Genomic DNA, 55854 nt, shown 5'->3' on the forward strand with positions numbered 1-55854 from the left:
TGCGCGCGGCCTTCAGCGTGGACTTGCCGGTCTGCTCATCTTCAATGACGCGGGCCACAACCGATTCACCAGTGGTGGTCAGCTCGTCGATGCCGTCGGAGCCGTGGACGACAAAAGCCCGCTTGGCGCCCAGTTCGGCCAGCGTACGGCCTACCAGCAGCACCTTACTGGGGCTGAGCACGCCGATCACCTGGGTGCGGGCCTCGGCCGGATTGCTCAGCGGGCCACACAGGTTGAAGATGGTGCGGAAGCCCAGCGCCTTGCGCAGCGGCCCCACCGTCTTCATGGCCGGATGATAGAGCGGCGCATAGAGGAACATGAAGCCGGTTTCGCGCAGGCACTCGATGGCCAGCTCGGGCGTCAGCTCAATGGGCACACCCAGCGCTTCCAGCACGTCGGCCGTGCCGCAGCGGGAGGTAACGGCGCGATTGCCGTGCTTGGCCACCTTGGCGCCAGCCGCGGCAGCCACCAGGGCCGCACCGGTGGAGATGTTAAAGGTCAGCGGCCCACCGCCGCCGGTTCCCACCACGTCCACCAGCTCTTCGCGCTCGGCGTCTGTGAGCGGCAGTGGGGTCACGCGCTCGCGCATCACCTCGACAAAACCAGCCAGTTCGGCAACCTGTTCCCCGCGCGTGGCCAGCACGGCCAGCAGGGCGGCGGTTTCCACCTCGGGAACCTCGCCGGCCAGAATCGCCTTGAGGACGTCGGCGGCCTGTGGACGGGTCAGCGCCGCACCGTCTTCGGCGACCAGCTTCAAAAGATCTTTCACCAAGCTCATACATCTATGATACGGCCACTGCTTTCCTTGCTGGCGCTGGACAGGAGGGCCGGGGTTCCAATTCCGGAGGCAGAAGAAGCCCGGAATCCTGCCCGCAAAAGAGTTCCTGAATCCGATTGCCGCTTTTCGAATCCGAGAGATAGTATTTCTGTACCGCTGCAACGGTTCCCCCGGGTCCGACGCTCAACGGACCGCAGACCGAATTCCTCTTGCAAGCGGATGGGCGGTTCAATCCAGCATGAAAATTCACGAGTACCAAGCGAAAGCGATCCTGGCCAAGTACGGCGTCGCCGTACCCCGGGGTGAGGTCGCAGGCACGCTCGAAGAGGCTTCGCGTGTGGCTGGCAGGTTGTTGGACGATGGCGCATCGGGCGTCGTCGTCAAAGCCCAGATTCACGCCGGAGGCCGCGGAAAAGGCGGTGGCGTGAAGGTGGCCCGTACGCTGGCAGAGGCCGATCTGCACGCCAAAAACATCCTCGGCATGCAGTTGGTCACGCACCAGACCGGTCCGCAAGGCCAGAAGGTGCAGCAACTGCTCCTCGAAGAAACAGCCGACATTGACCGTGAGCTCTATCTGGGCATTGTGCTCGATCGCGCCACCGGCAAACTGGTCTTCATGGCCTCGCAGGCTGGCGGCATGGAGATTGAAGAGGTGGCCGCCAAAACTCCCGAGGCCATCTTCAAGGAAACCATTGACCCGGCGGTGGGTTTTGGCGCATGGCAGGCCCGCAAACTGGCCTTCGTCCTCGGCCTCAAGCCGACGCAGATCAACGCCGCCACCAGCTTTTTGCAGGCCATCTATCGAGCCTTCCTTGACACCGACGCCTCGCTGGTCGAGATAAATCCCTTCATCACCACCAAAGACGACAATCTTTTTGCCCTCGACGCCAAAATCACCTTCGACGACAACGCGCTCTATCGCCACCCGGAGATCAAGGTCCTGCGCGACGTGGCCGAAGAGGATCCGCTGGAGGTTGAGGCCAGCAAGTATGCGCTCAACTACATCAAGCTGGACGGCTCGATTGCCTGCATGGTGAATGGCGCGGGCCTGGCCATGGCCACCATGGATATCATCCAGTACGCGGGCGGCAGCCCGGCCAACTTTCTGGATGTGGGCGGCGGCGCAACCCAGGAACAGATTGAACACGCCTTTGAAATCCTGCTCAGCGACAAGAGCGTGAAGGCCATCTTCATTAACATTTTTGGCGGCATTCTACGCGTGGACCGTCTGGCTACGGGCGTAGTGGCCGCCGCCCGCAAACTCAGCGTCACACTGCCCATCGTGCTGCGTCTGGAAGGCACAAACGTAGAAGAAGGTCGCCAGATTCTGAAGGACTCCGGCCTGAACTTCCAGGTGGGGGCAACGATGAAAGAAGCCGCGGAGATGGTGGTAAAAGCAGCTTCCAGCCTCTAGCTTCCAGCTGCTAGCTAAAAACCAGTAGTTAGAAGCTAGCAGCTGGAAGCTGTTTTAGGAGAGCGCGATGTCGCAGGATTTTCAGAACCTCACCGTCTGGCAGCGAGCCATGGAGCTTGCTGAAGCAGTGTATGAGCTGACGCGGCAATTCCCTCCGGAAGAACTCTATGGATTAACCTCCCAGTTGCGCCGTGCGAGCATTTCCGTCGCAAGCAATATTGCCGAGGGACGCGGCCGGGGATCGGATGGCGATTTCAGGCGTTTTCTGGCCATCGCCCTTGGCTCCAACTACGAGGTACAAACGCAGCTTTTACTAGCCCGTCGCTTGAAGATTGGGGATGCGCAGCAGACGCAGAAGACCGAAGAGCTTTGCGTCGAAACATCCAAGATGCTGGCTGCGTTCCTGTAAACACTGAAAAGCTAGAGGCTGGAAGCTAGGAGCTTTCAAATGGCTGTTTTAGTAGACAACGAAACCCGACTCATCGTGCAGGGCATTACCGGCAAGGAAGGCACCTTCCACGCCAAGGGATGCGCCGAGTATGGAACCAAAGTGGTGGGTGGCGTCACGCCGGGCAAGGGCGGATCCACCCACGAGGGCTGGCCGGTCTTCAACACGGTGCAGGATGCGGTCGAAAAGACGGGCGCGAATGCGACCATGATCTTTGTGCCGCCACCCTTTGCCGCCGATGCGATTCTGGAGGCGGAAGACGCCGGTATACCCCTGATCGTCTGCATCACCGAGGGCATTCCCACCCTCGATATGGTGAAGGTCTGGGCCAAAATCAAGCATTCGAAGTCGCGGCTGATCGGGCCGAACTGCCCCGGCGTCATCTCGCCGGGCAAAGCCAAGATCGGCATCATGCCGGGCCGCATTCACAAGGAAGGTTCGGTGGGTATTATTTCGCGCTCCGGCACGCTCACCTACGAAGCAGTGCATCAACTTACCCAGCGCGGCATCGGGCAGTCGACGGCCATCGGCATTGGCGGCGATCCGATCATCGGCACTACTCACATTGACGCGCTCAAACTTTTGAACGAAGACCCTGCCACCGAAGCCATCATCCTGATTGGCGAAATCGGCGGCACCAACGAAGAGATTGCCGCAGCCTACGTGAAGGAACACGTGAAGAAGCCAGTGGTTGGCTTCATCGCCGGGCAGACCGCGCCTCCGGGTCGTCGCATGGGCCATGCTGGCGCCATCATCAGCGGAGGCCAGGGCACGGCCGCCGACAAGATGACGGCCATGCGCGCGGCAGGCATTCATGTGGTGGTTTCGCCGGCCGAAATTGGTGAAACCCTCGCCCGCGTGATCGGCAAAGCATAAGTACGTTTTTCCCCCCACTGCAAATCAGGGACAGGACCCCGCCTTTGGGCGGGGTCTTTTTTTGCTGTCGCGCCTGCCCATGCCGCGCCTCTGCGTTCTGAGGCATACTGCACAGAATGCAGTGCAAAATCGCAAAGCTTCAGAATTCCTCAAACAGGACTGCGAACAGTTGGCATCTTGTTTGCAAGACGAGTAGCGTCATGAAGGAACTTTGGACTGCACAGGTTCATCTGCTCACGCCGCCCAGTGCCGGCGGCAATACAAAGTGTTGTACGAACGTGGTCGCCTGGGCCGAAAGCCCCTCCGACTACCAACTCTCGCTTTCGGCGCATTGTGTGCGGCGGGCTTGGTCGATTTTAAGTATTCAACGCTGCAAACGGGTCTCCAACTGCATTCCCGTCAACGACGAGTTTGCCATTCAGGTGGAACGGGCCGAAAGCCGCCCGGGCAGCTGCGTGTACGGAACCCTTTATTACTATCCGTCCAAACCTTGTTAGCCTTTTTTCAATGAAATTCATAGCTTCTCGGGTGCCCCACCCTCGCCCAGTTCTTGTGGCCTGGGTGGGGAAGCACGACGCAAATCTTTTGGACCGAAGCAATAAGTAACGGCCCGCCTTCGCAAAGGAATGCTCGCAACGACGATGAATTCCATGCTGCAGTTTTACGGCTATGTGTACGCCCGCACCGGTTACGGAAGCGCCGCGCGCAACTACGTGAAGGCTTTTGACGCAGCAGGGATCAACCTGTCAGTGGTCAGTTTGGACAGCAGGCCGAGGCCGGGTGAGGCTGGTGCGCGTTTGGAGCAGTTGCGGGACCGGCCGGGCGATCCTACGTTGCACCTTTGGCACACTGAGCCAAATCACCTCCAACGCCTCAGCGGCTACGATCCGCGTCTGGCCGTCATGACCACATGGGAAGCTGATCGCCTGCCGCAGTGCTATGTGGAGGCGCTCAATCGCGCTCGTGAAGTTTGGGTTCCCTGCCACTACAATCAGGAAAACTTTCGCCAGCAGCTTCAGGTGCCGGTCTATCGTCTGCCCCATCCCGTCACGCCGATGGTAGCGCCCCGTTATGACCGCGCCGCCTTTGACCGAGAGATGAATCTTCCCGCCGGGAGCTTCGTTTTTGTGGCGGCAGGCACATGGCAGGAACGCAAGAATCTGGATGGCATAATCGAGGCATTTCTGCGCGCCTTTCCGCAGGAGCCCGATGTGCTTCTGCTCATCAAAACCAACTTTGCCTTCACCAGTGAAGAGCTTGCACGGCGCGAGATTCATGCAGCCATCGCCCGGGCCAATCCTCCCAGTCCCGATCAACTGGAAAAGCGGGTGCGCATCTTTCCGCTCACCTGGCCGGAAGATTGTCTGGCCTCTCTGATGCAGCGGGCCGACTGCTTTGTCTCACTGCATCGGGGCGAGGGCTGGTGCTATCCGTTGTTTGATGCGGCGGCCAAGGGCACGCCCACCATCTCCACGGCGCACTCTGGCCCACTCGACTATTTGGATGCGCGGCGGCATCGGCTGGTGGAGTACAAATTAACCGCTGCCAATCAGCGTGAGCACACCTTCCGCTTCGCCTTCGATTCCACCATGCAGTGGGCCGAGCCTAACCTGGAGCACGCCACCGCCTGCATGCGCGAGGTCTACGAAAAACGCACGCAGGCCAAGGCGGATGCCGTGGCGGCTGCGTGCGTGATTCAGCAGAATTATTCCCTGCAGGCGATTGGCCAGCAGGCCCGCGCTCACTTGTTGGAACTGGAGGCAGTCAGCCTTGCGCGGCTTTTGCCGCAGACGCTCGCGAAAGCACCTGCGGCATGCACAGTTACCACACCCGGCAGGGTTTCGGACTCACCATGGCAGCCGTCTTTTTGCAGCTGAAGCTTTTGGCGAATTCGGGCAGATCCTGCAGGATGCTGTTGGCGCGGTACTCGTCGGGCGCATGCTCATTGCCCAGCGCCTGACTGCGGAGCTGCTCGGGCCGCGTCTCGGTGCACCACTGCTGCGCATAGGCAATCCAGAAGCGCTGGTCGGGTGTGTAGCCGTCGGTCTTCGCATTCATGTCCACATGTGCCACCGCAGCAACTTCCAACCATGCCTTCCAGGCCAGCCACGTACCACCCAGGTCGGCCAGATTTTCTCCGAGCGTCAGCTTGCCGTTCAGGTGTACACCGGGCACAGCCTCGATTGCGTCATACTGCTTGACCATGCAATCGGCCAGATCGGTGAACTTCTTCTCATCGGCAGGCGTCCACCAGTCGCGCAGGTTGCCGTCCTTGTCGAACTGGCGACCCGAGTCGTCAAAGCCGTGGGTCAGTTCGTGGCCAATGGTCGAACCCATGTCGCCATAATTCGCCGCATCGTCTTCCTTGCCGCTGAAGAACGGCGGCTGCAGGTAGCCGGCAGGGAAGTTGACGTTGTTCATCTGCGGATCGTAGTAGGCGTCCACAGTGGGCGGCGTCATCTGCCACTCCCCCTTGTCGACGGGCTTGCCAATCTTGTTCAGATCGCGCACCCAATCGAACTGGTGCACACGCATGGCATTGCCCAGCGCATCGCCGCGCACAATTTCCAGCGTCGAGTAGTCGCGCCACTTGTCGGGGTAGCCGACCTTGTTCATCACGCCGTGCAGTTTTTCCTTGGCTTTGGCCTTGGTCTCTGGACTCATCCACTGCAGAGCGTCAATGTCCTTCTCCATGGCGCTTTCAATGGCTTCGGTCATCTCCAGTGTGCGCTGCTTGTCGGCGGGCGGAAAGTACTTGGCTACATACACCTGACCGAGCGCTTCGCCGAGGCCGCGATCCACATTCGCCGTGCAACGCTTCCAGCGGTCCTGCTGCTTTTCCGCTCCGTTCAGCGTATGCGCATAGAAGTTCCAGTTCTCCTGATCGAAGCTCTGGGGTAGGGTGGTTCCAGCATATTCATGCAGCAGCTGCCAGCGCAGATACACGCGCAAAGTGCTAATGGGCGTTTCCGCCACTACGCGATCGAACTCTGCAAAAAACTTGGGCTCGGTCAGATTGGCCTTGCCCGTGGCAGGCGCTCCGGCGGCAGCCAGATAGGCATGCAGGTCAAAGTGCTTGAACTGCCCGCTGGCAGCCGCGAGGGTGGTGGGGTGGTTCAGATTCTGCGGATCGCGCTGCTCGGTAATGGTGAGCGTGGCCTTCGCCAGACGCGTTTCAAGCGCCAGAATCGCCTCCGCATCCTTGGCGGCCTGCGCCTCAGACTCACCGGCCAGCGAAAGAATCTTGGCCACATGCGCTACATACTGCTTGCGCTGCTCTAGGCTCTTGGCGTCGGTGCGCGTGTAGTAGTCGCGCTCGGGCAGGCCCAGTCCACCCGATCCAAAGAAGAGAATCACCGCGCTGGAGTCGGCATAATCCTGCCCGGAGCCGATGCCGAAGAAGGCATTCACGCCGATCTGATGCAGGTGCGCAAGCTCGGCAGGAAGATCCTTGGCCGTGAGCGCATCGATGCGCGTCAGCTCCGGCTGCAAGGCTTGCAGGCCCTTGGCATTCACGTCCGCCGTGTTCATGCAACTGGCGTAATCGTCGCCGATCTTCTGCTCGTTGGCGGTGCGATTCGTGCCCGGAGCAGAGGCCGCGTCCAGAATCTCGCGCAGATGCGCGCGGTTCAGTTCGGCCAGCTCGGTAAAGCGGCCGTACGAGGTCTGGTCAGCAGGCAGCGTATTGCGCTTGAACCAGCCATTGCAGCTATAGCGATAGAAGTTCTCGCAGGGGTCAACGCTCGGGTCAATCAGCGAGGAATCGAAGACGCGCAGTTCGGGTGTGGCTGGCGTCGGTGTGCTCTGGCCGTGGAGCGCCACGGGAATCAGCGCGGCAGCCGAGAGAAGGAAGAGGCAACGGGAGGTCCTCCAGATAGTTTGCATGCTGCTAATTTAACTCAGGCCTGCTCCTCTTTCGTAGGCAAAAACACGGATCAGCGCTGGTTGAGAGCTTTCACAAATGGCATAAAATGATTGCGGAAAGCATTCCCCACAGGAGCAACACACGTGCTCGAACGTACATTCAGCATCATCAAGCCCGACGCAGTGCGCAAGGGCTACATTGGAGCGATTCTGGCTGAGCTGGACAAGGCCGGATTCCGCGTCATTTCGCTGCGCAAGCAGTCGATCAGCAAGCGCGAGGCCGAGGGCTTTTACGCTGTGCACCAGGGCAAGCCCTTCTTTGGCGAGCTGACGGACTTCATGTCGTCGGGTCCGCTGGTTCTGTTGGCGCTGGAAAAGGAAAACGCGATTGCCGACCTGCGCAAGCTGATGGGCGCCACCAATCCGGCCAACGCCGAAGAGGGAACCCTGCGCAAGAAGTTCGCCGGTTCGCTTCAGGAGAATGCCGTCCATGGCTCCGATGCACCGGAAACTGCGGCTTTTGAACTTGGCTACTGGTTCGCCGGCTACCAGCTGCTCTAGAAAGAATTGCAGCACTCTTTGGGTGCCCCAGGTCCCGCTTTTGGGACCTGGGAAAACACGAGGACAGTTCTCTCCGCGCCCGAAAACAACCTTTTTCTATCGCCGACCAAGAATGCTGGCGGCCCGCGCGTACGAGCCTAGATTGAAGACGTGCAGATAGCCCATAGCCTTCAGTTTTTTGCAGGCCATGCCGCTGCGCGCGCCGCTCTGGCAGTGCAGCAACAGCACCTGATCCCTGGCTTCGGCCCGTCGCGTGATCTGGGTTTCGATCTCGTTCAGCGGCAGATTCACTGCTCCGGCCAGATGGCCCGCCACAAACTCGCCTGCCGTGCGTACGTCCAGCAGCACACCGCCTTTGCGCAGCAATTCAATGGCCTCGCGCTCCGAAACCAGACCCGCTCGTCGAATCAGCCAGAACAACGCGAAGACCACAACCAGAAGAAGATAAGGAAACCAGTTCATGCGCAATAGCTTACATGCGCACGCATTTTGTGTCAGTATTTTCTTCCCCAATCCGCGCCGTAAGAAGCAGCAAAATTCCCACCTGCTTGCTATGCTTCCTGCATGAGCACTTATCGCATCGCACTTGCCAATCTGCGTTTTCCGTCCTCTCCTGACGAAAGTCTGCGTTCCGCAGTTGAAGCCGTGCTTGCGGCGGGCCGGGCAGGAGCGCGACTTATTTGCTTTCCTGAAGCCTTTGTTCCTGGTTATCGCTGCATGGGCAAGCAGATTCCCGCGCCCGACGCGGCTTTTCTGGCCGACGCCTTGCGGCAAATCGGTACGGCTGCCCAACAGGCCGGCGTCGCGGTTGTGTTTGGCACAGAGCGCCTCGTTGACGGCGCGCTGCGCATTACAGCGGTCGTTTTCAATGCCGAGGGCGCTCTGCTGGGCTTTCAGGACAAGGTCCAGCTCGATCCTTCCGAGGATGCGATTTATGCTCCAGGCAGCGAGCGCAGAGTTTTTGAGACTGCCGGGCTGACCTTCGGCGTTTCCATCTGCCATGAGGGCTTTCGCTATCCTGAAACCGTGCGATGGGCGGCGCGGCACGGTGCGCAACTGGTACTGCATCCACACCTGAGTGAGGCCGAACCCGGCAGCCACCAGCCCACCAGTTTTGGCGAACAGGCCAACAGCTTTCACGAAAAGGCGATTCTGTGCCGCGCCGCTGAAAACACCTGCTTTGTAGCCACGGTAAACTGCGCCAGCAAGGGTTCCCCTACCACCTCTGCCGTTGCGGACCCTGAAGGTGCGCTGCTTTGCGCCCAGCCCTACGGGCAGGAAGGGCTACTTCTGGCCGAACTCGATCTGGGCACGGCCACACTGCTTCTGGCCAGCCGTTACCGGCCTGTTGCATAAATGGATTTGCAGTACCATCAGAAGAATCCACCTACAGAAAATTTCGTATCCTGGTTTGCACGGTGTTGGCCTGCGTGTACACTGGGGACGCTATGAGTTGCCTTTTTTGCAAGATCGTCGAAGGGCAGATTCCTTCCACCCCGGTTTATCAGGATGAGAAGGTGTACGCATTTGCCGACATCAACCCGGTGGCGCCCACCCATGTTCTGGTTGTGCCCCGTGAGCACTTCAACTCGCTGGATGATACCGACAACGACAGTCGCGATACGCTCGGTCATCTGCTGCTGGTGGCCGCTGAAATCGCCCGCCAGAAGAAGTTGGGCAATGGCTATCGCGTAGTGATCAACACCGGCGAATACGGCGGCCAAACCGTGGACCACCTGCATGTGCACCTGGTGGGCGGACGCCCGATGACCTGGCCCCCAGGATAAAAAGCAGGGATAAAAGAGCCCGAGGAACCTGAAAAGCAAAAGGCGCACCGCAGGGGTGCGCCTTTTGCTTTGTTGTGTCTTGCAATGGTTACATCGGCTGCTTGTCTTCTTCTTCTTCGTCCACGCCGTAGCGGCGCAGCATATTCGGCAGACCCTGTGAAAATGCCGAACGGGGCATGACCGTGTCACAACCGGCCTCAGCCGCCTTGGCCTTCAGGTCGCCCTGCAGATGGGAGAGGAATCCGACCATCGAGACCGAACGCTTGAACTTGGTTTTGAACTTTGGAATCAGCGTCAGCGGCTTGGCGTTGGCGTTGTTCAGGTCAAAGACCAGCAGCGCCGGGCGCTCTTCCACGGGCAGCTCAAACAGACGTGCGACCGTCTCCTTGTCGCCCTTGGCAAACTCTACCTTGACGCCCAGCTTCTTGGCTGTGTCCTGAATCTTGGCGGTAAAGAAGAGATCTTCGATGAAGCAATAGATGCGGGTGGGTGCATCATGACGGATCGGTGCTGGAGTCACGTAAGGCTCTTCCCAGTGCGTTGCGCGGCTGCCGCCCAGCGGGATTGTAGCGCCGCCGCCATCGGCCACATTGCCATTCACTACGCGATAGCTGTGGTCCATGGGACCGACGAACTCACGCGGCGTCTTCTGCTTGGGCTTGCGCTGCCGGAACTGTGGCGCGCTGCCATTGCCAGGCTGTGGCTGGGCTGGCGGAGCCTTCTGGAAGACCTTTTTCTTCTTCCGGGGCTGCACGGGCGGCTTGGCCTGCGGCGGCGGAGCCGAGGGAGCCTGTGCCGTCTGAGGCGTTTGCGCCTGCTGTGCTACCGGGTTTGGAGATTTGTTCTTGCGGCGGCGGCGGCGGCGGCGATGTCCCTGCGACTGCCCCTGGCCGTTGTCAGAGGCCGGTCCTGATTCCACAGGAGCCTGAGTGGTTTCTGTCGTCATGCTTTGACTTCCTGATGCATTGCTCTAGGTTGCCTTGCTGCCCGAGACGTTCCTCTGTCCGGAGTTGTTTGGCAACCGACCGGAAGACCGGTCTGTAGTAGAAACTCTGCCTGAAGGGGGTCCGGACAATAGGCGCAGTCCTGAAGAAGCTACTCTCTGGCGCATTGCCGGCCCGGTGGTTGTACGCTTTGACTCAAAAAGGAAATGCATTACGGGATTCCGCTGTATTCTCTCGGGTTCCTGTCACTGGATCCAGTCAAGCTTTAGAACTGCACACCCTGCGCCCACTGACCAGGATGGTCGGTTCCATGTGGCCCTGCATTTCAAAATCCGCCGAATGCTCTGGCTGCACTTAACGCGCATCCGATCCGGATTTACAAACTTCCAGAATCGACGCCGGCGTTGCGGCCCGCATTGAACTCAGGTATTGCCAGCGAGCCTTCACCGGGGACAATGTCTGAGACAAGCTGTCGAACGGTGAAAGAATCGTGCCTGGCGGCGAGCTTGACACCCATATTTTGAGGAGGTCAGCATCAGCCGTTCAACAGGCAACTCCGATACTACAGGGAAGAGCCAAGGACGTGCAAGGGATACTCGCCCGGACGAAAAATACACTAGAGATGGATTTGGGAAGGATGCGCTTTCGGATACACGAAAAGCCACTCGCTTGGAGTGGCTTTTCTCTGGTTCCCCGTACAGGCCACTGGCCTCCCGTAATCAATGTGGGCGGTGGTTAAACCCCGCACCTACTGCAGTTTTCCCAGCCGGAATGCCCTCTTGGGGGGCCGCTCAATGGCGTTGGCTCTTGCCGGGAATCTGCTCTTCTGTGGCGGTCTGTATTTCCAACCGCCGGATTATCACTGGCACTTTCTATATAGCAATTACCGTGCCATTTTTATTTCATCTTTATATCAATGGTTTAGACGCTTGCAGTGCTCCAGGATTTTTGCTTTCTGGTAGGAATTGCAGAAAAACATTCCATAAACCATAGAACATGCCCGGCTTCCCACTTCAATGCTGACACTTTGCACAAAAATGTGTGCTTCTTCCTCCCACCACAATCTTTTTGATCGGCGTCTTGCACACCCGACACGGCTCGCCCGTACGCTGATAGACGCAATGCTCCAGTTGGAAGAAGCCGCGTACCCCCTCGGCGTCTACATAATCAGAGACCGAGGAACCACCCAACTGGATGGCGTGTTCAAGCACCCGGCGCAGATGCGTCCGTAGCCCTTCCAGTTCCGCGCGGCTGAGCCGGCCCGCCATGCGGGTGGGGCGAATTCCGGCGCGAAAGAGGCTTTCGTCGGCATAAATGTTGCCCACGCCGGTCAGCAGAGACTGGTTCAGCAACGCTGCCTTGATGGCCAGCTTGCGCCCCCGGAAGAGCGCCGCAAATGCCTCGGACTCAATACCCAGAGGTTCCTGGCCGGCGGCGGTAAAGGGCATCTCCTTGGCCAGATCCCGCCATTCCAGCCGACCAAAGCGGCGCGGGTCCACAAAACGCACCTCTTTGCCACTGGCCAGCGTCAGCCGCGCATGCGTATGGGTGGCTAACGGAGCGTCGGGCGTAGTCACCAACAGGCGGCCGGTCATGCCCAGGTGCACAATCCACTGTGCATCTGCCGCCTGTGCTGCCTTGCGCCGGTCCGGCTTGGCGGAGGCCATCTCACAGACAATATGTTTGCCGGTGCGATGTACGGCCAGAAAAAAACGGCCTTCCAGTCCGCGTGCCTGACGGGCCGCAGGCGTTTTGAAAGGTTGAGCATAACTACTGAACCAGACATCGAGAATGCGATCTCCGCCCACTCGTTTGTGGACGCCACTGGCGACGGTTTCTACTTCGGGCAATTCCGGCATGGGGAGAATTTAGCCTTTGCTTTCTGCAAGATGAACATTTTCTTCTGCGTCCTCAGGCGTCTCATCGTTCCACTTCTCCAAATAGATCAGGCCAAAGGCCGCGCCCACCACAAGAAAAGCCACGGAAGAATACTCAATCCGGTTTAGATGATGATTTTCTTCCGGCGTTTGATAGACCGAAACGCCGTGGATGTCCCGCGGAATCATGCGGCCTTCCTCGGGAATCGGCCAGTGTGGCAGCGTCTGCAGATAATGCGCCGAAGTGATTGTGGACAAGATCAAACCACCGAGTCCCGGCAAAAGAAGGAGCAGCGAGAGAATACGCAGTATGGCAATGCGAGCTGATTTCATCAGAAACTCCCTCCAGTATGCAGAAGGTGAAGAACAGGCCAGCCTGCGTGGCCGAGGCGAACGAATCTTCGCCCGAAAGTAAGGCAGAACAAGGCATAATTTCAGGAGGAACAAACCCGCTTTTGCAGGAGAAGAAGAGACTTAATATCCGTAAAGAAAGAAACTTATCTCATCTGCCAAACAAAATGTCCATTGCGGGTAGCCCTCTTGTCCGGGCATCGGTAACTTGTTCAAGTTACCTGGACCTATAATGCGCTTTATCTACGTAGATGATCCAAAATAAATAAATGACTCAAAACAGAACACGGTACTCTTGGAATTTTTATAGGGAAAGTTGTGAAGAAATTACCGGAATGAAACTTATCGCGTAGCGGCAGATGCCCCGCAACCAATAAAATCATGCTACCAAAAGAGCAGAATTCTTCTGCAAACTTTATTTTGGTTAGTGCAGTTGGAGGGCCTCGTGGATATGGCTGGCCTCAAAACTGACAATCTTCCAGACGCCCCCGGCATTTTTCACATACACATGCGTATAGCGGAAGTGGCCGGAGACTTCGCCCTCGGAGTTGCTGCCTTCCATGGACGCTTCACTGGTGACCACCGCCGTTTGGGCATAGAAGCGAACCCGGTGGTCTGAGAGCTCTAGCGCGCTGACGTGTACCTTACCGGAACGCAGTTTATCGAGGGTCTGATCCTTGGTCAGCAGAGTGCCTCTGGCGGTAATGGCGATGTAATCGTCACTGAGCAGGTTGCTCATGGCATTGACGTCGGCATGCAGAACCGCTGTACGCCAGACCTCTTCCAGTTGATCAATCTGGTGGCGTTGATCGTGCCGGTGGGGCAGCTTGGCCTGTGCATTCATCTGCAGTCCGAAGAGCAGAAGCGCAAGCAGCCACAGGCCGTGGCGCATGCGCCGCAACCAACCGCTCGAAATGAGATCGAAGCCAAGCATAACCGTCTGGATAGTAGCCTGAAACGGAAGACAGGTCAACGAGCGGCAATACACTTTAGGTTGAAGTGATTCCGCCATGTGATCTGAGCAGGAAAGATCGCAGAAAAATAAGCTATTTGCATCCGCTTTAAAGCTGGTCTGCTTTCAGAAACGAAGGACCCAAAAGTAACGATGTAATTTGAATGGTTCTGGCGTGTGCCGCGCTCGACTACAGAGCATGCGCTGGTCACACGCAGATTTCCGCTCTAGCCGAGGGCTACCAGATTTTCGATCTCGCGATCCTTCATCTTCTGGAAGAGAACCGCTACGCAATACTTTTTATAGTGTTCCGAATCGCGATGTGCAGCCAGAGCCTTTTCATCGGCATACTGCTCAAGGATCAGCAGCGTGTCAGGGTCAGCTTCAGGATGAGCGGGAATATAGGTCAGGCAACCTGGCTCCTTGCGGGAATCAGCCACTAGTTGGCGGACTGCCTCAAGCACCTCAGCGCGATCTTCGCTCGGAAAACGGAAACGGGCGATAAAACTTACCATCTTGTTGTGTCCTTACTGAAGCCAGCCGTGGGGCTGGCCCCTTGATAAATCAGGGCGGCTTTTCCACTTGTGGAAGCCGCCCCTGTGGATACTGTGGAAATACTGGGGACTACGATTTGCAGCTGGCCAGAGTATCGGCAAACGCGGGCAGAACCATGGTCTGATTGCGGTCCGGTCCGGTAGAAACCATGCCGATCTTCGCCCCGCTCTCCCGTTCCTGGAAGCGCAGATAATCCTGCGCGGCCTGGGGCAGCTTGTTGAACTCGGTAATGCCTTCCGTCGACTGCTTCCAACCCTTGAGCACGGTGTACTGGGGCTTGATCGACTCAATGCCCTGCACGTCGGCCGGAAATTCGTCGGTGTGCTTGCCGTTGATCTCGTAGCCGGTGCAGACCGGAATCTCGTCCAGATCGTCCAGAATGTCGAGCTTGGTGATGACCAGCCACTCGGCGCCATTGATCTGGTTGGAGTAGCGCAGCAGGGGCAGATCGAGCCAGCCGCAACGGCGGGGACGACCCGTAACCGCGCCGAACTCATTGCCGCGCTCGCGCAGCTTTTCGCCGGCGGCGTCAAAAATCTCGGTGGGGAACGGTCCCTCGCCCACGCGGGTCACATAGGCCTTGGTCACGGCAATGGTTGTGCCAATGTTGGTGGGGCCCACGCCGGTTCCGGTGGATGCGCCGCCGGCGGTGGCCGACGAGCTGGTGACAAACGGGTAGGTGCCATGGTCGATGTCGAGCAGAGTGCCCTGCGCGCCTTCGAACATGACGCTGCCGCCCTTGGCGATGATGCCGTTCAGCAGGCGGCTGGTGTCGGCCACGAACGGGCGCAACTCCTCGGCAGCTTTGGCGTACTCGTCGAACATGGCGCTGGCGTCAATGGGCTCAGATCCATACAGAGCCTTGGCGATGGCGTTCTTCTCGGCACAGGCCGCCTCAATGTGGGTCTTCAGCAGACTTGTGTTCAGCAGATCGACCACGCGCAGGCCGCTGCGGGACATTTTGTCCTCATAGGCCGGGCCAATGCCCTTGCTGGTGGTGCCAATCTTCTTTCGTCCCGGGGCGCACTCGGCCGCCAGTTCGATCATGCGGTGATAGGGCAGGATGACCTGAGCGCGGTTGGAAACAAACAGGTTGCCGTCAATCGACACACCCAGTTCGCGCACCCGCTGCACTTCCTTCAGGAAGGCGATAGGGTCCAACACCACGCCATTGCCCAGCACGCCCGTGCAGCCAGGCCGCAACACGCCACAGGGGATCAGCTGCAGAACGAACTTCTGTCCGTCGATGATCACCGTATGGCCGGCATTGTGACCGCCGGCGTAACGGGCCACGGCGTCAAAACGCTCGCTGAGCACGTCCACAATCTTGCCTTTGCCTTCGTCGCCCCACTGGGCGCCAAGCACAACCGCTGTCTTCGCTCGCATGAAGAATCCTCGAATTCTGTTCTGATCCCGGCTTCAGAGCGGCAGGGACGCCGCGATCCAGCGTACCCAAAAACCGCTGGCTGATTCCCAGGGGACAAAACCAAGGCGCCGTCCAGGCTCGGCCGCGCCTCTACGATGATAAACCACCTGCGGTGGGGAGGCTGTGAGCAAAAGCCAGAACGAACGCACAGCAATCCGATTTCAAAATCCGGGAGATTTTGAAATCGGGTTGCTCTGTGCGGAGGAAAGCGACAAAAGGCTTTCCGGAACTACTTCTTCTTCTGCCAGTCCTCGAACGGAATGCGCGGAATGGTAAAAAATGCGTCGCGGGTGCGCACGTAGTTGCCCAGGCCGTTCATGCGCCCGATGGGGCCAAGCTCATCGGCCTTGATGTACGGTCCGGCCGGATCTACAAAGCGGTCTTCCACATACATGGCCACAATGCGGCCCAGCACGATGTTGCTGCTGCCGATCTGCAACGTGGTGTGTTCACGGCATTCGAGCGCGGCATGGGCCTTGGCAATGCGCGGCACCTTTACGAGAGTCGAGGGGGCCGTGGCCAGATTAGCTTCGTCCAGCTCATTCACGCCGGGAGGGAAGTCGATGGCGCAGATGTTCATGGCTTCGGCCAGATCCTCGGTGACGATGTTCACCACGAACTCGCCGGTGCGGCGGATGTTGCGGGCCGTGTCCTTGGGTTCGCCCGAACGGTTGGCCACACCTACGGCCACGATCGGCGGATCGGTGGAGAGGTAGTTGTAGGCGCTGAAGGGCGCGGCGTTGAGCCGGCCCTCCTCATCCTCGGTGGTAATCAGTGCGATGGGGCGGGGCGCGATCAGGCCCACCATCAACTTGTAGGCGTGCGAGTGTGGCAATTCAGCCAGATTGAAGTTCATGCTTTCTCCGTACTGCGATTGCAGTGAGAAAAACTAGCAGCGTACGACGGTCACCGAGCAGGGTTTGCCCTGTGCATGAGGCCGCCACTCTGCCAGGAAGGACGTCACAGAAGAGGACTGCATGGTACGCATCGCCTCAAATTCTCCGCCCTTCTGGCTGTAGAGCAGCCTGCCCTGCGCATCGAGCACGGCCATGGCCGGAACGCCCTTGTGCAGAGGCACGCCATAGCGCTCGGCCAGATCCTGATTCGCATCCATATGCCCGATGTTCACATGGACCAGCACAAAGTTGGCATTCAGCAGGGCATAATTCGACGGATCGTGCATGTAGGCGTCCAATATGCGGCAATCTGGGCACCAATTGCCCCCAAACTCGAGCAAAATACGTTTATGCTGGGCTGCGGCCGTCTTCAGGGCGGTAGCCAGATCGCTGTGTGCCTGACTCGGGTCGGGATAAATCTCAGGAGGAGCAGAAAGCGCTGTACCTAGCGCAAAGGATAGAAAAACAGCCAGCAGGGATTGTTTGGCAAACTTCATGGGCGGACCTCCACTCTATTCAGTCTGCCACAAGCAGACTCTTGGCTTCCATTTCTCCGGGACTCCTCATATACTCTGAAATCTACGATGAGTAACCCCGAAACATTCCGGGCAAATCTGGAATCGAAGACCTTTGCCGACCTGAGCACGATGATGGAAGGCTATGCCCGAGCCGCTGCCGAGAGGGCCCGTACCGACTACAAACAGAAACTGGACTTCAGCACGGAGTCCATCGAACTGCTGGACGAGATTCTGGTGCGGGTGAGTGAAAGCCCCGAACTCGACCTGGATTTTGAAGTGCGGCTCTGGGGCAGCTATCTGGGTGAAGTGGTGCGCCGTCGCTATGCCGGCAGCTGGGAGATGACCCAGTACCCCGGCGGTCTGGCCTCGGTTCCTACCGTCGAAGTCCGCGGTTCCCGCCTGTTTCCCCTGCTGAAGGTCTTCCGTCGCCTGACCGAAGGCAGCGAGGACGATCTGGGCAGCTTCTTTGCCATGGTCACCAACCGCCTGGGAAAACCGGCGCAGGTGAATTAGAGGACGGCCTCTAGCTTCCAGCTTCTAGCTTTTTCGTGCTGAAACGGAAGGCCTGGGCTCGCGGGTGCGGAATCTTCTGGGAGCTGGGAGCATTTGACCAGAGAAGCAACAAGCTACTTCATAGCTGTGCGATAATAATAGGTAAAGTTGCGCGCTGATTTCACAGCGACGTCCGGAGGCTTCCATGGGTGACCTTTTTCAGCCGACTCATCTTCTCATCATTGCAGTTGTCTTGATTGTTCTCTTTGGCGGCCGTAAGCTGCCTGAGTTGGGCAAGGGACTGGGAGAAGGTCTGCGCGGCTTCCGCGAAGGCCTGAAGGGCGAACCAACGCCGCAGGCTCCTGCCGCACAGCAGGCTGCCGCACCGGTGCAGCCCGCCAGCCAGCCCACCGAGACCAAACAGAGCTAGTCTCGACTCGGCATCTGTTTGCACAAGATATGCTTCAAAAGAAACGGCCTGCGTGGATATGCAGGCCGTTTTTGCTTTCAGCTTCTAGCCTCTAGCTTCCAGCACCTAGAACCTAGCGCACCTACCGGCTAAGCAGCAGCACGGCTGCCAGCGCTAGCGCCATGCCGGCCAGCTGCCGTTTGCTGGGGCGCTCATGCAGGAGCGCTCCGGCCAGCAGAATCGTCACCGCCGGGTAAAGCGAGCTGATCATGGCGGCCACATCCAACCTTCCGCGCTGGGTGGCGCAGATGTAAAACAGGTTGCCAGTCGTATCCAGCAGGCCCGCCAGAATGCCCATCCGCCAGAACCCCTTCCACGCAGCCTTGGGCGGAGCTACGGCGATTACCAGCAGCATGGCCACACTGCCTGCCGCGCGGGCCGAGGTCATCGTCCACAGCAGGCCGCAGCTGCCGGCCAGCTTGAACAGAATCAGCTGCGCGCCAAAGCCACAACCAGCCATGCCCCCCAGCAGCAATGCCAGCGGCGGCGTCTTTTGCCCATGCTCCCCGGGCTGGCGGGTGATCAGCCAGATGGCCGCCAGACCCACGCCAATGCCGCCCAGCACGCTGGCTCCCGGCAGGCCTTCCCTCAGCATGGAGAAGAGCACCGGAACCAGCGCCGTCAGCAATCCGGTACAAGCGGCGGTCAGGCCCATGGCGCCCATGGCCAGGGCACGATAAAAGACGGCCAGCGCCAGCGAGCCCTCAAAGCCGCCCAGCACCGCGAACCATACGCCTGCCTGATGCGGAAAGGGAAGCCGCAAGCCCAGGCAAACCGCCAGCAGCAGCACAAAGGAAACCAGATGGCCGCTCACCACGATCAGCTGCGCCGGGGCCTTGCGGGCTCCCAGGCCGCCAGCAAAGTCCGATCCGCCCCATGTAACGGCCGCTGCCGAGCTGAAACCAGCCGCGCTCACCAGAGCCCCCCATTGTTCTTTTCCAAAGTCATTGCAATCCTGTGTATTTTTTGCTGAAAATTTCTACGGGAAGAAAAGAGGTCCATCCCCGTCAGGGAATGGACCTCGGTTCCTGCGGTAAGTCGGTTGCTCTAGCGGTAATCCTGTGCCGAAGGGTAGTAGCCCTGCTTGGCAATCACCTCAAGGCCGGGGCGCGTGACACGCACGTCGATCTTGCGGAATTTTCCATCGTAGATCGATTCATGGCTCATGTAGCCCAGCTCATAGCGCACGCGGGCTTCTTCGGCGATCTTGGCATAGCTCTTTTCAATGCCGTTTACGCCGCGCTCTGAATCAAGGTCGCCGCCGGTGGCTGCCGTGTACTTGTACAGAATGTTGTCGTACATGGTGAAGGGCAGGTGCACGTGGCTGACGTAGCCCTCACCCCAACGGGCGGAATCGCCCACGCCGGTGGCATAGACCGTGATGTTGTTGGTCTGCAGATAGCGAATCACTTCCTTGAGCGTGGCCTTCGAGCCGTACTCCTTGCCATCGGAAATCACATAGATGATGCGGCGGCGGCCCTTCGGGCGGCTCGACAATTCCTTGGCCGTGGCCAAGATCGCATCATTCAGGGTGTGAATCTCCTTGTGCAGATTCATGAAGTCGCTGTTGCCGGTGGAACCACCCGCCTGCAGGTTGGGGTCAACGCAGCCGCCGTTCTTGGTGATGCTGCAGCTGGCGAAGGGGCCGGTGTTGGTTGGAACCTGCATATCGGTTCCGGTGGCCTTGGCCAGCGCCAGCACAGCCGGAAGGCGGTTGCCCTGGGCACCGGTAAAGCCAGTCCACTCCCTGCTGCCATTGCCGTAGCTGAAGACGGCCGCTTCGTCGTAGGGCGTCAGCGCACCCTGAATCGAATCGAGCGAATCATTCACCTTGGCCATCACGTCGGCCGTCAGGCTCTGATCGATCACAAAGCCAATCGAGAGCGGGAAGGGATCGACGGTAAACAGATGCAGCGGCTCAAGTACGTTGTTTTCGTATACCCGAAAATCTTCCGGATGCAGACCGGCCACCAGTTTGCCGTTGTTGTCCTTGACCGTCACCGGAACTTCAACGAAGTTGGTGTTCACCTTGATGGTGCCAGCCACGGCATCAAAGCCCTCACCCGCAGCGGGCATCACCGGCGGCGGAGCCTGAGGAGCTTCCTTGGGGCCAGTCGCTGGTGCGTGTGCATCAGGGCTGGTCTGGTCGCCAGATTCCGACGACGTGCTGGTAGTGCCCGACGGAGTCGGCGAGCTCATCTGCGGCACGGCGGCTTCGGGTGCACCAATGCCGGGGGTAATCGGGCCAGCGCCCAGAAGCTTCGGCGTAGCCTGTGGCGTGGGAGCGTCTGGTACCGCGGTTTGCAGCTGCTGGGCGCGGAGCGCCGACGGATTCAGGCCAAGTGTCAGAAACGACGTCAGCGCCAATGCAGTAAGACCAAGCTTCACAGGGATTTCATCCTCCACGGGCCACAGCACAACCCCCAAAAACAGGCGGGCATAAACTACCAGTCCAGCCTGGGGGCCGGTTGGGCTGCACCTCACAGAGTATCAGACGCAGCAAACTATGGCTTGTTGCACTCCGTTATGAAATCCCCTTCCTGGTCTCAACTGGGAAGAAAGCTATGCCAGTCTATTAGGCAAAGAGATACTCTTTGGATTCCCCGTACCTTGAGCTACCCCGTCACGGTTTGAGCGCCGATCATATTTCGGTGTTTTTGGCAGGAACGGATGAGAAAGCTTTCAGAGGGCCTGTTTGCGGAATTAAATCAATTAAATAGTGGGCAGGTTTTAAGGTGCATTGCCGAGCGTCGGCAGCCAAAAGGGGCGCGGACTGTCCGAAAATAAGACAAAATACGGAGCAATGCCCTGATTTTTTCCACCAATGCCCTATATTCGGACATAAATTACCGTTGCACTTTCGCACAGTAATCTGGAAACTAGAAGCGTGCGAGATTAATATCGGCACATGTGAAAAATACTTTAGAAATTTTCTAAGAAATTTTTCACCCGAACCTCTCCGAGGTGTTCGCTATGATGACCAATTGCGCTATCGCTGAAGGCTTTGAGATCAGCCCCCGCTTTCGTCGCTCTGTGGAAGAGCGTCTTGCCCGGCTGGAACGCGATGCCACGCAGGACGAAACCAACCTGGTGCAGCTCGAAAATCCCGACCACATTCGCCGCCAGATGCGGCTGGTGGCCGTGCAGCGCGCCGACGCTTTGCGTATGCGGCTGTTTCTGGATCGAGCCCGCACCCGTTTGCCCCGTCCGCTGATTGAAATATAGAAACTCCGGCACGACGTCAGGCTGAACGCCTTCCGTCGGGCCGAATGCACACAACATAAAAGAGTAAAAAAGATCGAAACAGATTGTACGTTTCAAGCGGAAGAAAAAGGATGGGTATTCCTCTTTCCTCCCTTGTTTTCCCCACAGAAGTTTGCAGTGCTTTTCACAAGGAACAGGAGCGCTACTGCGTTGGCGGCGTTGGCTGCTGGCCTTCACGCGGCTGGTGAACAGGTCCGCCCTGCGGCATCTCCATTACGTTGATGGACGTGGCCACAAAGCCTTCGGGCTTGGCCGTGCCCTGCGCCATGACCTGATCGCCCACGGCCACATCGGCCAGCGTGATCGGATCGCGGCGCTTGCGCAAGGTCGTGTTCTCGTCGGCCACGATGGTGTGGGGAAGATTGTCTACCGAGCCCTGCACGGTCAGCCGTACGCCATCGATGGCCGTAACCTTGCCGGCCAGCCAGGTTTTGGCCCAGTTCTGCATGCGCTCACGCATGGTCTGGGCCCGTGCCGGGTCCATCACGACGACGGCGGTGGCTTCCACCGTGAGCTTTGTCTCATCCAGCGAGCCTTGCACCTCAACGTCGAGGCCGATCTTGATGTCGGCAGCTTTCAGCTCGGCTGCCTGCCTGCCGCGTTCTCCGCTGCCTGCCTGGCGTTGGCCTTCGCCCGGTTGCCCCATGGGCGGTTGCTTGAGGAAGCGTGTCTTCTCGCTGTAATGGATGGTGTAGCTTGCGCCCAGGTAGCTCTTCAACACGGCATGATCGGCCGCGGCCTCGCTGACTGAGCCCATCACGTTGCGGCCCGGACCCATCATGCCCATACCGCCGCCCATGCCACCGCCCATGCCACCGCGCATGCCGCCGCGCATACCGCTCTGCGGGCCATCCTGCGCCCATGCAGTTGCTCCCGCCAGCGCTGCCAAACAAACCAAAATTCGGAAGAATTTCATTGCTGTACCTCGCCTTCATCTCGCGCCTTCATCTCGATAGACGCAAGATGCGGATTCCCGGACGACCCACGCGGTCTGCTGTTTCTTCCCGGCAGCGTCTACGTCGGGAAAAGCAGGGGGAAAGCGGTACACTCCTTGGCGGAGGGCTTTTGCCGATGCCATCTGCCGCCGTAGCTGCAAATCACGCCACTCTAGCCGCCACTTACGCCGCCGTGCGTCAGCGCTCGCTCACGCTGTGTGCCCCACTTACGCCGGAAGATATGATGGTGCAGTCTTGCCCCGAGGCCTCGCCGGCCAAGTGGCATCTGGCGCATACCGCATGGTTCTTCGAGTCGTTTGTACTCACGCCGTTTCTCAGCGGCTATCAGCCTTTCCACAAGGATTTTTACTGGCTCTTCAACAGCTACTACGCCACCTTCGCCTATTTTCCGGAGAAGAAGCTGCGGGCCAGTTTTTCCCGTCCCACGCTCGACGAGGTGCTGCACTATCGCGCCCATGTGGATGAGGCCATTGCCCGGCTGCTGGCTGCCGACGCGCCCAGTGAGGCACTGCGTCGCATCGACCTTGGCATCAATCATGAGGAGCAGCACCAGGAACTGCTGCTGACCGACATTCTGCACGCCTTCTTTACCAATCCGCTACGGCCTGCGTACTGTACGGAGGAAAAGCCTTTGCCTGCGATGGATCAGCCGCCCGCACCGCTGGAGTTTCTGGACTATGCCGGCGGGCTGCGCCGGATTGGCCACGAGGGCGAGCGCTTCTGCTACGACAACGAGCTGCCCCGTCACCAGGTCTGGCTGGAGCCGTACAAGCTGGCCAGCCGCCTCATTACCTGCGGCGAATATGCGGAGTTCATCGCCGACGGCGGCTATCGGCGGCAGGATCTATGGTTTTCCGCCGGGTGGGATGCAGTGCAGGCTCAGGGCTGGCAGGCTCCGCTCTACTGGACCGAACGCGAGGGCGAGTGGACGATCTTTACCCTGCGCGGCGCGCTGCCGCTGGAGGCAATCCGCAGCACCCCGGTAGCGCATGTGAGCTTTTTTGAGGCCGACGCCTACGCCCGTTGGGCCGGGGCGCGGCTGGCCACCGAGTTCGAGTGGGAAGCGGCCAGCGACGGCGAAGCACTCTCCGGCAATCTGCTGGAAAGTGGCCTTCTTTTGCCTGCCCCTGCGCTCAACCAAAACCTTGCCCCCACGCAGTGGGTTGGCGACGTGTGGGAGTGGACGGCCAGCGCCTATCTGGGCTATCCCGGTTACAAAGCTGCTTCCGGCGCACTGGGCGAGTACAACGGCAAGTTCATGAGCGGCCAGATGGTGCTGCGGGGTGGATCCTGCGTGACGCCCACCCGCCACATCCGCGCAAGCTACCGCAACTTCTTTGTGCCCGAAACCCGCTGGCAGTTCTCCGGCATACGGCTGGCAAAGTGACTATGGATTCCATGCAGACTGAGTTGCCGACCGACAAAACACTTGCGGCCATCGTGCGTTCAGGCCTGACGGCGCAGCTCAAACGTCTGCCCGCGTGGCTCTTTTACGACGCGGCAGGTTCGCAACTTTTCGAACGCATCACGGAGCTTCCCGAGTACTACCTGACCCGAGTGGAGCGCACGATTTTTGCGCGGACTTCCGATGAGTTTTTTGCGGGTTTTGGGCAGAATGCAGTGCGCATCACGGAGCTGGGCGCGGGCTCGGCCGACAAAACGCGACTGATTCTGGCCGCAGCGCTCCGTCGTCAACCTTCCGTCGTCTATGAGCCGGTGGATGTATCTGCGACGGCGCTCGATGCAGCGCGTGAACGCATTGAACGTGAGTTGCCTGCTGTGCGCGTAGCCCCTTGCGTGGCCGACTACACCCATGCGTTCGAGCTCTCCGCAATCGGCGCACAGGAACACAGGTTGCTGCTGTTCATCGGCTCTAGCCTCGGCAATTTCGATCCCGCCGAGGCTGCCGCACTGCTCCACAACGTGCGTGCGGCGTTGCGGCCCGGCGATTGTTTTTTGCTGGGTGTGGATCTGGTCAAGGACGAGTGCGTGTTGCTCTCCGCCTACGATGACGCAGCGGGCGTGACTGCGGCCTTCAACAAGAACATGCTGGTGCGGCTCAACCGCGAACTTGGTGCGGACTTTGATCTGGCGAGTTTTGCACATCGCGCCGTGTGGAACGCCGCTGCCCAGCGCATGGAAATGCACTTGGAAAGCCGCGTGGCACAGAGCATTCACATCGCAGCGCTCGACCTCACGGTGTGCTTTGCAAAAGCCGAACGCCTGCACACCGAGAACAGCTACAAATACCAGCCCGGGGAAGCAGAGCAGATGCTCGTACGTTCGGGCTTTACGCCCCTGCAGTGCTGGATGGACCCGCGCCAATGGTTTGCGGTGGTGCTGGCGCAGGCGTAAAAAAGAGCCCTTGCCGTTAGCACGGCAAGGGCTTTTTCAAAAACCAGAAAAACTACTTGGCGTGATCGATGCGTACCAGCAGAATGTCGTGTTTCTTCAGCTCAATCTGTTGATGATCACGGAGTGTCACATCTTTGCCGGTCCAAAGATCGCGGCCATGTAGCACACCGTGCAGACCAAGCGTTGCCAGTGGCAAATGGAAGGGATGCGTGGCCACACGATCGGGACCAGCGTTAAGCACAGCCACAGCCATTGCACCGCCTGCCAGAGGTCGCGTCCACACCTCCACTTCGCCATCCACATAGACGCGCTGGGCCTGCTTGCCGAGCCGGTCCTGATCGATGGCGATCACGTCCTTGTTGGTGAGAATCGCCTTGACCTGAGGCTTCATGTTGGGCAGATCGTTGCCAGCCAGCAAGGGCGCGGCCAGCATGGCCCACATGGAAAAGTGCGTGCGGTTTTCTTCGAGCGACAGATTACCGTTGCCCACCTCAAGCATGTCGGGGTCGTTCCAGTGGCCGGGCCCGGAGTACTTGGCCAGACCGGCCTGCTGATTGAGAATGTCGTAGATGCTCATCCAACTGGCCTGCACGTCACCTGTAGTGCGCCACAGATTTGCGCCCACCGAAGGACCCCACTCCCACACCGAATCCCAGCCGTACTGGCAGAGTGAGTACACGATGGGTCGGCCGGTCGATTGCAGGGCCTTACCCATGGTGCCGTAGGCGGCAACCATCAGACGCATCTGCTCGGCCTCGTCGTGCGGCGCTTTGGCGATCATGACATCGTGCTGGAAGCTGCACAAATCGTACTTAAGGTAGTCGATGCCCCAGGCCGCATAGAGGGTGGCATCCTGCTGCTCGTGGTTGAGCGAGGCGGGGTAGTTCTCGCAGGTCTTCGATCCTGGTCCGGAGTAAATGCCCAACTTCAGCCCTTTGGAGTGTACATAGTCAGCCAGCCCCTTCATGTCGGGGAATTTCTCGTTGCTGTGCATCACGCCGTCGGCGTCGCGCTGGCCCTCCCATGTGTCGTCAATGTTGATGTACACATAGCCGGCGTCTTTCATGCCGGTGGCCACCATCTGGTCGGCGGCGTTTTTAATATCCTGCTCGGTAACTTTGCTGCCAAAAAAGTTCCAGCTGTTCCAGCCCATGGGCGGAGTTTGTGCCACCAAGGCACTGGCAGGTGCAGTGTGCGCTTTGGCAGGCTGTGGTGCGGGCTGGGCCATGGCCAGACCGGCAGTACGGGGTAGAACTACGGACAACAAGGCAATGAAAAGCACAGAAAAATATCTACGCAAGGGATTCTCCCGTCTTCTGATTTAGCGTCATTCTATGATCCATCTTCGGGAAATGCCACTCCTGTCTTTGCCCATGGGTTCCTCAAGCACGGAAATTCCCGCGCAAAGCTTTCCAACTGCGTTAAGCTGATTGCACTTAGAGCAAATCCAGAGTTTCCGTGGGGGCGCAAGGAAGGTGCAAGGTGCAGTTTTCTTGAGAAAACTGCACTGAAAAGCGTTGACTCGCATTCCACCAACTCTGAATTAGCTTTATCCGGAGATCTATGGCAAACGACACACATGCAGGCCGCGACTGGTTATGGCTTGAACCAGCGTACGACGCGCTCTTCAACGAGCGTAATCGCAAGATGCTCAAGCGGTTGGTGATCCGGCTGAGCGTCTTCAGCTTTGTGGTGCACCTGCTGCTCATCTTTCTGGCCTATGCGTTGCATGCGCCGCAACACTGGATCGACGAACTGGGATCGAACTATCTGGCGGCCATCAGCACGCCCTTCAACTTCATTTTGTTTTATGAGGTGCTCACGTTGATCGCCGCGCTGCCTGAATCCACGACGCGCTCGATCGCCAACCAGTTCGAGATTGTTTCTCTTATTTTCATTCGCAATGTTTTTCACGACATTGTGCACGCCAACGAACTGGTGGCGGGCCACCGCATCACGGCCGAGTGCGGACCGCTGTTCATGGATATGTGGGCGGGCATTCTGATGTTTCTGTTGGTAGCCGTCTTTCGCCACATCTCCTTGCGCCATCTGAGCCGCAGTCGCTCGAGTCACAACGTCTTCAATACCTACACACAGCGCTTTATCCTGCAGAAGAAGGCCGTGGCCACGGGGCTGACCGTGCTGCTGATCGGCATGGCGCTGTGGAATGTCTTCCTCTTCGGCCTGACCGCCGTACACATCCTGTTGGGGCAGGCGGGGGCGCTGGAATCGGCCACATCGTACTACAACGACCTGTTCACGGTGATGATCTTTACCGATGTGCTGGTGCTGATTCTTTCGCTGGTGGCCAGTGACCGCTACGAACTGGTTTTCCGCAATGCGGCGTTTGTAGTCAGCATCGTGCTTATCCGCTTCGCGCTTACGGCGGGCTTCCCATTTGGCGCGCCACTGGCGCTGACGGCCATGGCGCTGGGCGTCTGCACGGTGCTCATTTACAACTACCACGTATATAACCGCTACCGTACAGCGCAGTAAAAAGGGGGTGTGGCAGAGCCACACCCCAGAATAAAGTTTTTCCTTACTGCATCAGGGATATGCCTTAGAAACTAACCGAGAGCATGCCGGAGAAGGCTCGCGGTGCACCCACCTGCAGCGTGTTGTCTGTTCCCGAAGCATCGCTGTAGGGGAAGTTGTTGGTGCCAATCGATGCCCAGTACTGCGAGTTCATCAGGTTGGCTACATTGAACTGGATCTTGACGTCACTGAAGGCACCCAGGCTGGCGCGTTTGTAACCCGCACCGAACTCGGTCAGGAAGCGATTCGGAACACTGTTGTCGTTCAGGTAGGTGTAGTAGCGCTTGCTCATGAAGTCGTCGCCGAGACGCGCAAAAGCGCCGGACTTGTGCACTTCGAGCGAGGACTTGTAGAGGAACTCCGGCGTATCCACGTTGACCTTGCCGGCCGTGGCGTAGTCCGCCGCATTGCCATTGCTGTCGGTGTAGTTGACGTTGTCGTCGTAGGTGGAGCGGTTCCAGGTGACGGAGTTGTAGAGGGTGAAGAGCGGTCCCAGTTCGAGGGTGACGGCACCGTCCACACCATTGGTGGTTACGCTGCCGGCGTTGCCCAGCGTGGAAGCGACACCGCAACCTTCGCAACCCTGTCCAAAGGACACCAGACGGTCAAAATAATTCACGTGGAAGTAACTCATCTGCGCACCCACGTGCTTGTTGGTCAAACGGTATCCCGCTTCTTCGGTCCACGAGGTTTCCGGCTTGATGGTTTTCTTGAGCGCATCAAAGTGTGCCTGGGTGGTGCCCCAGGGCGCGTTGCCAAAGCCCTTGCCGCCAGCCTGGTAGGTGCGCACGTTGTAGGCCGCATCGGCAAACAGATCGCTGTGCTTGTCGAGCTTGTAATCCGCGCCAAACTGCGGCAGGAAGGGCTTGCCGGCCGTCAGGCTGCCCTGAGCAAAGCTCGACGCCGTGTAGCCCATCAATCCGGTGGTGTTGATGCTGGCGCCATAGACGTTCAGCGTGCCAGTGTCATAGGCATTCACCTTGCCAGTGTCAAAGTTGTAGTTGGTTTTGAAGCCAGCTGAAACCTTCAGGCGGTCGTTGACTTTGTAGGAGTCCTGGGCATGAATCTGGAAGAGATTCATGTCAAAGCCGTAGGCCCACTGCACATAAAAAGGATTTACAGGGAAGCCGTGCAGCGAACGCTCCGGACCATTGGCGCCCACCGTGTAGAAGCGGCGCGCCAGATTGAAGTGCTCTTTTTCATACCAGCCACCGGCTTCAAATTTGTTGTGGTCGGTTTCGTAGGTGAGTGAGGTAAGAAAGCCGCCGCGCTGAATGCCGTATTCAGAAGCACGCATGGCCAGTGGCGAACCGGTGGTGGCAAGCAGCGTCTGGTAAACCGCTTGGCCATACTCAGCCGTAGGCAGGAACCACAGGCCCGCGCCGTCGTTGCCGTGGCCGTAGATGGTGGACTTCAGGGTGAGTTTGTCGGTGAGCGCAAGCTTGAGGCTAACGTAGGTCAGAACGTCCCGACGCAGACCGGATCCGCCGAAGTAGGCCGCATCGCAAGGATCAGCGGAAGCGTCCATGTTGCCAACGCTGCCGACAAAGCCATAAGCCGAGGCTTTCGTTCCGCTCACGCCGCAATTGTTCCAACCATCGGCGGCATATGCGGCAGCACTGGCATAAGCCTGCGTCGTTGCCGTATTCCAGTCGCCGTAGTTGTCCCATTTGTAACCAAGGGTCGGAATCCAGGAGATAGCGCTGTCCTGGTAGTCGACTTCGCGACGGTCCGAAAGGTCTACGTAGGCCGTCAGTTCGCCCTTGTTAAAGTAGTGGACCAGCTTGCCGTTGAACTGCCAGTAGTTCTGGCCAATGTCGCCCTGACCGCGCCACTTCTGGGTCTTGTTCTCAACGCCGGAAAGGTAGAACTTGGTCTTGCCGCCGATCAGACCACTGTCATAGCGGGCATAGGTGCGATAGCTGTTGAAGCTGCCAAAGCTTTGGCTGGCAGTGAATTGCTTCTGATCGCTGGGATCAGAAGAATAGAACTGCATGGTGCCGCCGAGGTTCGAGTTGGAAGCCGTCTCCAGCGCGCCCGCGCCCTGCGACAGGGCAATGTGGTCCAGGTTCTCGTCAATCACGGCGCGGCTGATGTGCAGGCCGTTCCAGTTGCCGTAGCTCATATCGCCGAGCGGCACATCGTCCAGCGTAAAGCCAAGCTGGTTCTGGTTGAAGCCACGCACCGAGATGCGAACGGCCCACTCATACGAACCGAAGGAATCGGCCGACTGGTAGTTCACGCTGGGCATCTGCGACAACGATTTAATCGGGCTGGTGCCCGCCGTCTCTTCCTTCAGCACAGTAAGAGGAATTTCCTGCTCCACGCGGTCCTCGCCGGGAGCCGTGACCACGATGGTGTCCGATGTGGTGATTTTGGGCTGAGGATTGTTCTTTTGCGCAGTGTCGGGGGGCAGACTGGCAGATTGCTGCGCAAAAGCCGCACCAGTGAATGCCAGCGGAAGTAGAAACGCAGAAAGCGTGTGGCGGAGATGCATCAATATACCTCCAGGTAATAAGGCGAATTGTGAGTCGTGATGTGTGATTGTTGAGATCGAAACAAAGCTGGAATATACCCATAAACAAAGGAATACGTATGTGCTTTTTGGGCGATTCATCTCTCACCCAACCCTGCGTTGCCTGGTTTGGATGAGTTGATTTTGAATTTATAGAGCGTAAAAGATAGGAAGATTAAGACAAAGTTAATGCCCGTAGAATATTCCCGACACAAACGGCATTCTGCACCAGCTGGCGGCGTATACCAAATAGATGCCCGCGGCGATTCAATGCCGTCACTGCACTCTGTGCCGCATAAAAGCAGCCGATAGGGACAAAGTACCGCCTGCTGCGCAAGCCAAGCAGGAGGATGAAACCCAATTCATCGCGAGTCCTTGCATTTTTCATGCACAAAGACCAATCATCATCTTCCCCTGACAAGAAAGCCGTGCTTTCCCCTCCCGCAAGTTTCTTCACCTGCAGTGCTCAGGGCTGTTTCATACCAAAAGAATGAAGAGGAGAATGAATATGCTTCACACCAAGACAGACTGCACGCTTTGCCCTCCGACTGAGAATCACCCCTATGCTCCTGCAGCCCCCCGGGACTGGGAGGCACATCCTTCCTGGATTGCCGGCATGGAAGCGCTGCAATCCTACGGCAACTGGGTAAGCATGGTTGTTTTGCCTGTGGCCTTTCAGTGGATCGAAGAGCACAAGACCGAGGTGTATGCCAGCGTGCCTGAGGAACTGAAGGACGATGTCGGTGTCGTACTCGCCGCAGCTTTTGAGCAGATCAAGAAGCTTCCTCTTTATCAGGAAGAGGAGAAACGCACGGCAGCCTATAAAGAGGCGATTGCCAATGGAACGTGGGACGCGACGAAGACGAATCCGATCTGGACCGGAATCGTGAAAAAGGTTCGCAGCGAAACACAGGAAGCTTTTGCCGAGCAACGCTCTCTGCTGGGTTCCGCCAGCTAGGTCTGTGACCGTTTGATTTTGTACCCATTCTGGGTGCCCCAGGCCCCGCTTTTGGGACCTGGGAAAGATCATGACAAGGTATACCCCGGGTTCCTCCTGCCTCTTCCCCTTCGACTACACTCAGAGCCAAAATCCTCCCGGGGTTATTTTCGCTTCACCCCGCTAGGGTGAAACGCAATTGTCGATACGGCCTGGCAAGAAGCAATTCGCACTATCCGTCGCAGAGCAGCGCATCCATCTCCGCCTGAACGACCCGATTGCGGCCCGATTTTTTGGCGCGATAAAGGGCCGCATCCACGGCCTGGATGAGCGCATCTGCATCGATTTCGTGCTCCGGAAGGATGCCGGAGGCAACACCGAAACTTCCTGTAACCTGCAACATTTTTCCTTCATAAACGATGCGCGCTGCCTCCAAGGCTTGGCGCAACCGTTCCGCGCGCGCCAGAGCATTCTCCATCGTGCACCCTGGCAGAATAATCAGGAACTCCTCCCCGCCATAGCGTCCCACGCAGTCGTAGTCGCGCAGGGATTGAGCAAGGGTGGCACTGATTTCCCGTAGCACAAGGTCGCCGGCCGTATGACCATACGTGTCATTGATTTTCTTGAAGTAGTCGATATCCGCAAGGATCACACCCAGGGGGATATTTTCACGGCGCGAACGGTTCATCTCCGTCTTCAGGCGCTCGACGATGATACGGTGATTCCAGAGTCCGGTGAGGCCATCATGCTCGGCATGATGACGCATATGCTTGCTTTCCAGAACGAGTTGCATCTTTTCCTGTTCCAGCGCCTCGCTGCGTTTCTGCTCCTCGCGCACGCTGTCATAGACGGCGTAGACCACCGCGAGCAGAAGAAACAGGGAAGCAAGTGTGGTTACCGAAACGGCTGTTCCATCGATCATGAACAGGGGCGCATCGATCATTACGGCTATGGGCCAGCCAGTATATTGACGTCCCTGCTTGAGCGTATTGTGTACCACCAGAATCATTTCATCAAGAAAAACCAGTGCGGCAACTACCCAACGCGAAGAATCCAGCCGTTTGCGTTGCAAGACCGCAACGCCGACCAAGACCAACGGGTAAATTTCCAGCATGGTAAAAAGAATGGCCGATGCGTTGTCGGCGTTCTGCAAAGCTGCAATCCACGGAGGATTCCAGCTGAGGGCAATCAGGATGCCGTCAAAAAGGGCATTCGCAAAAGCAAGAACGGCAAGGATGCGGGTCCAGCGAACCAGTGTATAGTTCCAGCGCAGAGAGAGCAGGGTAAGCAGTAGGAACCAGAACGCGATGTCCTGCAGCGTGGCAATAGGTTGATCCAGGCCCATTGCAAAAAAGTAGGGCAAGCGCAGATATTCGGTTAAAAGCAAAAATTTGACCGGTGGCACTGCTGAAAAAATCGCCATCCAGAGTAGTAAGCGGCGCGGCGGATGACGCATCCAGAGCAGAAAGCTAAGAAGCGCTACAGTCAAGCAAAGGAGACTTTCGTCTATCAGGAATTGCTCTTTTCTAAGTCGCCGGAATCTCAATGCCTCCCGTACGGTGGATAGAGCATCGAGGCTCCCTACCTGCGGTGCGGTCTCAAAACCTCCTCTGCTTCCAGAATCATCCGAGAAGAGCGGAGCCTTCCAGAGCCGGACAGCAAGAACGCCACTCCCTTGCGAACCCAGGGAAAAAATCTGTGGGGATTGTGCGTAATAGTAATACCAGATGGGATAAGGCTGAAGCTGACCATTGTGACCGATGAGCTTTCCATTCCAGTAGATTTCACAGGCATCGTCGATAGACGGCAGAAGCAGAGAAAACTGTGCGGGGATTCCTGGAGCCGACGTTAGCTCCAACCGGATGCGATACCACGCAAAACCTGTATAGCCGAAGTGCCCCTGCATGCCCCAGGGTTTATCCGCATCGATCTGCTCCCAGGCCGATGCGTCCAGGGCAGGTGAGGCCCAGGCCGGATCATCGCCGGTATGAAATTGCCACGGCCCCTTGAGCGCGACGCTCCCTTTGCCGAGCCCGTCAATGACGGACAAAGCTGGGACCGACAAAGCTGGAAGCAATGGCGCTGGAGACACCGCTGCAAATGCGCACTCGGCATACAGTGCTCCAAGAACCAATGCGGCGATGCGGATGCAATAGAGAAAGGAATCCATAGCCCCTGCAAACTACGATTCAGAACTTCGGCTAGCGGGAAACAGGGAATCCATTCTTCGCCATGAGGAAGAAGAAGGTCACAGTCTTTTGAAGAAACCTTTACAGTTATAGTAACTAGCTTTTTTGAGTTTTGATGTCCGAATTGAGCACAAAACGCTGCGTTCTGGATACCTCTCTGAGTCTGGGCGCAGGAAAAGCCAAGCTATTAAAAATAACTTATAAAATTTCTTCTTTAACTCTCACTCTACGGAGAACGTCCATTCCAAAAAGTCTTTGGGCGTGTGCAGAACCGTTCTAAGTTTGGCTCCAGAGTATTTTTGGAATATTTGCAGCCATTTAAAGTGGCGTGCAATGTGCCTTTTTCTTGGGAAGAAGGACGCTTTGCACGCCAGTTTTTGGCCTACATGCATTCCTAAACAGCTTTAGTTTTCCGGCGTGGATTCGGTTGTCTCGGCAGAGCGCGGACTGCTGTGGTCGGCCTGATCGACGGCGCTGACTGAATAGCGGTAGTGGTGGCCGGGCTGTACGTGGGCGTCGCGGAAGGCTGGACCGGGGACCAGGGCTGGGGGCGAGATGCGCTGCCAGTCGCTGCTGGCGTCGGCGCGATAGACGATGTAGCCAGCCAGATCGGCCTCGGTGTTGGGCTGCCAGCTCAGGTCAATGGACTGAGCGCCCTGCTCGTCGGTGGCAGCGACGGCTACCAGTCCCTGCGGGGCATCGGGCGGAAAGGTGTTGCGCGCCGCAATGCGAACCGGCGCGGTGAGCGCACCTGCCAGCTCTACAGTCGCACCGTCCACCACGACCCGGGTTACACGCTGGGCCTGATATTCGTAGACGTTGCCAAAGTGGGTGGTTTTATCGAGGGCCCGGCCCTTGAGCGCGCTCTCACTGACCAGCAGACTCTGTTCCTGCGGCTCTTCTGTGGATAGTCGGCCGGAGCTGGCCTTGTTGGCTGTGGGCGTTACAAGATGGCGGTGCAGGCGGACCGGAGTTTCATTGCCGGGCAGTGTGGCCCAGCGCAGAAGAACGCCGTTTTTGTGCATTTCAGCTGTCAGGCCGTTGAGCGTGGCGGGCGCGGTTCCGGCCACCACGGGGACGCGGTTTGAGGGGCCTGCCGAGCGGCCGCGTTCGTTTTCCAGCAGAAGATAGTAGCGCAGAGCGCGTGGTTTGCCGCTGGCCTGGGCGGTGGGTAGCGCATCGCGGAAGGATCCGCCCACGCTGGGCAGTACGTAGAGCGTGGTGGCCAGATCGCAGCTGGGAGGCGCGGTTTCCGTCCGGCAAATCTTCACCCGGATGGGGTCCTTCAGCAGCAGCTGATCGGTACTGCGGCGGGGCATGGTCCAGCGCAGATCCACTTGATCGCCGGTGCGCACGGCCTTCAGGTCGCTGACCGTCTGGGGCAGGTTGAGGGAGGGTGGCTGGGGCGCGCCCGGCATGCCGCAACCCGCCATCCATAAACCTGCCGTGAGGGCCGCAACGGCCAGAAGGCACGCCGTAAGGCCGCCAGATCGCTTCCCGTTCTCATTCCACATGTGTGCGCTCTTCCTTGCCCTTTCAGTCTAAAGGAGGCCGTGCGATCAGTGCAGGGGCTGGCGGCGAAAAGCCTGCTCCATTGCATCGCGGAATGGGCTATGCTCATTTGAAAGGCGAGGTCTTATCCATGGCAAATAATACGTTGAGCGGTGCTCGACTCAGGAAAGTTCTGGAAGCGCTTGAAGGCAACTGGCAGGCCGAGATGGAGGGCTACCACACCTATAAAGCGCTGGCTGACCGCGATACGGACCCGGTGCGAGCCCAGGTGCTGCGCCATCTTGCCCAGGCCGAGCAGGAACACGCCGAATTGTGGCTGGGGCGCATCCATGATCTGGGCGGGCAGGACCCTATTTATGTAGGCAAGCCGGGCGGCAATGCCGATTCGCTGGCCAACCGCGCAGGGGGCGTGCGCATGGCCCTGCGCCGGCTGGAGATTGAAGAGAGCCGCCACATTGCCCACTACGGCGAGCAACTGAAGGCCGTGGGCGATGCGGAATCGATTGCCATTCTGAATCACGTCATCGAGGACGAGAAGGACCACTACCGCGAGCTGGGGTCGCTGTTGCGCGGCCATTATCAGGCTCCTGCCAACGCACCCAAAATCGATGCCAAGGCGGTGCTGGACGAGATGCTTTCTAAGCGCGATCAGGGCCGCAAGCAGCCGGGTGACTGGATTGGCGATGCGGTTTACGGCGTCAACGACGGACTGGGCGCAATCTTCGGCATTGTTTCGGGCGTTTCCGGCGCGACTGCCGGCGACAGCAAATATGTGCTGCTGGCGGGCCTTTCCGGCCTGATCGCTTCGGCGCTTTCCATGGGGTCGGGCGCTTATCTGGCTGCCAAAAGCAAGCAGGAGATTTACGACGCCGAGATGCAGCGTGAGCGCGATGCCATTGAGATGAATGCACCCGAAGCCCGCGAGTTGTTGGCGCTTTATTACCAGGTGAAGGGCCTGCCCGAAGAGGATGCGCACAAGATGGTGAACCACATTGCCAGCGACCCTGAGCAGTTCCTGAAGGCGCTGGCCGGTGAGCGGCTGGGCACCAGCGAAGAAGCGCTTGCGAATCCGGTGGTTTCAGCGCTCTCCGGTGCGCTTTCCACCGCTGTGGGCGCGGCCATTCCGATTCTTCCTTTCTTCTTTATGAAGGGCGTTCCGGCGGTGATTGCAGCAGCCGTGGTGTCGCTGGCGGCGCACTTTGCGGTGGGCGCGGCCAAGTCGCTGATCACGGTACGCTCGTGGTGGTCGTCGGGCGCGGAAATGACCGTGGTGGGCGCAATCGAAGGCGCAGTCACCTACGGCATCGGCGTTCTGCTGGGCGCGGGGGGAATGTAGTTCACAGGGCAATACCTGAACTAGATTTTTTAGCGTATTGAGAATAAGGCGGCCTATGATGTTACCCAATGGTCGCCTTTACCCAAATTGAGCTTGATGAGCTGATTCATTGTCCCAAAAGAGTTGTCGAAGCTCCCAGAAGGGAAATGAAACAGGAAGGCGCATATCAGCGCAATGCAGCCAAACTGGTGGCTATGAATGAAGTCGAGGGAGGTTTTTCGGTTTTCCTTCGGAAAAATGAAGATTTTTCAGAAAATTTCTCGATAGGTCTTATTTATAGTCCAGGGGATGGCCGAGATGCGATTACGTTATTGCGGTGCAATGGAAAACATGGAGATTACAACAAGAGCTTTGATCCGGAGCACCCCCATTGCGACTTCCATATCCATAGGGCAACGGAAAGAGCGATTGAAGCTGGATACGCTCCCGAGAAATTTGCCGATAAAACAACGGAGTTTGCATCGTTTGAGGAGGCGCTTCAGGTTTTCGTGAAAATGATAAACTTGAGTTCCGACGACGCCAGGAAGTACTTCCCGGCCAATACACAATTTTCTCTTGAGTTCTAAAGGGGATAGTCATGGACTTCCTGGAGAATCTGAAATCCGAATTCAATCATCACGTGTCGTTTCGCGAGAAGCGTCCAGGAATTGTTCAGGTCCTTGCCCCTCTCTTTCATGAAGATGGAGATATGGTCGATATCTTTCTCGATCTACCCAAGTCTTCCAATGAAGAAATACGCATCTCTGATCATGGAATGACGTTGATGCGCTTGTCCTATTCTTACGATGTAGACACACCCACAAAGCGTCGTATCTTGAGCCGTATTTTGTCCGAAAATGGAATGGACGAGGATGGTGGGAGGCTATATCTGAATACCTCAAAAGAGCAGCTGTACCCATCCCTGCTTCAATTTGCTCAGGCAGTTGCCAAAGTCAGTAATATGCAAGCGTTTAAGCGCGAAGTCATGCAGAATCTGTTTTTTGAAATGCTGGGCGATTTTGTTAAGAGCAGCCTTTCGCGCTTTATGCCCCTAGAACACTATTTACCCATGCCGAGTAGAGACGATCTTGAGGTGGATTGGAAATTAAGTCTGCCCAGGGATGTGTTTTTGTTTGGTGTAAGAGATGGATCCAAAGCCCGGCTGGCAGCTCTTTCGTGCAGGGAATTTCAGATGAAGGGAGTTGCCTTCAGAAGCGTCATCGTGCATGAGGACTTCGAAAATGGTCTTTCCAAGAAGGACCAGTCCAGGATCACGAATGCGGCGGACAAGCAATTTACCTCGCTTGCCGATTTTCAGGCAAATGCAGAAGGATACTTTCAGCGAGAGCTCCAGACTGTTCAATAAGTAGTTTGGAGTTCTCGCTGAAGCAAGTGGGTGCGGTCCCTATTTTTCTCGTGCAGCTTTTTCTTCGGCCAGATAGGCGAACCAGGCGTCGAAGCCTGCGCCGGTCTTCGAGGAGGTTTCGAAGATTTTGATGCCGGGACGAATCTCGTGGATGTTTTTGAGAGCCAGATCGCGGTCGAAGCCGCAGGGCTCGGCAATGTCGATCTTGGTGATGACGGCGGCGTCGGCTGAGTTGAAGAGCGTGGGGTACTTGAGCGGCTTGTCTTCGCCTTCAGTCACGCTGAGCAAGGCCACGCGAATCTTTTCACCCAGATCGTAGCTGGACGGGCAGACCAGATTGCCGACGTTCTCAATGAACAGATAGTCGAGGGCGGGCAGTTCCACGCCCTGCCATTCGTCCAGATGCTTGCCGATCATCTCGGCGTCCAGATGGCAGATGCCGTGGGTGTTGATCTGGCGGACGGGCGCGCCACTGGCGGCCAGACGGCGGGCGTCGTTGTCGGTTTCCAGGTCGCCGACCAGGGCCGCGGCCTTTGCGCCAGCCAGACGCAGCTCCCGCAGGGTGCGTTCCAGAAACGCGGTCTTGCCCGTGCCAGGGCTGGAAACCAGATTCAGGGTCAGCAGGCCGGCGTCGGCGTAGCGGGCACGCAGCCCTGCCGCCAGCTCATCGTTCTTCTTCAGAATGCCCCGTCGCAACTCCACAATCCGTGTGGTCATTTTTCTCCTCGATCCTTCTGACTCTTTTCAGCGGACGTTCCAGGCTCAAATCAGAGTCCCGGGAACGGATTCACGCCTGTTCGGAGTCTTTTCCGTCGTCGATCTCGATTGACTCAATTTCCATTTCGCGGCCCTGCAGGATGTTGGTTACCGGCTCATGGCAGCGCGGACAGCGAAAGCTCTGCAGGCTTTCGAGTTCCAAATCCTGAGCGCAATGGTCGCAGTGCACCAGGACGGGAACCTTGGTGATGGTAAGTTTGGCCGTGGCCAGGGGAGTGTCGGCTACCGTCAGATCCCAGCAGAACTGGAGCGGGTCTTCGACTACGTCGGCAAGCGCGCCCAGGCGCAGACGCACCTCGGTGACTTTGGAGCCGGGATAGTTGGCCACTGACTCGGTGACCGCGTCGACGATGCTGGCTACGAGCGAAAGTTCGTGCATGAAATTCCTTGCGCGCTGGGGCGGAGGGCGGCGGCGCTTCTAGAAATAGCATGGCACAACGGGGTGGGGGGAGACGAGGGGCTATACCTGCTCTCTTGGTTCAAAGGTAAGCCGTGCGGTGAGCACCACCAGCGAGGCCCAGAGCGTGTCGGCTGCAGCCAGATGGATGACCTGCACCCAGATAGGGGCGAGCAGGAGCACATCGAGCAGGCCCAGCGCGTAGACCACTACCAGCAGGCCGAGGATGAGGCTGGCCAGGGGACGGTTTTCTTCCTTCTGTTTGCCGCGGTTCGCGCGCAGCAGAATCCAGACCAGGAAGGCTCCGGCGAGGATGGCGCAGACCGGGTGCGCCCAGCGCCAGCGCAGCAGCCAGGCCGAGGTGGAAGCCAGATCCTGGGTGAGGGCGGCCGAGAGCGAGGCGGCGGGGAAGAGTGTGTCGCCAAGGGCGGCCAGCGATCCGGTGACGCCGACGACGAGGACCAGAAAAATTCCGCCAAGCGTGGCCAAGGGCGCTACCAGACGGACGGAGGCGAAGTCGCGGCCGTGCTGGCGGGTCAAAAAGTGGGCGGTCAGGGTGATGGCCGCCAGCAGCAGCAGGGTGTTGGCCAGGTGTAGCGCCAGAAACCAGGGGCGCAGGGGCGACTGGCTTTCGGCGGTCAGGCCCAGGCGGACGAGCATCGCGCCCAGCAGCGCCTCGGTGAGTGTGAAGAAGAGAGAAGTAGAGGCGAACCAGCGGGCCAGATGGCCGCGGGGGGTGGCGCTCCAGCTCCAGCCGAGCAGGGCCAGCACGGCCACCAGCGACAGGCCGCTGGTGATGCGGTGAACGAACTCGATCAGGGTTTGGGTGTTGGCCGAGTGCTGCAGCACCGTGCCGTTGCAGAGCGGCCAGTGATTCCCGCAGCCCGCACCGGAACCGGTGGCGCGCACCACGGTTCCCCACAGGATGACGGCGACAAAGTAGCCCAGAACGCCCCAGGCAAAGCGGACCAGGGGGCGCGGCGTGGCAGTGGCGGGAAGAGTAGCTTGCATGATCGACCTCGGGTTGCGCCGGCTCTGGAAGGGAAAAGGAAGGCGAGGAAGCACGGGAGCCGGACGAACAACCCAGTGTAGACCAAAAACGGAATGGCGCATCAGGAATCCGGGTGTGGCGTTTCGGTTTCGGGCTATAATCGTCCGCGAAGCAAGAAGTTCCCAAATTTTTGCATCTGTTTTGGTTGCCCTCAATCCAAAACAGCAGAGCAGATTGCGAACCTAGCTTCCAGAGTTGCCGGAGCGGCTTTCCCTTTTCTCCGTTCCTCACCGTTTGCTGGCAATCCTGCTTCCGGCTGTGGCTGCGACTTCCCCTCGCCCATGGCTGCTGCATTCAGTTCTGTTCTGCAATTCTGCCCGCTTCATGCAGGCAGTTCGTGGCGGATGAACAGGAGAGGTCGATGAGTTTTGCGGTTCTTGCGCACGCGTTTTTTTCTGCAGGAATGGATTCTGGCTGGGCGCATTCCGTCCTGACGATCGTCGAGGATCAGCCCGGCAATATCTTTGCCCCGCAGGCGACGCCCGCGCACACTATCTTTGGGTTGTCGCTGCTGGTGCTGGCCATGACGCTGGGAATTTTTCTGGTAGTGGGCGGTCTGCTGGCCTATGCTGTGTGGCGCTTCCGCCGCCGCGCAGGCGACAACGGCGAGCCCACGCAGGTGTATGGCAGCAACCAGATTGAAGTGCTGTGGACGGTGGTGCCGATCCTGATTCTGGTGGTGCTGTTTCTGGCTACCATGCGGGTGATCAATGGCACCGAGAAGGCCCGCAAGCCAGCCAATGCGCTCGACGTGGTGGTAATTGGCCATCAGTTCTGGTGGGAGTACCGCTACCCCAAGCTGGGCATCGTGACCGCCAATGAACTGCATATTCCCGTCAGCAGCGTGCAGCAGCCGCTCCCCAGCTACCTGACGCTGACTTCGGCCGATGTGGACCACAGCTTCTGGGTTCCGCGTCTGGCCGGCAAGACGGATCTGATTCCCAACAAGGTGAACGTAATGTGGATGGACCCGGAAAAGACCGGTCTCTATCTGGGCCAGTGCGCACAGTACTGCGGCACTGAGCATGCGTTGATGCTGATCCGCCTGTATGTGGATACGCCGGAGCAGTTCGCCAAATGGACGGTGCAGCAGCAGAAGCCTGCGGCGGAGAATCCCACGGCGGCCGCTGGCAAAGAGGTCTTTCTGCATACGGCCTGTGTGAACTGCCATACGGTAAGCGGCACGCTGGCCAAGGGCCGCTTCGGCCCCGATCTGACGCACCTGGCCAGCCGCGACACGCTGGGCTCGGGCGTGGTGATGAATACGCCGGAGAACCTGCGCAAGTGGATTGACGATCCCGACTCGATCAAGCCGGGATCGCTGATGCCGCGCATGCACCTGAGCAGTCACGATCTGGATCTGGTGACCGCCTACATGGCTTCGCTGCGCTAGCTGCAAGGCTGGCGCAGTTTGTTTTTTGCCCTCCCCACCGCACGAAGGAGAAGCAGATGAGCTCCCACCAAACCGCCGCACAGGCCGCCGTTTCCGCCAAGCCGGGCAAGCTCTGGCTAGACGTGGTTGCCGAGTGGGTGACCACCGTCGATCACAAGCGCATCGGTATGATGTACATCGGCTATGCGCTGGTTTTTCTGATCATCGCCGGCCTGGAGGCCGTGCTGATGCGTATTCAGCTGGCCGTGCCGGACAATCATTTCCTGTCGCCCCAGGTTTTCAATCGCATGTTCACCATGCACGGGACGACGATGGTCTTCTTTGTGGGTATGCCGATCCTTTTCGGCTTTGGCAACTATCTGGTGCCGCTGATGATTGGCGCGCGCGATATGGCCTTTCCACGGCTGAATGCCTTCAGCTTCTGGATCTCGGCCTTCGGCGGCCTGCTGCTCTACTTCAGCTTTTTGGGCGGCAACGGCCTGTATGGCGCGGGCAATGCGCCTGACGTGGGCTGGTTTGCCTACGCGCCGTTGACGGCCAAGCTCTTCAGCCAGGGGCACAGCACCGACTATTGGACGCTGAGCATCATGCTGAGCGGCATTGGCAGCGTGGGCACGGCGCTGAACCTGATCGTTACCATCATCACCATGCGCTGCAAGGGCATGACGATGAGCCGTCTGCCGCTGCTCTGTTGGGTCTATGTGGTGATGGCGTGGCTGACGTTTCTGGCGCTCGGTCCGCTGACGGCAGCGCAGATCATGCTTTGTCTGGACCGCTTTGCCGGTTCGCACTTTTTTGATGTGCAGGCGGGCGGCTCTGCTGTCTTGTGGATGCACTTCTTCTGGATCTTCGGCCACCCCGAAGTTTACGTGCTGATTCTTCCAGCTTTCGCCTTCGCCAATGAGATTATTCCCGTCTTCAGCCGCAAGCCGATCTTTGGCTACTCGGCGATGGTGGGTGCGTCGGTGCTGATCGGCTTCATCAGCCTGGGCGTGTGGGCGCACCACATGTTCACGGTGGGTCTGGGTCCGGCGGGCAATGCCTTTTTCACGCTCTCTACCATGATTGTTTCCGTGCCGACCGGCATCAAAATCTTCAACTGGCTGGCGACGATCTGGGGCGGCAAGATCCGGCTGGCTACGCCGATGGTCTTCTCGCTGGGCTTTCTCTTCCAGTTCCTGATTGCGGGCCTGACGGGCGTGATGCTTTCGGTGGCCCCCTTCGACTGGCAGCTGGGTAACTCCTACTTTGTGGTCGCGCACTTCCACTTTGTGCTGGTGGGCGCGATTCTCTACATGATTTTTGCCGCTTTCTATTACTGGTACCCAAAGATGTTTGGCCGCATGCTGAGCGAGAAGCTGGGCATGTGGCATTTCTGGTTATTCACCATCGGCTTCCACGTCACCTTTGACACCATGCACCTGCCGGGCCTGCTGGGCATGCCGCGCCGCATCTATACGTACCCGGTAGATCGTGGCTGGGGCACGCTGAACATGATCGAAACCATCGGCATGATTTTTCAGGCCGCGGGCCTGCTGATCTTCGTCTGGAACATGGTGCATTCCTACTTCAAGGGCAAGGAAGCAGGGGCTGATCCCTGGGATGCGTGGACGCTCGAATGGGCGACCAGTTCTCCGCCGCCGCACTATAACTTCGCCGTCGATCCGGTGGTACACAGCCGCAGACCGCTGTGGGATTTGAAGCACCCCGAAGGCCCCGACACTCACTTTGAATAGGAATGAGCATGAGCGCACAGAGCACGGCATTGACACAGGAAGAGTGGCGGCTGCCCGACAAGGGCAAGGTGGGCATGGCTTGCCTGATCGTCGCCGAGTCGGCCATCTTCATCATCTTTGTGGCGGCCTATGTGTTTTACATCGGCAAAAGCCTGAGCGGACCGACCCCCGCCGAGGTGCTGCAGATTCCCTGGATTGGTTCCATCTGCCTGCTTTCGAGCAGTATCACGGTGCACTTTGCAGTGACCACGCTCGAAAAAAACAAGGCCAAGCTGAGCACCTTGTGGCTGGCGCTGACGGTGCTGCTGGGTGGCATCTTCCTGGGATCGACGGCCATGGAGTGGCATGAGCTGATCTACGAGCATGGGCTGACGATTCAGACCAACCTCTTCGGCTCCACCTACTACTCGCTGGTGGGGCTGCATGCCTCGCACGTGGTGGTGGGACTGGTGCTGCTCTCGGTGGTGCTGATCTTTGGTCTGATGGGCAAGCTAGACCACACGCATGCGCGCCGCCTCGATGTGCTTTCGTATTACTGGCACTTTGTGGATGCGGTGTGGATCGTGGTTTTTACCGTGGTTTACGTGATTGGACGTTAGGAAGGCAATCATGACGGAACGGAACGAACAAATTCCTCAAGCTGGCGGCGTGGAAGCAGTGCTGTTGCCCAAGCCGACTGCCTGGCCGATGGTGTTGGGGCTGGGCGTGACGCTGATGCTTGCGGGCCTGATTACGCACGTGACCATTACCGTGTTGGGCGTGGTGCTGACGGTGCGCGCCATTGTTGGCTGGTTTGCCTGTGTGCTGCCGCATGAGGAGCATATGGTGGTGCAGGCGCGGGTGGGCGCGGAGGAAGCGGCAATGGCCGCAGCCGTGGAGCCTGCATTGATTGCCGCAGAGCATGTGCAAAGCACCCAACTTACCTACAGCTTTATCAGCGGCATTGAGGCCGGCATTGCCGGTGGCTTGGCGATGGCTGCGGCCGCAGCGCTTTACGGCGTGCTGAAGTTTGGCAGCGTCTGGTATGCGGTGAATCTGATGGCGGCCAGCAGCTTTATTGGCTGGAGTGATGTAAGCGACGGCTTCCTTGCCCAGTTCCATCTTTCCGGTCTGCTGGTGGGTGTGGCGATTCACGCTCTGGTGGCGCTGCTGGTGGGTTTGCTCTACGCTTCGGTGCTGCCCATCTTTCCGCGCTACACACTGCTCACGGGCGGCGTGATCACGCCCATCGTCTGGACCGCTTTGGCCTGGGCGCTGATGCAGAGTGTGACGCCGGTGTTGGGCGCACGCGTGAACTGGCCGTGGTTCGTGGCCTCGCAAGTGGCTTACGGCGTGGTGGCGGCGCTGGTGATTGGTTTGCGCGTCAAGATTCGTTCGGACGCCTTCCAGCAGTTGCCGTTCAGCGAGCGCGCCGGAATCCATGCCAATGAAGCGCATTCCAGCAGCAAGCACGAGGTAAAGGGATGAAATTTTTGCTGGTTCTGGTCGGTGTTTGTGGGCTTGCACTCAGCGGTTGCCATGCGCCGGGAGCGCCCGGTGCGCCGGAAGAGCGGCCGGATGAGGTGCGCGACTTTGCCGTGCTCTATAGGCAGAACTGCGCGGCCTGCCATGGTGAGCAGGGACGTGGCGGCATTGCGGTTTCTCTGGCCAATCCGGTCTACATTGCGGTGGCCGGCAAAAGCGCGATTGCCAAATACACGGCGGAAGGCGGACCGGGCGCATTGATGCCGGCCTTTGAACGCAAGTATGGCGGCTTTTTGACCGAGGAACAGATCAACATCCTGGCTGCGGGCATTGTGCGCCAGTGGGGCCGGGCCAATGCCCTCGGCGCAGCGACGTCTCCGGCCTATGCGGCCACGCTTGTGGGCGATGTGGCGGCAGGGAAGGTGGCCTTCCAGAACAACTGCCAGCGCTGCCATCAGCCAAGCGGCAAGGTGCAGGTGCGTGACGCCAGCGGTACGGTGCGCGTGGTGGGACCGGTGACCGAGCCGGAGTTTCTGGCGCTGATCAGCGATCAGAATCTGCGTTCGACGATCCTGGCCGGCAAGCCCGACGAAGGGATGCCTGACTGGCGTGGTTACGGCGGGCAGCCGCTCACCGATTCGCAGGTGACCGACATTGTGGCGTGGCTAGGGGCGCAGCGCCGGCAGCCCGTACAGAACGCGGAAAAAACTCAGGGAGAGAAGCAATGAGCGAACATCACGAAGAGCATCACGAAGACGTTGCTTCGCCAGCCGCCAAGGATTTGTGGCAGGGAACGCCCACCGAGGTGGCCGATGCGCGGCCCGAGGTGACCACGCGGCGCGGCTTCCTCTTCAAGGTTGCAGTGGGTCTGAACGCGGTGGTGGGCGCGGTGCTGGCGGTGCCGATTCTTGGCTATCTGATTGGTCCCACGCTTAAGAAGGACGAAGAGATCAATCACTGGGTGAAGCTGGGCGGGCTGGAAGATTTTCCGCGCGGAAAAACGCGCTTTGCCGAGTACATGAATCCAGTGGTTGGTCCATCCGACGGCATGACGGCTAAAATCGCCTGCTGGGTGCGGCGGCTGGACGATGGCAGCTTTCAGGTTTTTGCCGTGAACTGTGCGCATCTGGGCTGCCCGGTGCGCTGGTTTGAGCAGTCGCGGCTCTTTCTTTGCCCCTGCCATGGCGGTGCGTACTACGAGGACGGTGCGCGGGCCAGCGGTCCGCCCACCCGTGGCCTGTTTGAATACAAGCACCGCGCCCAGGATGGGGAACTGCAGATTCTGGCCGGGCAAATGCCCACCTTTGCCAATGAGGCCTGCAATCAGGGCGACAGCGACAAGAGCAAGAGGGGAAATCTGGTGACGATTGCCGACAACTCTGACGGGAGGAGCGCATGAGCCAGCGGAATGCAGGGTTGAATCTCGACCGGTTGAAGAAGAGCGGCGCTGAGATCGTCCACTGGTTCGAGACCCGTACGGGGTTGATCCAGCCGGCCGAGGAGATGGCCAACCATCCTACGCCTTCGAGCGCGGCCAGTTGGTGGTATGTCTTTGGCAGCGCCGCCATGGTGTTGCTGATGCTGCAGGTGGTAACTGGCATTCTGCTGGCCATGGTCTATTCGCCCAGCGCATCGAATGCCTGGGCCAGCCTGAACTTCATCAATCACGATCTGCCACTGGGCTGGTTCCTGCGCGCCATGCACGGCTGGGGATCCGACTTCATGATCGCCATTGTGCTCATCCACATGGTGCAGGTTTTCATGTTCGGCGCCTACAAGTTTCCGCGCGAACTTACCTGGATTGTAGGTGTGCTGCTGCTGTTGCTGACGTTGGGCATGGCCTTCACCGGGCAGGTATTGCGCTTTGATCAGGACTCGTATTGGGGCCTGGGCATTGGCACCATGATTACCAGCAGCGTGCCGGGTGTGGGCAAGTATCTGGTCAAGCTGATGCTGGGCGGGCCGATCATTGGGGGGGCTACACTCTCGCACTTCTTTGCGCTGCATGTCTTCATCATTCCCGGCGCGCTGCTCGGCTTTGTAGGTCTGCATCTGCTGATGGTGCTGCGGCTGGGCATCAACGAGTGGCCAATGCCGGGCCGCGTGGTGCGTAAGGCGGACTACGACAAAAACTACGCCGAGTTGACCAAGAAAACCGGTGTTCCCTTTGTGCCGAATGCGGCGTGGAAGGATGTTGTTTTTGCTTCCTGCGTGATTCTGGCGGTGATGTTCTGCGCCTTCTATTACGGACCGTTTGGTCCTACGGGCCAGCCGGACCCGACCATCATTCAGACTGCGCCCAAGCCGGACTTCTTCTTCCTCTGGATCTATGCGGTGCTGGCCTTCCTGCCGCCGGATCTGGAGATTCCCATGATTCTGGCTGCACCGCCGGTAATTCTGGGCACGCTTTTGCTGCTGCCCTTTTTTGCCGGGGAGGGCGAAAAGCACTGGTCCAAGCGTCCAGTGGCCATTCTGGTGGTTACGCTGGTCGCAGTCACGCTGGGGACCTTCAACTATCTGGGTGTGCACTCGCCGTGGAGTCCGCAGATGGATGCGTGGTCGGCAGCGGCGATTCCCGCCAAATATGTGGATCAGCGCTCGCCGCTGGAACGGCGTGGGGCGTTGGTCTTTCAGGAGAAGCAGTGCCGCAACTGTCACGCGGTAGGTGGTGTGGGCGGCAAGCGCGGACCGGAACTGGACGCGGTGGCCACGCGCATGACCGAAGATCAGATGGTGCGTCAGGTGCTGCAGGGCGGTGGCAATATGCCGGCCTACGGCAAGGCGCTCAGTCCGGATGAAACGACGGCGCTGGTGCACTATCTGCGCACGTTGCGCGGGCCTGGGCTGATGCCAGCCGAAGACCCCAGCCAGGGTGTGCTGCCGGTCAGCGGATCGCATCCCGTAGCGCAATAAACGGTTGTTTTACAGAAAAGTGGGCGGATGGTGTAGCTAAAAACAACTGCACCAGAAGCATAGACGAGAGCATCTGACCAATAGAGGAAACCCATGAGCCCTTCGTTGAAGGCCACGTGTGAAACGGAAGACCGGGAAGGCGATTTGCAGCCTGCATCGGGTAGCGCGCTGAAGCATAAGGCCGCGGTGGTTGAGATGATTCCGCAGAGCCGTTCTGCATGGGGGCACGGTTCCGCATCGGTGTTGGAACTCCCTGCCCATGGCGTGGCAGCGCTTGTGCATGCACCCACAACCGGCGCATCCGTCTTGCGCGATCTGGCGGAACTCTTCAAGGTAAAAGTTGTTTTGCTGGTGATGGTTACCGGCTGGGGCGGCTATTATCTTGGTTCGTTTGCCTCGGGTGTTTCCAGCATGCAGAGTGGTTTGCTCGACGCATTGTTAGGCATTGGGCTGGTTTCAGCCGGTGCTGGAGCGCTGAATGAGGCACTTGAACGCCGCACGGATGCACTGATGAAGCGTACCGCCAATCGTCCGCTTGCCGCCGGCCGCATGAATGCGCTGCAGGGATTTTTCCTTGGTTTTGGTGCGGTACTTCTGGGCGCGCTCTGGCTGCATCTGTTCGCCAATCCGCTCACCGAAGTGCTGGCCCTGGCCACGGCCTTTATGTACGCAGCCATCTACACACCGCTCAAACGTGTGACGCCGTGGGCCACGTTCATTGGCGCATTCCCCGGCGCAATGGGGCCGCTGCTGGGCTGGACGGCCGCGCGTGGACGCATTGAAGCGCCGGCACTTGCGTTGTTCGCCATCCTCTTCGTCTGGCAGTTTCCGCACTTCATGTCGATTGCCTGGCTTTATCGCAACGACTACGCGCGGGCCGGTATTCGCATGTTGCCCGCCGTGCAGCCGAAGGGCGTTTCCACCGTGGTGGTGGCGCTGGTCTTTGCCGTGTTGATGATTCCCGTGAGTCTTGCGCCCATCCTGCTGGGCATGGCGGGGCCGCTCTATTGTGTGCTGGCCACGGCGCTTGGGCTCCTGTATCTGGCCAGTACGGTGCGCTTTGCACGGATTCTGCGGCCCATCGGAGAAGAGGCCAGCCGGGCGGCGGCACGCAGCCTGCTCAAGGTCAGCGTGCTTTATCTTCCACTGCTGTTCACCACTCTGATGTTGTGCGCATCCCGCGCCCATTGAGGAAGTATGACGCATCCTTCTGCAAGCCCTGAAGGCTCGCTCGCCGGTAGTTCGCGACCCGCGATTGTTTCTATTTTGATTGTCAGCGCGGTAGCCACGCTGTTTCTGTTCTGGCTGATCTATCTGCATCCTGCGCCGGATCAGGCCAGCGTGCGCTTTGCCTTTCTGCCGCCGCTGAATGCCGCGTTGAACGGGCTGAGCGCGGTGGCGCTGCTCATCGGCTACTCGTTCATTCGTGCAGGAAAAACAGAGGTGCATCGCAAGGCGATGCTGGCAGCCTTCGGTTTTTCCACGCTCTTTCTGCTAGGTTACATTGCTCACCATGCGCTGCACGGCGATGTGCGCTACCCGCTGGGCGTGGCTCTGCGTACGCCCTACCTGATTCTGCTGGCAACTCACATTGTTTTGGCGATTGTAGCTCTGCCGATGGTGCTGGTCACCTTCTTCTTTTCGCTCATCGGAAAGATTCCGCAGCACAAGAAGATTGCCCGCTGGACCTTTCCTCTGTGGCTCTATGTTTCTGTCACGGGTGTGATTACCTGGGCTATGCTGCGGCTGGCGCTGGGCAGCTAAAGCAGTTCTCCAGTTCGGGTGGTGTTTTCAGATCTAGGCGGGGGACTTTTTCTCAAGAAAAAGCCCCTCGAATGCTCTCAGCAGGGGCACGGGTACTCTGATTTTGCTCCAGCGGTATCCAACGCAAAGAGGGCTACTGACCACATGGATAGCTTTCCCTATCTCAATTCTTGTATGCAGCAGTTCGCGCCACGATGATCGCTCCATCGTCGCCGACAAAGAAGGATTGTGCACGATTGGCGGCTTCTACGACCGGATTTTGCCTCATGTAACCTTTTTTTCTGCCGAAAAACAGAATAAGGTTTCTTCGCTTATTTTTTATCCATGACTTTGAGGGAGGCTAGTGCCCGAAAATGCGCATGTCTACCCCAGAAAGAGCGAATTCTAGTGTTGGCAATTTTTCAGCGGAGTGCTGCTCGTAAAGAAATCCCCTCAGAGTTGAACATCTCTGATCAGACAATCGATCCTACGTTACCCATAAGAGAAGAAGTAGCCCGGCATTTGCCTTTGCTGCAAGTGCTCGGCAAGCAAATCAGGGATTCAGCCCAGCAGGTCGAACTGGCCGTGGTTGACGTCTGTTCCACTTTTCAGCGCATTGCAGAAGAATCCAGTAAAAGTGTCAGCCGTATTGCAGAGTTTCTGTCGAATCAAGATAGTCATGACGGCAAACACGCTGGAATCGAAGGACTGATTCATCAAACGCGATTCACATTTGACAGTTTGTTGAATACTCTGGCATCGGAGACGGAAGTTTCCATGCAAGCCGTGCAGCGCATGAAAGAAATCGACGCATATGCCGCAAAAATCACACAGGCGCTGAAGCAGATTGAAGCTATCTCGGATGGCAACCGCATCCTGGCCCTGAATGCTCGCATTGAGGCCGCGCGTGCCGGTGAACTGGGCAGAGGGTTTGAAGTGGTGGCCAGTGAAGTTATTGCGCAGGCTGATCGTTCGCATGCTGCCATCCAGGTGGTCAGTCAGGCAATTCATGATCTGCGCTCAAGTGCTTCGTCGGCACTTAATAACCTGGACGAGATGAATGACAAAGGCAAGGCTTCGCTGGAGGCCGAGCGCACGCAGGTTGAGCACACGCTTGAGTCCTTCAATGCGCTGGACCGGGAGATGCGAACGGTATTGAAGCAGTCCTCCGAAGACGGTGTGCAACTTGGCTCATCCGTTGGAATGGCGATTCATCAGATGCAATTCCAGGACAGAGTGAATCAGCGGCTTGATCACGTTGCCATGGCGTTGCAGGAATCGCAGGAACGCATGGCTACATTGTGTGGCAATGCGGATTCAGACGACATGTCACTGATGCACGAAATTCTGGATCTCTACACCATGAGGGAAGAAAGGGTCGCGGCCAATCACCACAAGTCTGAATCTTCTGGTGGAGAGATCGAACTGTTCTAAGTTTCTTACTACTTATTTAGACGTCCGGGGAGGACTGCTCAAGCAGTCCTCATGCCCGGCCAAGCTCTTCCATCAGGGCATTACCGATGCCGGAAAGAGGAAGAACTTTTTGTGCCGCTCCCAGGCGAATGGCTTCCTTGGGCATACCAAACACGACGCAACTGGCCTCATCCTGAGCAATGGTGAAGGCGTCCGATTGCCTCATTGCCAGCATGCCCTGCGCACCATCGCTCCCCATGCCGGTCAGAAGAACGCTCAGCACATTTTTTCCCAGCTGCCGTGCGCAGGAGTGAAAGAGTACGTCCACGGAAGGCATGTGGCGATTGACACGCTGGCCGCGGTAAATATGCACGGAGTATTCCATGCCTTGTGCGCGAACTTCCATCTGATGACCTCCCGGAGCAAGCAGTGCATGTCCCTGAAGAATCCTGTCGCCATCTTTAGCTTCCTGCACATGAATGTGGCAAAGTGAGTTAAGCCGCTCTGCAAACGGGCGCGTAAAAGCCTCAGGCATATGTTGCACGATAACAATGCCGGGAAAATCCGCCGGGAGCGGCACGAGCAATTCCTTCAGTGCTTCTGTTCCGCCGGTTGAAGATCCGATGGCCACTACCTTGTGCGTAGTGGAAAATCCAATCTTTTTATTCACGGCTTCCTGTGTAGTACGAGCAAATCCTGTTTTGTAACGCAGCTTTGCATGCGCTGCCGACTTTACCTTACAGACAATTTCTTCTGCTAACTCAATCGTGCCATTCGAAACATCTAGTTTGGGTTTGGAGACGAAATCCACGGCCCCCAGGCCAAGCGCTCGCAATGTTACGTCGGCATTCTTTTCAGTCAGCGAAGAAATCATCACTACAGGCATGGGATGGCCGCGCATAAGTTTGTCCAGGAATGTAATTCCATCCATGCGAGGCATCTCAATGTCCAGGGTCAGAACATCCGGATTGAGCGCCTTGATCTTTTCCCGCGCCACAAAAGGATCTCCAGCCGTACCGATGACTTCGATCTCGGGGTCAGTAGCAAGAATGCGCGCGAGCAGTTGGCGCATCAGCGCGGAATCATCGACGATTAGAACTTTAATCTTTCCAGTCAAACGCTACTCCATCGATTTGAAAAAAGGATTGCTGTCCTCGGAACAGGGAAGCAAAACAAGATTCGGAATACGACTCATGACAGGGTTTCCCGTAGTTGAAAAACCGTATTGTGCAATGGCTTATAGATTCCGTGCAGCCATGGTATGTGCTCGGAGTGGCCCAAAAACAGGTAGCCGCCGGGCTTCAGGTGTTTTGCCATCCTGCGCAAAATCATATCTTGTGTTTCCTTCTGGAAGTAGATCAAGGCATTGCGAAAGAAGATTGCATCAAAGGTATCTTGCAACGGCCATCGCGGCTCCACAAGATTGATGCGGGAAAATTCCACCAGTGAGTGGACTTCACTTTTGACTTTGATTTGTCCGGTCGCTGACCCCGTGCCGCGCAGAAAATACTTCTTGTGCAACGGAACAGGAATATTTTCCAGCTCCAGATCGCTATAGATTCCCTCGGAAGCTTTTGCCAAAACGTCCGTGTCGATGTCGGAAGCCACAATGCGGAACTCCCATTCGCGCGGAGCCATCAAACGCCACTGCTGGCGCGCTTCCAACAGCGTGATTGCAGTGGTAAAAGCCTCTTCACCGGTAGCGCAAGCTGCGCTCCAAACTCGAAAAGTCCTTTTTGCTCTACTGTACGATCGGCCTGCGTGTTGAAAAGATTCGAGAGCCTCTGGCACTGCTTTTTCAGCCAGAAATTCAAAGTGGTGAGACTCTCGAAAAAAGAATGTTTTATTTGTTGTGACGCAGTTGATCAGCTCTTTGAGTTCCTCGCCGTCATCCTTGCAGTTGTTGACGTAGGCATAGTATTCGGAGAAATTCGAAAAATTGTGATGACGCAAGCGGCGGGACAATCGCGAAGAAAGCATCACTTCTTTTCCGTCGCGTAGCCAGATCCCACTTTGCTGATGGATCAAGGAACGGAATCTTTCGAATTCTTTTTTCTCCATGCATAGGAGCATCGAACCGAACCCAGAGGATTGCACGAATCGTTCTCCTAGAGCAAAACCAGAGTCCTGTTCCCTGTTCAGTTCCTGTGAGGTTGCTGCTTCCTGGTGGTTGCGTCAACTTGGGTGAACTGCTTTCGGGATGCACCAACTCTGATTTTGCGATAAACAAACAGGCCACCCCGCAATCGGGCAGACGGGATGGCCCAGTAAGGTGGCGGAATAAATCGTCCCGTTATGCCGCGGCCAGTTCTGCAGTGATCAGCTCGCTGTCTGTAAGAAGCTTTTCCAGATTCAGCGCCACGGCGAGATGATCATGCGTCTGAAAGACGCCGTGAATAAACTTCGTGTCAATGGCAGTGCCAAAGTCAGGTGTGTCGCGCATCTCCTCCGGACTCACCTGCAGTACATCAGAGACCGCATCGACCAGAAGCCCTACGGTTTTTTCTTTTACCTTGGCAATTACGATCACAGTGAATTTGTTGTACTCGACAGCCGAAAGTCGAAACTTCATTCGTAAGTCGATTACCGGAAGTACGGTGCCGCGCAGATTCATTACGCCGCGCACATGGGGCGGAAGATTGGGGATTGGCGTAATCGGCGAATACCCACAGATCTCCTGAATCTTGAACAGTTCCAGTCCGTACTCCTGCTCATCGAGCAGAAAAGTAAGGTACTGCTGTCCCTTTTGCGCATGCTGAGTTTGTTCCTTCGCCATAGCCTTCCTCTCTGCCACAGAACGGGAGGCGCCGTGGCAGGCGCCGGTTATGGATCAGAATTCTTCGAAGCTTGCTTCACTGCTGCCAGCATTTGCAGCAACGGCCACCGCAGGACGCGCTGCGGTTACAGATCCCCTGGAAATTGGAGAAGAGACTGTCTTTTTTACTGCCGCAGTAAGGCGGGAACCAGCATTGACGCCACTCTTGACGGCAGTTGGCGCATAACGCGAGGTTGCGTATTTAGCTGCAGCACGCGCTCCTTTTTCGTCCTTGTTCAGCGTAAAAACCTTGACATCTTCCATGAGCCGTTCTGCCTGTTGGGCCATGGATTCGGCGGTGGTGGAAAGCTCTTCCGTATGTGCCGAATTGGCTTGCGTTACCTGATCCATCTGCATCATGGCCGTGTTCACATGTTCGATGCCTGTGCTTTGCTCACCCGCAGCTGCAGCAATTTCACCCACAATGTCGGTAACACGCTTGACCGATTGAACGATGGTTTGCAGCGTATCTCCGGACTTGTTGACCAGCTCAGTGCCGCGCTCGACTTTACGCAATGAATCCTGAATCAGGACCTTGATTTCCTTGGCAGCCTCGGCGCTGCGCTGAGCCAGACTACGCACCTCAGTTGCCACCACAGCAAAACCGCGTCCCTCTTCACCTGCCCGTGCAGCTTCCACGGCAGCATTCACTGCCAGCAGATTTGTCTGGAAGGCGATTTCATCAATGGTGCCGATAATTTCGGCAATCTTCGCCGAAGAGGCATTGATCTCGGACATTGCCGTCACGGCCTGCGAAACCACTTGCTGCCCTTGCTCTGCGGCATCCCGCGAGCCGGAGGCGAGTTGACTGGCTTGCTGCGCATTGTCCGCGCTCTGGCGTACGGTTGCAGTAATCTCTTCGAGGCTTGCCGATGTTTCTTCGATGCTGGCGGCCTGCTCCTGCGCACCGCTGGCGATTGATTCCGCAGCGGCAGCAAGCTGCTGAGAAGAGGAACTGGTCTCGATTGCGCCTTCAGTGACCTCTGCAAGCGTTAACCGAAGTTTTTGCACTGTCTCGTTTAAAGCCATTGCCATGTCGCCGACTTCATCCTGGGTGTCGATGTCCAGCACTACGGTCAAATCTCCCCCGGCAACTTTTCTCAACGTAGTTACAGCCTGATTCAGCGGCAGAGCGAATCCGCGCGCAATCACGATGGCAAGAATTGCGCCGAGCAGCAGAGATGCGATGCAGGCAGTAAGTGCCAGAGTGCGAGCCTCCTGGTATGCATGGGCGTTTTCATCGAACTGCTGTTCGGCGTGCTCTTGCTTGAGTTGTCTGGCCAACTCACTGGCGTCACGAATAGTTTTGCGAAGCTCGCCTAAAGCGAGCAGATCGGCTTTCGCTCCGTCATAGTCCTTGGCCTTGAGCTTCTGGTAGAGGATGCCTGCGCCCTGTTCATAGCTCGGCAATGTTTTACTAATCACAGCCAGAGCATCATGCCCCTGCTTGGTGGTAAAGTTTTTGTCGGCTTCGTCCAGCTCCGTATGCAGGTTGGCAAATATTTCAGAGGCCTGTTTTTCGTCGTTGGTAATGGTTTCTGTATCGCTCTCATGAGCGAAAGCATCCAAAGAAAGCCGCCCAAGTGTTGCGGTATCGATGGCAATAGCGTTCACATTGTCGGAACCGATCAAGTCAAATCGATAGAGTTGCTCTACTCTGTCATTTGCTTTGCTCAGGCTGCTGACCGATAGATAACTAATAATTACTGTCAGCACCAAAAGAGCGCCAAATCCGATCATCAATCGCGGTGTCGCCTTCAAGTTGTTAAACCAACGCATGGACCGATTCCTCCCCTTCTTTGTTTATGATGGATGGCGCGTCAGCGAGAGACGCCGGAGGCGCTCCATGAAGCGACGCATGGTTTGCTGCATGTAGAGAATACAAATTCAACTCAGCAATACTTGCCACGTCGAGAATCGGAGCCACACAACCATCCGCAAGAATCGTGGCACCCATGAGCCCATCCACCTTGCGCAGGTTTTTCTCCAGACTCTTGACGACAACTTGCTGCTGGCCCAGTAATTCATCCACGACCAGACCAACTTTTTTACGCCCGGCTTCGATAACTACAACCAGCGTTCGTTGAGCATCTTCGCTGTTACCGTTTGCCGCCTTGCTGGTCAAATTCTGACTGCCAAGATAACGGCTCAAGCGAAGGATCGGAATAGGCGTTTTGCGAATCACGATCACCTCGCCCTGCTCGGCTACGCGCTGCATTTGCCCAGGCCGTGGTGAGACTGTTTCCACAACCGAAAGCAGGGGCAACACCAGCTTGCGGTCTGCAACACGCACAAGCAGACCCTCCAGAATTGCCAAGGTGAGTGGCAACTCAATGGTGACCACCGAGCCAACCCCGAGCTTGCTGGAAATATTTACCGTGCCGTTCAACTGCTGCACGTTTTGTTTGACGACGTCCATGCCGACGCCACGGCCAGAGAGGTCGCTGATGGTGTCACGTGTGGAAAATCCAGGTTCGAAGATCAACATGCGCAGTTGTTCATCGCTCAGCTTGGTCTGCTCTGTAATCAGGCCGCGATCAATAGCCTTGTTGCGAATTCTCTCCAGATCAAGACCTTTGCCGTCATCGCAAACTTCAATGACTACTCGTCCAGAGCGATGAAACGCACGCAGGTCAATGGTTCCTTCGGCAGGTTTTCCTGCAGCAACCCGCTCCTGCGGCATCTCAATGCCGTGATCAGCAGCATTGCGCACCAGGTGTGTGAGTGGGTCGCCGAGCAGCTCCAGCATGCTCTTGTCGATTTCTGTTTCTTCTCCCGTCAAGTTCAACCGGATCTGTTTGCCATTGGCGTGGGCAATGTCATAAACCGTGCGCTGATAGCGATGAAAGAGCGTACCCATGGGAAGCATACGCACGGCCATCACGCGCTCATGTAGTTCACGCGTATTGCGTTCAGCGGCTACAACAGATTCGCGTAGCTTGGGCAAGCATTCTGGCGTAAAGTTCTCGACCATTTGCGCCGTCATCACGTGCGCGATCA

Annotated in this window: 55 protein-coding genes (2 of these 55 running past the window's edge); 28 read left to right on the top strand and 27 right to left on the bottom strand. The window is 57.8% G+C overall.

The window, feature by feature from the left end; genetic code table 11:
• A protein-coding gene (gene trpD, locus ACOBR2_RS00240; protein WP_420238072.1) for an anthranilate phosphoribosyltransferase crosses the window boundary here: on the bottom strand, positions 1-778 show its 5' portion. It extends 284 nt beyond the left edge of the window; the window shows 778 of its 1062 coding nt (coding positions 1-778); its start codon is at positions 776-778; the stop codon falls past the left edge of the window.
• Between the two features lie 238 nt (positions 779-1016).
• On the opposite strand from trpD, the gene sucC reads away from it, so the two are divergent.
• The 5 genes from sucC to ACOBR2_RS00265 all read left to right on the top strand — a co-directional run bounded on the left by sucC (position 1017) and on the right by ACOBR2_RS00265 (position 5393).
• Positions 1017-2192 (top strand): ADP-forming succinate--CoA ligase subunit beta, encoded by a 1176-nt coding sequence (sucC, locus tag ACOBR2_RS00245; RefSeq protein ID WP_420238073.1) that lies wholly within the window; start codon positions 1017-1019, stop codon positions 2190-2192.
• 67 nt (positions 2193-2259) lie between these two features.
• Positions 2260-2601 (top strand): four helix bundle protein, encoded by a 342-nt coding sequence (locus ACOBR2_RS00250; RefSeq protein WP_420238074.1) that lies wholly within the window; start codon positions 2260-2262, stop codon positions 2599-2601.
• A 39-nt stretch (positions 2602-2640) separates the two neighbouring features.
• Positions 2641-3516 carry a succinate--CoA ligase subunit alpha gene (sucD, locus tag ACOBR2_RS00255; RefSeq protein WP_420238075.1) on the top strand — a complete coding sequence of 292 codons (876 nt, stop codon included), beginning with the start codon at positions 2641-2643 and terminating at the stop codon, positions 3514-3516.
• Positions 3517-3716: 200 nt separating this feature from the next.
• A complete protein-coding gene (locus ACOBR2_RS00260) occupies positions 3717-4013 on the top strand; it encodes a hypothetical protein (RefSeq protein ID WP_420238076.1) in 297 nt (98 codons plus the stop codon).
• Between the two features lie 144 nt (positions 4014-4157).
• On the top strand, positions 4158-5393 hold the full coding sequence (locus ACOBR2_RS00265; RefSeq protein ID WP_420238077.1) for a glycosyltransferase: 1236 nt from the start codon (positions 4158-4160) through the stop codon (positions 5391-5393).
• On the opposite strand, the gene ACOBR2_RS00270 is transcribed toward ACOBR2_RS00265, so the two are convergent.
• Complete coding sequence (locus ACOBR2_RS00270) at positions 5338-7401, bottom strand: M13 family metallopeptidase (RefSeq protein ID WP_420238078.1); 2064 nt, start codon at positions 7399-7401, stop codon at positions 5338-5340. The genes ACOBR2_RS00265 and ACOBR2_RS00270 overlap by 56 nt on opposite strands.
• A gap of 123 nt (positions 7402-7524) precedes the next feature.
• Here ACOBR2_RS00270 and ndk point away from each other — a divergent pair, with 123 nt between their 5' ends.
• The gene (gene ndk, locus ACOBR2_RS00275; RefSeq protein ID WP_420238079.1) at positions 7525-7941 is read left to right on the top strand and encodes a nucleoside-diphosphate kinase; all 417 of its coding nucleotides are present in this window, start codon (positions 7525-7527) and stop codon (positions 7939-7941) included.
• Positions 7942-8037: 96 nt separating this feature from the next.
• On the opposite strand, the gene ACOBR2_RS00280 is transcribed toward ndk, so the two are convergent.
• Positions 8038-8403: a rhodanese-like domain-containing protein gene (locus ACOBR2_RS00280; RefSeq protein WP_420238080.1), complete on the bottom strand. Its 366-nt coding sequence runs from the start codon at positions 8401-8403 to the stop codon at positions 8038-8040.
• Positions 8404-8505: 102 nt separating this feature from the next.
• Here ACOBR2_RS00280 and ACOBR2_RS00285 point away from each other — a divergent pair, with 102 nt between their 5' ends.
• A complete protein-coding gene (locus tag ACOBR2_RS00285) occupies positions 8506-9297 on the top strand; it encodes a carbon-nitrogen hydrolase family protein (RefSeq protein WP_420238081.1) in 792 nt (263 codons plus the stop codon).
• Positions 9298-9389: 92 nt separating this feature from the next.
• Positions 9390-9728, top strand: a complete 339-nt coding sequence (locus ACOBR2_RS00290; RefSeq protein WP_420238082.1) for a histidine triad nucleotide-binding protein — start codon at positions 9390-9392, stop codon at positions 9726-9728.
• Between the two features lie 88 nt (positions 9729-9816).
• On the opposite strand, the gene ACOBR2_RS00295 is transcribed toward ACOBR2_RS00290, so the two are convergent.
• The 8 genes from ACOBR2_RS00295 to ACOBR2_RS00330 form a co-directional block, all read right to left on the bottom strand.
• Entirely contained in the window at positions 9817-10674 is an 858-nt protein-coding gene (locus tag ACOBR2_RS00295; protein WP_420238083.1) for a response regulator, read from the bottom strand.
• A gap of 1011 nt (positions 10675-11685) precedes the next feature.
• Complete coding sequence (gene mutM, locus ACOBR2_RS00300; RefSeq protein ID WP_420238084.1) at positions 11686-12531, bottom strand: bifunctional DNA-formamidopyrimidine glycosylase/DNA-(apurinic or apyrimidinic site) lyase; 846 nt, start codon at positions 12529-12531, stop codon at positions 11686-11688.
• A 9-nt stretch (positions 12532-12540) separates the two neighbouring features.
• Positions 12541-12882 carry a hypothetical protein gene (locus tag ACOBR2_RS00305; RefSeq protein WP_420238085.1) on the bottom strand — a complete coding sequence of 114 codons (342 nt, stop codon included), beginning with the start codon at positions 12880-12882 and terminating at the stop codon, positions 12541-12543.
• Positions 12883-13324: 442 nt separating this feature from the next.
• Positions 13325-13834, bottom strand: coding sequence for a nuclear transport factor 2 family protein (locus ACOBR2_RS00310; RefSeq protein WP_420238086.1), 510 nt, complete (start codon positions 13832-13834; stop codon positions 13325-13327).
• A 245-nt stretch (positions 13835-14079) separates the two neighbouring features.
• Positions 14080-14367 (bottom strand): putative quinol monooxygenase, encoded by a 288-nt coding sequence (locus tag ACOBR2_RS00315; RefSeq protein WP_420238087.1) that lies wholly within the window; start codon positions 14365-14367, stop codon positions 14080-14082.
• Positions 14368-14476: 109 nt separating this feature from the next.
• On the bottom strand, positions 14477-15793 hold the full coding sequence (locus ACOBR2_RS00320; RefSeq protein ID WP_420238088.1) for an adenylosuccinate synthase: 1317 nt from the start codon (positions 15791-15793) through the stop codon (positions 14477-14479).
• A gap of 269 nt (positions 15794-16062) precedes the next feature.
• Entirely contained in the window at positions 16063-16689 is a 627-nt protein-coding gene (locus ACOBR2_RS00325; RefSeq protein ID WP_420238089.1) for a flavin reductase family protein, read from the bottom strand.
• A gap of 33 nt (positions 16690-16722) precedes the next feature.
• Positions 16723-17226: a thioredoxin family protein gene (locus ACOBR2_RS00330; RefSeq protein ID WP_420238090.1), complete on the bottom strand. Its 504-nt coding sequence runs from the start codon at positions 17224-17226 to the stop codon at positions 16723-16725.
• An 87-nt stretch (positions 17227-17313) separates the two neighbouring features.
• On the opposite strand from ACOBR2_RS00330, the gene ACOBR2_RS00335 reads away from it, so the two are divergent.
• Together ACOBR2_RS00335 and tatA are read left to right on the top strand one after the other, a co-directional pair.
• The gene (locus ACOBR2_RS00335) at positions 17314-17760 is read left to right on the top strand and encodes a hypothetical protein (protein WP_420238091.1); all 447 of its coding nucleotides are present in this window, start codon (positions 17314-17316) and stop codon (positions 17758-17760) included.
• Between the two features lie 184 nt (positions 17761-17944).
• Positions 17945-18169, top strand: a complete 225-nt coding sequence (gene tatA, locus ACOBR2_RS00340; RefSeq protein ID WP_420238092.1) for a twin-arginine translocase TatA/TatE family subunit — start codon at positions 17945-17947, stop codon at positions 18167-18169.
• Between the two features lie 121 nt (positions 18170-18290).
• Here the strand turns inward: tatA and ACOBR2_RS00345 are convergent, their stop codons facing one another.
• Positions 18291-19124, bottom strand: a complete 834-nt coding sequence (locus tag ACOBR2_RS00345; protein WP_420238093.1) for an EamA family transporter — start codon at positions 19122-19124, stop codon at positions 18291-18293.
• A 131-nt stretch (positions 19125-19255) separates the two neighbouring features.
• Complete coding sequence (locus ACOBR2_RS00350; protein ID WP_420238094.1) at positions 19256-20596, bottom strand: VWA domain-containing protein; 1341 nt, start codon at positions 20594-20596, stop codon at positions 19256-19258.
• 585 nt (positions 20597-21181) lie between these two features.
• On the opposite strand from ACOBR2_RS00350, the gene ACOBR2_RS00355 reads away from it, so the two are divergent.
• Positions 21182-21433: a hypothetical protein gene (locus ACOBR2_RS00355; protein ID WP_420238095.1), complete on the top strand. Its 252-nt coding sequence runs from the start codon at positions 21182-21184 to the stop codon at positions 21431-21433.
• Between the two features lie 181 nt (positions 21434-21614).
• Here the strand turns inward: ACOBR2_RS00355 and ACOBR2_RS00360 are convergent, their stop codons facing one another.
• Positions 21615-22388 carry a DUF5666 domain-containing protein gene (locus tag ACOBR2_RS00360; RefSeq protein ID WP_420238096.1) on the bottom strand — a complete coding sequence of 258 codons (774 nt, stop codon included), beginning with the start codon at positions 22386-22388 and terminating at the stop codon, positions 21615-21617.
• A gap of 155 nt (positions 22389-22543) precedes the next feature.
• On the opposite strand from ACOBR2_RS00360, the gene egtB reads away from it, so the two are divergent.
• Entirely contained in the window at positions 22544-23815 is a 1272-nt protein-coding gene (egtB, locus tag ACOBR2_RS00365) for an ergothioneine biosynthesis protein EgtB (protein ID WP_420238097.1), read from the top strand.
• Between the two features lie 11 nt (positions 23816-23826).
• Positions 23827-24783, top strand: a complete 957-nt coding sequence (egtD, locus tag ACOBR2_RS00370; RefSeq protein ID WP_420238098.1) for an L-histidine N(alpha)-methyltransferase — start codon at positions 23827-23829, stop codon at positions 24781-24783.
• 52 nt (positions 24784-24835) lie between these two features.
• Here egtD and ACOBR2_RS00375 read toward each other — a convergent pair whose 3' ends face one another.
• Positions 24836-26047, bottom strand: a complete 1212-nt coding sequence (locus ACOBR2_RS00375; RefSeq protein WP_420238099.1) for a glycoside hydrolase family 27 protein — start codon at positions 26045-26047, stop codon at positions 24836-24838.
• Between the two features lie 299 nt (positions 26048-26346).
• On the opposite strand from ACOBR2_RS00375, the gene ACOBR2_RS00380 reads away from it, so the two are divergent.
• On the top strand, positions 26347-27279 hold the full coding sequence (locus tag ACOBR2_RS00380) for a hypothetical protein (protein WP_420238100.1): 933 nt from the start codon (positions 26347-26349) through the stop codon (positions 27277-27279).
• 64 nt (positions 27280-27343) lie between these two features.
• Here ACOBR2_RS00380 and ACOBR2_RS00385 read toward each other — a convergent pair whose 3' ends face one another.
• Both ACOBR2_RS00385 and ACOBR2_RS00390 read right to left on the bottom strand, forming a co-directional pair.
• Entirely contained in the window at positions 27344-29815 is a 2472-nt protein-coding gene (locus ACOBR2_RS00385) for a TonB-dependent receptor (RefSeq protein ID WP_420238101.1), read from the bottom strand.
• Between the two features lie 193 nt (positions 29816-30008).
• Entirely contained in the window at positions 30009-30290 is a 282-nt protein-coding gene (locus tag ACOBR2_RS00390) for a hypothetical protein (protein WP_420238102.1), read from the bottom strand.
• A gap of 51 nt (positions 30291-30341) precedes the next feature.
• Between ACOBR2_RS00390 and ACOBR2_RS00395 the strand changes: the two genes are divergently transcribed.
• Positions 30342-30791, top strand: coding sequence for a hypothetical protein (locus tag ACOBR2_RS00395; RefSeq protein WP_420238103.1), 450 nt, complete (start codon positions 30342-30344; stop codon positions 30789-30791).
• A gap of 211 nt (positions 30792-31002) precedes the next feature.
• On the opposite strand, the gene ACOBR2_RS00400 is transcribed toward ACOBR2_RS00395, so the two are convergent.
• Both ACOBR2_RS00400 and ACOBR2_RS00405 read right to left on the bottom strand, forming a co-directional pair.
• Entirely contained in the window at positions 31003-32940 is a 1938-nt protein-coding gene (locus tag ACOBR2_RS00400; RefSeq protein WP_420238104.1) for a diguanylate cyclase, read from the bottom strand.
• 423 nt (positions 32941-33363) lie between these two features.
• Entirely contained in the window at positions 33364-34473 is a 1110-nt protein-coding gene (locus ACOBR2_RS00405) for a fibronectin type III domain-containing protein (protein ID WP_420238105.1), read from the bottom strand.
• 128 nt (positions 34474-34601) lie between these two features.
• On the opposite strand from ACOBR2_RS00405, the gene ACOBR2_RS00410 reads away from it, so the two are divergent.
• From ACOBR2_RS00410 to ACOBR2_RS00420, 3 genes are all read left to right on the top strand, one after another.
• Complete coding sequence (locus ACOBR2_RS00410) at positions 34602-35807, top strand: VIT1/CCC1 transporter family protein (RefSeq protein ID WP_420238106.1); 1206 nt, start codon at positions 34602-34604, stop codon at positions 35805-35807.
• A gap of 68 nt (positions 35808-35875) precedes the next feature.
• Complete coding sequence (locus ACOBR2_RS00415; RefSeq protein ID WP_420238107.1) at positions 35876-36373, top strand: hypothetical protein; 498 nt, start codon at positions 35876-35878, stop codon at positions 36371-36373.
• Between the two features lie 11 nt (positions 36374-36384).
• The gene (locus ACOBR2_RS00420; protein ID WP_420238108.1) at positions 36385-37152 is read left to right on the top strand and encodes a DUF1828 domain-containing protein; all 768 of its coding nucleotides are present in this window, start codon (positions 36385-36387) and stop codon (positions 37150-37152) included.
• Positions 37153-37191: 39 nt separating this feature from the next.
• Here ACOBR2_RS00420 and hypB read toward each other — a convergent pair whose 3' ends face one another.
• The 3 genes from hypB to ACOBR2_RS00435 form a co-directional block, all read right to left on the bottom strand.
• Positions 37192-37869, bottom strand: a complete 678-nt coding sequence (gene hypB, locus ACOBR2_RS00425; RefSeq protein WP_420238109.1) for a hydrogenase nickel incorporation protein HypB — start codon at positions 37867-37869, stop codon at positions 37192-37194.
• 70 nt (positions 37870-37939) lie between these two features.
• Positions 37940-38308, bottom strand: a complete 369-nt coding sequence (hypA, locus tag ACOBR2_RS00430; RefSeq protein ID WP_420238110.1) for a hydrogenase maturation nickel metallochaperone HypA — start codon at positions 38306-38308, stop codon at positions 37940-37942.
• 81 nt (positions 38309-38389) lie between these two features.
• A complete protein-coding gene (locus ACOBR2_RS00435; protein WP_420238111.1) occupies positions 38390-39337 on the bottom strand; it encodes a COX15/CtaA family protein in 948 nt (315 codons plus the stop codon).
• Between the two features lie 401 nt (positions 39338-39738).
• Here ACOBR2_RS00435 and coxB point away from each other — a divergent pair, with 401 nt between their 5' ends.
• From coxB to ACOBR2_RS00485, 10 genes are all read left to right on the top strand, one after another.
• Positions 39739-40770 carry a cytochrome c oxidase subunit II gene (gene coxB / locus ACOBR2_RS00440; RefSeq protein WP_420238112.1) on the top strand — a complete coding sequence of 344 codons (1032 nt, stop codon included), beginning with the start codon at positions 39739-39741 and terminating at the stop codon, positions 40768-40770.
• Positions 40771-40826: 56 nt separating this feature from the next.
• A complete protein-coding gene (gene ctaD / locus ACOBR2_RS00445) occupies positions 40827-42506 on the top strand; it encodes a cytochrome c oxidase subunit I (protein WP_420238113.1) in 1680 nt (559 codons plus the stop codon).
• Positions 42507-42514: 8 nt separating this feature from the next.
• Entirely contained in the window at positions 42515-43105 is a 591-nt protein-coding gene (locus tag ACOBR2_RS00450) for a cytochrome c oxidase subunit 3 (RefSeq protein WP_420238114.1), read from the top strand.
• A 10-nt stretch (positions 43106-43115) separates the two neighbouring features.
• Complete coding sequence (locus ACOBR2_RS00455) at positions 43116-43973, top strand: hypothetical protein (RefSeq protein WP_420238115.1); 858 nt, start codon at positions 43116-43118, stop codon at positions 43971-43973.
• Positions 43970-44698 carry a cytochrome c gene (locus ACOBR2_RS00460; RefSeq protein WP_420238116.1) on the top strand — a complete coding sequence of 243 codons (729 nt, stop codon included), beginning with the start codon at positions 43970-43972 and terminating at the stop codon, positions 44696-44698. The genes ACOBR2_RS00455 and ACOBR2_RS00460 overlap by 4 nt, the downstream gene beginning before the upstream one ends.
• Positions 44695-45369, top strand: a complete 675-nt coding sequence (locus ACOBR2_RS00465) for a ubiquinol-cytochrome c reductase iron-sulfur subunit (RefSeq protein ID WP_420238117.1) — start codon at positions 44695-44697, stop codon at positions 45367-45369. Before ACOBR2_RS00460 ends, ACOBR2_RS00465 begins: the two co-directional genes overlap by 4 nt.
• On the top strand, positions 45366-46883 hold the full coding sequence (locus ACOBR2_RS00470; RefSeq protein ID WP_420238118.1) for a cytochrome b N-terminal domain-containing protein: 1518 nt from the start codon (positions 45366-45368) through the stop codon (positions 46881-46883). The genes ACOBR2_RS00465 and ACOBR2_RS00470 overlap by 4 nt, the downstream gene beginning before the upstream one ends.
• A 93-nt stretch (positions 46884-46976) precedes the next feature.
• Positions 46977-48074 carry a heme o synthase gene (cyoE, locus tag ACOBR2_RS00475; protein ID WP_420238119.1) on the top strand — a complete coding sequence of 366 codons (1098 nt, stop codon included), beginning with the start codon at positions 46977-46979 and terminating at the stop codon, positions 48072-48074.
• Between the two features lie 6 nt (positions 48075-48080).
• Positions 48081-48647 (top strand): DUF420 domain-containing protein, encoded by a 567-nt coding sequence (locus ACOBR2_RS00480; RefSeq protein ID WP_420238120.1) that lies wholly within the window; start codon positions 48081-48083, stop codon positions 48645-48647.
• Positions 48648-49034: 387 nt separating this feature from the next.
• Positions 49035-50060: a methyl-accepting chemotaxis protein gene (locus tag ACOBR2_RS00485; RefSeq protein ID WP_420238121.1), complete on the top strand. Its 1026-nt coding sequence runs from the start codon at positions 49035-49037 to the stop codon at positions 50058-50060.
• A gap of 49 nt (positions 50061-50109) precedes the next feature.
• Here ACOBR2_RS00485 and ACOBR2_RS00490 read toward each other — a convergent pair whose 3' ends face one another.
• From ACOBR2_RS00490 to ACOBR2_RS00510, 5 genes are all read right to left on the bottom strand, one after another.
• The gene (locus ACOBR2_RS00490; RefSeq protein WP_420238122.1) at positions 50110-51156 is read right to left on the bottom strand and encodes a protein-glutamate methylesterase/protein-glutamine glutaminase; all 1047 of its coding nucleotides are present in this window, start codon (positions 51154-51156) and stop codon (positions 50110-50112) included.
• A 74-nt stretch (positions 51157-51230) separates the two neighbouring features.
• Positions 51231-52100: a CheR family methyltransferase gene (locus ACOBR2_RS00495; RefSeq protein ID WP_420238123.1), complete on the bottom strand. Its 870-nt coding sequence runs from the start codon at positions 52098-52100 to the stop codon at positions 51231-51233.
• Between the two features lie 232 nt (positions 52101-52332).
• On the bottom strand, positions 52333-52815 hold the full coding sequence (locus ACOBR2_RS00500; RefSeq protein WP_420238124.1) for a chemotaxis protein CheW: 483 nt from the start codon (positions 52813-52815) through the stop codon (positions 52333-52335).
• 54 nt (positions 52816-52869) lie between these two features.
• Positions 52870-54633: a methyl-accepting chemotaxis protein gene (locus tag ACOBR2_RS00505; protein WP_420238125.1), complete on the bottom strand. Its 1764-nt coding sequence runs from the start codon at positions 54631-54633 to the stop codon at positions 52870-52872.
• A protein-coding gene (locus tag ACOBR2_RS00510) for a chemotaxis protein CheA (RefSeq protein WP_420238126.1) crosses the window boundary here: on the bottom strand, positions 54620-55854 show its 3' portion. Its footprint extends 946 nt past the window's final position; 1235 of the gene's 2181 nt are visible here — the last part of the coding sequence; the start codon falls outside the window, past its right edge; its stop codon occupies positions 54620-54622. The genes ACOBR2_RS00505 and ACOBR2_RS00510 overlap by 14 nt, the downstream gene beginning before the upstream one ends.

It is taken from the genome of Telmatobacter bradus, from assembly GCF_048629425.1.
GTDB lineage: Bacteria > Acidobacteriota > Terriglobia > Terriglobales > Acidobacteriaceae > Telmatobacter > Telmatobacter bradus.

What these genes read in the sequence shown, in the direction of transcription:
- sucC (WP_420238073.1), top strand. Translation starts at nt 1,017, where the DNA reads ATGAAAATTCACGAGTACCAAGCGAAAGCGATCCTGGCCAAGTACGGC.
- ACOBR2_RS00250 (WP_420238074.1), top strand. Translation starts at nt 2,260, where the DNA reads ATGTCGCAGGATTTTCAGAACCTCACCGTCTGGCAGCGAGCCATGGAG.
- sucD (WP_420238075.1), top strand. Translation starts at nt 2,641, where the DNA reads ATGGCTGTTTTAGTAGACAACGAAACCCGACTCATCGTGCAGGGCATT.
- ACOBR2_RS00260 (WP_420238076.1), top strand. Translation starts at nt 3,717, where the DNA reads ATGAAGGAACTTTGGACTGCACAGGTTCATCTGCTCACGCCGCCCAGT.
- ACOBR2_RS00265 (WP_420238077.1), top strand. Translation starts at nt 4,158, where the DNA reads ATGAATTCCATGCTGCAGTTTTACGGCTATGTGTACGCCCGCACCGGT.
- ACOBR2_RS00270 (WP_420238078.1), bottom strand. Translation starts at nt 7,401, where the DNA reads ATGCAAACTATCTGGAGGACCTCCCGTTGCCTCTTCCTTCTCTCGGCT.
- ACOBR2_RS00280 (WP_420238080.1), bottom strand. Translation starts at nt 8,403, where the DNA reads ATGAACTGGTTTCCTTATCTTCTTCTGGTTGTGGTCTTCGCGTTGTTC.
- ACOBR2_RS00285 (WP_420238081.1), top strand. Translation starts at nt 8,506, where the DNA reads ATGAGCACTTATCGCATCGCACTTGCCAATCTGCGTTTTCCGTCCTCT.
- ACOBR2_RS00290 (WP_420238082.1), top strand. Translation starts at nt 9,390, where the DNA reads ATGAGTTGCCTTTTTTGCAAGATCGTCGAAGGGCAGATTCCTTCCACC.
- ACOBR2_RS00295 (WP_420238083.1), bottom strand. Translation starts at nt 10,674, where the DNA reads ATGACGACAGAAACCACTCAGGCTCCTGTGGAATCAGGACCGGCCTCT.
- mutM (WP_420238084.1), bottom strand. Translation starts at nt 12,531, where the DNA reads ATGCCGGAATTGCCCGAAGTAGAAACCGTCGCCAGTGGCGTCCACAAA.
- ACOBR2_RS00305 (WP_420238085.1), bottom strand. Translation starts at nt 12,882, where the DNA reads ATGAAATCAGCTCGCATTGCCATACTGCGTATTCTCTCGCTGCTCCTT.
- ACOBR2_RS00310 (WP_420238086.1), bottom strand. Translation starts at nt 13,834, where the DNA reads ATGCTTGGCTTCGATCTCATTTCGAGCGGTTGGTTGCGGCGCATGCGC.
- ACOBR2_RS00315 (WP_420238087.1), bottom strand. Translation starts at nt 14,367, where the DNA reads ATGGTAAGTTTTATCGCCCGTTTCCGTTTTCCGAGCGAAGATCGCGCT.
- ACOBR2_RS00320 (WP_420238088.1), bottom strand. Translation starts at nt 15,793, where the DNA reads ATGCGAGCGAAGACAGCGGTTGTGCTTGGCGCCCAGTGGGGCGACGAA.
- ACOBR2_RS00325 (WP_420238089.1), bottom strand. Translation starts at nt 16,689, where the DNA reads ATGAACTTCAATCTGGCTGAATTGCCACACTCGCACGCCTACAAGTTG.
- ACOBR2_RS00330 (WP_420238090.1), bottom strand. Translation starts at nt 17,226, where the DNA reads ATGAAGTTTGCCAAACAATCCCTGCTGGCTGTTTTTCTATCCTTTGCG.
- ACOBR2_RS00335 (WP_420238091.1), top strand. Translation starts at nt 17,314, where the DNA reads ATGAGTAACCCCGAAACATTCCGGGCAAATCTGGAATCGAAGACCTTT.
- tatA (WP_420238092.1), top strand. Translation starts at nt 17,945, where the DNA reads ATGGGTGACCTTTTTCAGCCGACTCATCTTCTCATCATTGCAGTTGTC.
- ACOBR2_RS00355 (WP_420238095.1), top strand. Translation starts at nt 21,182, where the DNA reads ATGATGACCAATTGCGCTATCGCTGAAGGCTTTGAGATCAGCCCCCGC.
- ACOBR2_RS00360 (WP_420238096.1), bottom strand. Translation starts at nt 22,388, where the DNA reads ATGAAATTCTTCCGAATTTTGGTTTGTTTGGCAGCGCTGGCGGGAGCA.
- egtB (WP_420238097.1), top strand. Translation starts at nt 22,544, where the DNA reads ATGCCATCTGCCGCCGTAGCTGCAAATCACGCCACTCTAGCCGCCACT.
- egtD (WP_420238098.1), top strand. Translation starts at nt 23,827, where the DNA reads ATGCAGACTGAGTTGCCGACCGACAAAACACTTGCGGCCATCGTGCGT.
- ACOBR2_RS00380 (WP_420238100.1), top strand. Translation starts at nt 26,347, where the DNA reads ATGGCAAACGACACACATGCAGGCCGCGACTGGTTATGGCTTGAACCA.
- ACOBR2_RS00385 (WP_420238101.1), bottom strand. Translation starts at nt 29,815, where the DNA reads ATGCATCTCCGCCACACGCTTTCTGCGTTTCTACTTCCGCTGGCATTC.
- ACOBR2_RS00395 (WP_420238103.1), top strand. Translation starts at nt 30,342, where the DNA reads ATGCTTCACACCAAGACAGACTGCACGCTTTGCCCTCCGACTGAGAAT.
- ACOBR2_RS00400 (WP_420238104.1), bottom strand. Translation starts at nt 32,940, where the DNA reads ATGGATTCCTTTCTCTATTGCATCCGCATCGCCGCATTGGTTCTTGGA.
- ACOBR2_RS00405 (WP_420238105.1), bottom strand. Translation starts at nt 34,473, where the DNA reads ATGTGGAATGAGAACGGGAAGCGATCTGGCGGCCTTACGGCGTGCCTT.
- ACOBR2_RS00410 (WP_420238106.1), top strand. Translation starts at nt 34,602, where the DNA reads ATGGCAAATAATACGTTGAGCGGTGCTCGACTCAGGAAAGTTCTGGAA.
- ACOBR2_RS00415 (WP_420238107.1), top strand. Translation starts at nt 35,876, where the DNA reads ATGGTCGCCTTTACCCAAATTGAGCTTGATGAGCTGATTCATTGTCCC.
- ACOBR2_RS00420 (WP_420238108.1), top strand. Translation starts at nt 36,385, where the DNA reads ATGGACTTCCTGGAGAATCTGAAATCCGAATTCAATCATCACGTGTCG.
- hypB (WP_420238109.1), bottom strand. Translation starts at nt 37,869, where the DNA reads ATGACCACACGGATTGTGGAGTTGCGACGGGGCATTCTGAAGAAGAAC.
- hypA (WP_420238110.1), bottom strand. Translation starts at nt 38,308, where the DNA reads ATGCACGAACTTTCGCTCGTAGCCAGCATCGTCGACGCGGTCACCGAG.
- ACOBR2_RS00435 (WP_420238111.1), bottom strand. Translation starts at nt 39,337, where the DNA reads ATGCAAGCTACTCTTCCCGCCACTGCCACGCCGCGCCCCCTGGTCCGC.
- coxB (WP_420238112.1), top strand. Translation starts at nt 39,739, where the DNA reads ATGAGTTTTGCGGTTCTTGCGCACGCGTTTTTTTCTGCAGGAATGGAT.
- ctaD (WP_420238113.1), top strand. Translation starts at nt 40,827, where the DNA reads ATGAGCTCCCACCAAACCGCCGCACAGGCCGCCGTTTCCGCCAAGCCG.
- ACOBR2_RS00450 (WP_420238114.1), top strand. Translation starts at nt 42,515, where the DNA reads ATGAGCGCACAGAGCACGGCATTGACACAGGAAGAGTGGCGGCTGCCC.
- ACOBR2_RS00455 (WP_420238115.1), top strand. Translation starts at nt 43,116, where the DNA reads ATGACGGAACGGAACGAACAAATTCCTCAAGCTGGCGGCGTGGAAGCA.
- ACOBR2_RS00460 (WP_420238116.1), top strand. Translation starts at nt 43,970, where the DNA reads ATGAAATTTTTGCTGGTTCTGGTCGGTGTTTGTGGGCTTGCACTCAGC.
- ACOBR2_RS00465 (WP_420238117.1), top strand. Translation starts at nt 44,695, where the DNA reads ATGAGCGAACATCACGAAGAGCATCACGAAGACGTTGCTTCGCCAGCC.
- ACOBR2_RS00470 (WP_420238118.1), top strand. Translation starts at nt 45,366, where the DNA reads ATGAGCCAGCGGAATGCAGGGTTGAATCTCGACCGGTTGAAGAAGAGC.
- cyoE (WP_420238119.1), top strand. Translation starts at nt 46,977, where the DNA reads ATGAGCCCTTCGTTGAAGGCCACGTGTGAAACGGAAGACCGGGAAGGC.
- ACOBR2_RS00480 (WP_420238120.1), top strand. Translation starts at nt 48,081, where the DNA reads ATGACGCATCCTTCTGCAAGCCCTGAAGGCTCGCTCGCCGGTAGTTCG.
- ACOBR2_RS00495 (WP_420238123.1), bottom strand. Translation starts at nt 52,100, where the DNA reads ATGGAGAAAAAAGAATTCGAAAGATTCCGTTCCTTGATCCATCAGCAA.
- ACOBR2_RS00500 (WP_420238124.1), bottom strand. Translation starts at nt 52,815, where the DNA reads ATGGCGAAGGAACAAACTCAGCATGCGCAAAAGGGACAGCAGTACCTT.
- ACOBR2_RS00505 (WP_420238125.1), bottom strand. Translation starts at nt 54,633, where the DNA reads ATGCGTTGGTTTAACAACTTGAAGGCGACACCGCGATTGATGATCGGA.